Origin of the sequence: Pseudoalteromonas distincta, from assembly GCF_005877035.1 — a bacterium.
GTDB classification, from domain to species: domain Bacteria; phylum Pseudomonadota; class Gammaproteobacteria; order Enterobacterales; family Alteromonadaceae; genus Pseudoalteromonas; species Pseudoalteromonas distincta.
In genome coordinates this window covers 57672-115342 of sequence record NZ_CP040559.1, presented here as the reverse complement: position 1 = coordinate 115342, position 57671 = coordinate 57672, and the positions used below count along the sequence as shown (strand labels likewise).

General features: G+C 38.3%; 52 protein-coding genes (2 of these 52 cut by a window edge). 13 read left to right on the top strand and 39 right to left on the bottom strand.

What is annotated here, in order from left to right:
* From FFU37_RS17290 to ocd, 4 genes are all read right to left on the bottom strand, one after another.
* Nucleotides 1-210 carry the beginning of a patatin-like phospholipase family protein gene (locus FFU37_RS17290; RefSeq protein WP_138490101.1) on the bottom strand. Its footprint begins 822 nt before the window's first position, so the window shows 210 of its 1032 coding nt (coding positions 1-210); its start codon is at nucleotides 208-210; its stop codon lies beyond the left edge, outside the window.
* A 137-nt stretch (nucleotides 211-347) separates the two neighbouring features.
* Nucleotides 348-1754, bottom strand: a complete 1407-nt coding sequence (locus FFU37_RS17285; protein WP_138490100.1) for an alanine/glycine:cation symporter family protein — start codon at nucleotides 1752-1754, stop codon at nucleotides 348-350.
* A 121-nt stretch (nucleotides 1755-1875) separates the two neighbouring features.
* The gene (ctlX, locus tag FFU37_RS17280) at nucleotides 1876-2787 is read right to left on the bottom strand and encodes a citrulline utilization hydrolase CtlX (RefSeq protein ID WP_138490099.1); all 912 of its coding nucleotides are present in this window, start codon (nucleotides 2785-2787) and stop codon (nucleotides 1876-1878) included.
* Complete coding sequence (ocd, locus tag FFU37_RS17275; RefSeq protein ID WP_138490098.1) at nucleotides 2784-3854, bottom strand: ornithine cyclodeaminase; 1071 nt, start codon at nucleotides 3852-3854, stop codon at nucleotides 2784-2786. Before ocd ends, ctlX begins: the two co-directional genes overlap by 4 nt.
* A gap of 172 nt (nucleotides 3855-4026) precedes the next feature.
* Here ocd and FFU37_RS17270 point away from each other — a divergent pair, with 172 nt between their 5' ends.
* Complete coding sequence (locus FFU37_RS17270) at nucleotides 4027-4458, top strand: Lrp/AsnC family transcriptional regulator (protein WP_033030858.1); 432 nt, start codon at nucleotides 4027-4029, stop codon at nucleotides 4456-4458.
* A 361-nt stretch (nucleotides 4459-4819) separates the two neighbouring features.
* Here the strand turns inward: FFU37_RS17270 and FFU37_RS17265 are convergent, their stop codons facing one another.
* The 4 genes from FFU37_RS17265 to FFU37_RS17250 all read right to left on the bottom strand — a co-directional run bounded on the left by FFU37_RS17265 (nucleotide 4820) and on the right by FFU37_RS17250 (nucleotide 9119).
* Complete coding sequence (locus FFU37_RS17265) at nucleotides 4820-5794, bottom strand: transposase (RefSeq protein WP_138490449.1); 975 nt, start codon at nucleotides 5792-5794, stop codon at nucleotides 4820-4822.
* A 153-nt stretch (nucleotides 5795-5947) separates the two neighbouring features.
* A complete protein-coding gene (locus FFU37_RS17260) occupies nucleotides 5948-6961 on the bottom strand; it encodes a patatin-like phospholipase family protein (RefSeq protein WP_024609084.1) in 1014 nt (337 codons plus the stop codon).
* Between the two features lie 283 nt (nucleotides 6962-7244).
* On the bottom strand, nucleotides 7245-8234 hold the full coding sequence (locus FFU37_RS17255; protein WP_007583209.1) for an LLM class flavin-dependent oxidoreductase: 990 nt from the start codon (nucleotides 8232-8234) through the stop codon (nucleotides 7245-7247).
* A gap of 141 nt (nucleotides 8235-8375) precedes the next feature.
* The gene (locus FFU37_RS17250; RefSeq protein WP_138490097.1) at nucleotides 8376-9119 is read right to left on the bottom strand and encodes a siderophore-interacting protein; all 744 of its coding nucleotides are present in this window, start codon (nucleotides 9117-9119) and stop codon (nucleotides 8376-8378) included.
* 293 nt (nucleotides 9120-9412) lie between these two features.
* On the opposite strand from FFU37_RS17250, the gene FFU37_RS17245 reads away from it, so the two are divergent.
* The 3 genes from FFU37_RS17245 to FFU37_RS17235 all read left to right on the top strand — a co-directional run bounded on the left by FFU37_RS17245 (nucleotide 9413) and on the right by FFU37_RS17235 (nucleotide 11574).
* Nucleotides 9413-9832 carry a MarR family winged helix-turn-helix transcriptional regulator gene (locus FFU37_RS17245; protein ID WP_004334811.1) on the top strand — a complete coding sequence of 140 codons (420 nt, stop codon included), beginning with the start codon at nucleotides 9413-9415 and terminating at the stop codon, nucleotides 9830-9832.
* Between the two features lie 81 nt (nucleotides 9833-9913).
* Nucleotides 9914-10327, top strand: a complete 414-nt coding sequence (locus FFU37_RS17240) for a S24 family peptidase (RefSeq protein WP_004334808.1) — start codon at nucleotides 9914-9916, stop codon at nucleotides 10325-10327.
* Nucleotides 10315-11574 carry a Y-family DNA polymerase gene (locus tag FFU37_RS17235; RefSeq protein ID WP_024597582.1) on the top strand — a complete coding sequence of 420 codons (1260 nt, stop codon included), beginning with the start codon at nucleotides 10315-10317 and terminating at the stop codon, nucleotides 11572-11574. The genes FFU37_RS17240 and FFU37_RS17235 overlap by 13 nt, the downstream gene beginning before the upstream one ends.
* 20 nt (nucleotides 11575-11594) lie before the next feature.
* Here FFU37_RS17235 and FFU37_RS17230 read toward each other — a convergent pair whose 3' ends face one another.
* From FFU37_RS17230 to FFU37_RS17210, 5 genes are all read right to left on the bottom strand, one after another.
* Complete coding sequence (locus FFU37_RS17230) at nucleotides 11595-12056, bottom strand: hypothetical protein (RefSeq protein ID WP_138490096.1); 462 nt, start codon at nucleotides 12054-12056, stop codon at nucleotides 11595-11597.
* 439 nt (nucleotides 12057-12495) lie between these two features.
* Nucleotides 12496-13014 (bottom strand): DUF4240 domain-containing protein, encoded by a 519-nt coding sequence (locus FFU37_RS17225; protein ID WP_024597581.1) that lies wholly within the window; start codon nucleotides 13012-13014, stop codon nucleotides 12496-12498.
* Nucleotides 13014-13205 carry a YwbE family protein gene (locus FFU37_RS17220; protein WP_004334795.1) on the bottom strand — a complete coding sequence of 64 codons (192 nt, stop codon included), beginning with the start codon at nucleotides 13203-13205 and terminating at the stop codon, nucleotides 13014-13016. The genes FFU37_RS17225 and FFU37_RS17220 overlap by 1 nt, the downstream gene beginning before the upstream one ends.
* A 68-nt stretch (nucleotides 13206-13273) precedes the next feature.
* Nucleotides 13274-13555: a hypothetical protein gene (locus tag FFU37_RS17215; RefSeq protein ID WP_138490095.1), complete on the bottom strand. Its 282-nt coding sequence runs from the start codon at nucleotides 13553-13555 to the stop codon at nucleotides 13274-13276.
* Between the two features lie 15 nt (nucleotides 13556-13570).
* On the bottom strand, nucleotides 13571-13783 hold the full coding sequence (locus FFU37_RS17210; RefSeq protein WP_004334789.1) for a hypothetical protein: 213 nt from the start codon (nucleotides 13781-13783) through the stop codon (nucleotides 13571-13573).
* A gap of 100 nt (nucleotides 13784-13883) precedes the next feature.
* Between FFU37_RS17210 and FFU37_RS17205 the strand changes: the two genes are divergently transcribed.
* Nucleotides 13884-14690: an ion transporter gene (locus FFU37_RS17205; protein WP_138490094.1), complete on the top strand. Its 807-nt coding sequence runs from the start codon at nucleotides 13884-13886 to the stop codon at nucleotides 14688-14690.
* Nucleotides 14691-14773: 83 nt separating this feature from the next.
* Here the strand turns inward: FFU37_RS17205 and FFU37_RS17200 are convergent, their stop codons facing one another.
* The 19 genes from FFU37_RS17200 to FFU37_RS17110 form a co-directional block, all read right to left on the bottom strand.
* On the bottom strand, nucleotides 14774-15904 hold the full coding sequence (locus tag FFU37_RS17200) for a DUF748 domain-containing protein (protein WP_138490093.1): 1131 nt from the start codon (nucleotides 15902-15904) through the stop codon (nucleotides 14774-14776).
* Nucleotides 15905-16133: 229 nt separating this feature from the next.
* Complete coding sequence (locus FFU37_RS17195; RefSeq protein WP_226929085.1) at nucleotides 16134-18023, bottom strand: putative bifunctional diguanylate cyclase/phosphodiesterase; 1890 nt, start codon at nucleotides 18021-18023, stop codon at nucleotides 16134-16136.
* 335 nt (nucleotides 18024-18358) lie between these two features.
* A complete protein-coding gene (gene asd, locus FFU37_RS17190) occupies nucleotides 18359-19498 on the bottom strand; it encodes an aspartate-semialdehyde dehydrogenase (protein WP_138490091.1) in 1140 nt (379 codons plus the stop codon).
* Nucleotides 19499-19701: 203 nt separating this feature from the next.
* Nucleotides 19702-22398, bottom strand: coding sequence for a TonB-dependent receptor domain-containing protein (locus FFU37_RS17185; protein WP_138490090.1), 2697 nt, complete (start codon nucleotides 22396-22398; stop codon nucleotides 19702-19704).
* Nucleotides 22399-22462: 64 nt separating this feature from the next.
* The gene (locus FFU37_RS17180) at nucleotides 22463-26551 is read right to left on the bottom strand and encodes a beta-helix domain-containing protein (protein ID WP_138490089.1); all 4089 of its coding nucleotides are present in this window, start codon (nucleotides 26549-26551) and stop codon (nucleotides 22463-22465) included.
* 296 nt (nucleotides 26552-26847) lie between these two features.
* Nucleotides 26848-28176 (bottom strand): tetratricopeptide repeat protein, encoded by a 1329-nt coding sequence (locus FFU37_RS17175; protein WP_138490088.1) that lies wholly within the window; start codon nucleotides 28174-28176, stop codon nucleotides 26848-26850.
* 44 nt (nucleotides 28177-28220) lie between these two features.
* Nucleotides 28221-28826, bottom strand: coding sequence for an energy transducer TonB (locus FFU37_RS17170; protein ID WP_024597386.1), 606 nt, complete (start codon nucleotides 28824-28826; stop codon nucleotides 28221-28223).
* Nucleotides 28827-28838: 12 nt separating this feature from the next.
* A complete protein-coding gene (locus tag FFU37_RS17165) occupies nucleotides 28839-29252 on the bottom strand; it encodes an ExbD/TolR family protein (protein WP_004334764.1) in 414 nt (137 codons plus the stop codon).
* A gap of 53 nt (nucleotides 29253-29305) precedes the next feature.
* A complete protein-coding gene (locus FFU37_RS17160) occupies nucleotides 29306-29833 on the bottom strand; it encodes a MotA/TolQ/ExbB proton channel family protein (protein WP_010552929.1) in 528 nt (175 codons plus the stop codon).
* 3 nt (nucleotides 29834-29836) lie between these two features.
* Entirely contained in the window at nucleotides 29837-31204 is a 1368-nt protein-coding gene (locus tag FFU37_RS17155; RefSeq protein WP_004334754.1) for a MotA/TolQ/ExbB proton channel family protein, read from the bottom strand.
* A 10-nt stretch (nucleotides 31205-31214) separates the two neighbouring features.
* On the bottom strand, nucleotides 31215-31967 hold the full coding sequence (locus FFU37_RS17150; RefSeq protein WP_004334751.1) for a DUF3450 domain-containing protein: 753 nt from the start codon (nucleotides 31965-31967) through the stop codon (nucleotides 31215-31217).
* A gap of 251 nt (nucleotides 31968-32218) precedes the next feature.
* Entirely contained in the window at nucleotides 32219-32833 is a 615-nt protein-coding gene (locus FFU37_RS17145) for a DsbA family protein (protein ID WP_138490087.1), read from the bottom strand.
* 13 nt (nucleotides 32834-32846) lie between these two features.
* Nucleotides 32847-33929, bottom strand: coding sequence for a GGDEF domain-containing protein (locus tag FFU37_RS17140; protein ID WP_138490086.1), 1083 nt, complete (start codon nucleotides 33927-33929; stop codon nucleotides 32847-32849).
* 5 nt (nucleotides 33930-33934) lie between these two features.
* A complete protein-coding gene (locus FFU37_RS17135) occupies nucleotides 33935-35824 on the bottom strand; it encodes a methyl-accepting chemotaxis protein (protein ID WP_138490085.1) in 1890 nt (629 codons plus the stop codon).
* 256 nt (nucleotides 35825-36080) lie between these two features.
* A complete protein-coding gene (locus FFU37_RS17130; RefSeq protein WP_138490084.1) occupies nucleotides 36081-37337 on the bottom strand; it encodes a sugar MFS transporter in 1257 nt (418 codons plus the stop codon).
* A gap of 88 nt (nucleotides 37338-37425) precedes the next feature.
* The gene (locus FFU37_RS17125; protein ID WP_138490083.1) at nucleotides 37426-38316 is read right to left on the bottom strand and encodes a substrate-binding periplasmic protein; all 891 of its coding nucleotides are present in this window, start codon (nucleotides 38314-38316) and stop codon (nucleotides 37426-37428) included.
* A gap of 78 nt (nucleotides 38317-38394) precedes the next feature.
* The gene (locus tag FFU37_RS17120) at nucleotides 38395-38907 is read right to left on the bottom strand and encodes an RNA methyltransferase (protein ID WP_024595017.1); all 513 of its coding nucleotides are present in this window, start codon (nucleotides 38905-38907) and stop codon (nucleotides 38395-38397) included.
* The gene (locus tag FFU37_RS17115; protein ID WP_004334734.1) at nucleotides 38907-39419 is read right to left on the bottom strand and encodes a YcgN family cysteine cluster protein; all 513 of its coding nucleotides are present in this window, start codon (nucleotides 39417-39419) and stop codon (nucleotides 38907-38909) included. The genes FFU37_RS17120 and FFU37_RS17115 overlap by 1 nt, the downstream gene beginning before the upstream one ends.
* 97 nt (nucleotides 39420-39516) lie before the next feature.
* On the bottom strand, nucleotides 39517-41358 hold the full coding sequence (locus FFU37_RS17110; RefSeq protein WP_138490082.1) for a DUF885 domain-containing protein: 1842 nt from the start codon (nucleotides 41356-41358) through the stop codon (nucleotides 39517-39519).
* Between the two features lie 154 nt (nucleotides 41359-41512).
* On the opposite strand from FFU37_RS17110, the gene FFU37_RS17105 reads away from it, so the two are divergent.
* Nucleotides 41513-42790 (top strand): Xaa-Pro dipeptidase, encoded by a 1278-nt coding sequence (locus tag FFU37_RS17105; protein WP_039487723.1) that lies wholly within the window; start codon nucleotides 41513-41515, stop codon nucleotides 42788-42790.
* Between the two features lie 218 nt (nucleotides 42791-43008).
* The gene (locus FFU37_RS17100) at nucleotides 43009-45429 is read left to right on the top strand and encodes a TonB-dependent receptor (protein WP_138490081.1); all 2421 of its coding nucleotides are present in this window, start codon (nucleotides 43009-43011) and stop codon (nucleotides 45427-45429) included.
* Between the two features lie 128 nt (nucleotides 45430-45557).
* Here FFU37_RS17100 and adhP read toward each other — a convergent pair whose 3' ends face one another.
* Entirely contained in the window at nucleotides 45558-46568 is a 1011-nt protein-coding gene (gene adhP, locus FFU37_RS17095; RefSeq protein WP_138490080.1) for an alcohol dehydrogenase AdhP, read from the bottom strand.
* A 206-nt stretch (nucleotides 46569-46774) separates the two neighbouring features.
* On the opposite strand from adhP, the gene FFU37_RS17090 reads away from it, so the two are divergent.
* Nucleotides 46775-47320 carry a GbsR/MarR family transcriptional regulator gene (locus FFU37_RS17090; protein ID WP_024596846.1) on the top strand — a complete coding sequence of 182 codons (546 nt, stop codon included), beginning with the start codon at nucleotides 46775-46777 and terminating at the stop codon, nucleotides 47318-47320.
* Nucleotides 47321-47360: 40 nt separating this feature from the next.
* Here FFU37_RS17090 and FFU37_RS17085 read toward each other — a convergent pair whose 3' ends face one another.
* Nucleotides 47361-48377 (bottom strand): lytic murein transglycosylase, encoded by a 1017-nt coding sequence (locus FFU37_RS17085; RefSeq protein WP_138490079.1) that lies wholly within the window; start codon nucleotides 48375-48377, stop codon nucleotides 47361-47363.
* The gene (locus FFU37_RS17080) at nucleotides 48370-48657 is read right to left on the bottom strand and encodes a YcgL domain-containing protein (RefSeq protein WP_008134235.1); all 288 of its coding nucleotides are present in this window, start codon (nucleotides 48655-48657) and stop codon (nucleotides 48370-48372) included. Before FFU37_RS17080 ends, FFU37_RS17085 begins: the two co-directional genes overlap by 8 nt.
* Before the next feature lie 155 nt (nucleotides 48658-48812).
* On the opposite strand from FFU37_RS17080, the gene minC reads away from it, so the two are divergent.
* The 3 genes from minC to minE are packed head-to-tail and all read left to right on the top strand — an operon-like array spanning nucleotide 48813 to nucleotide 50597.
* Nucleotides 48813-49517, top strand: a complete 705-nt coding sequence (gene minC, locus FFU37_RS17075) for a septum site-determining protein MinC (protein ID WP_024596847.1) — start codon at nucleotides 48813-48815, stop codon at nucleotides 49515-49517.
* A gap of 5 nt (nucleotides 49518-49522) precedes the next feature.
* Nucleotides 49523-50332 (top strand): septum site-determining protein MinD, encoded by an 810-nt coding sequence (gene minD / locus FFU37_RS17070; RefSeq protein WP_004334708.1) that lies wholly within the window; start codon nucleotides 49523-49525, stop codon nucleotides 50330-50332.
* A 1-nt stretch (nucleotide 50333) separates the two neighbouring features.
* Nucleotides 50334-50597, top strand: a complete 264-nt coding sequence (minE, locus tag FFU37_RS17065) for a cell division topological specificity factor MinE (protein ID WP_004334706.1) — start codon at nucleotides 50334-50336, stop codon at nucleotides 50595-50597.
* Between the two features lie 114 nt (nucleotides 50598-50711).
* Here minE and FFU37_RS17060 read toward each other — a convergent pair whose 3' ends face one another.
* The gene (locus FFU37_RS17060; RefSeq protein ID WP_039487716.1) at nucleotides 50712-51434 is read right to left on the bottom strand and encodes an outer membrane protein; all 723 of its coding nucleotides are present in this window, start codon (nucleotides 51432-51434) and stop codon (nucleotides 50712-50714) included.
* Nucleotides 51435-51578: 144 nt separating this feature from the next.
* On the opposite strand from FFU37_RS17060, the gene FFU37_RS17055 reads away from it, so the two are divergent.
* The gene (locus tag FFU37_RS17055; RefSeq protein ID WP_039487714.1) at nucleotides 51579-52475 is read left to right on the top strand and encodes a LysR family transcriptional regulator; all 897 of its coding nucleotides are present in this window, start codon (nucleotides 51579-51581) and stop codon (nucleotides 52473-52475) included.
* A gap of 5 nt (nucleotides 52476-52480) precedes the next feature.
* On the opposite strand, the gene rnd is transcribed toward FFU37_RS17055, so the two are convergent.
* The 3 genes from rnd to FFU37_RS17040 all read right to left on the bottom strand — a co-directional run bounded on the left by rnd (nucleotide 52481) and on the right by FFU37_RS17040 (nucleotide 56282).
* Nucleotides 52481-53611 carry a ribonuclease D gene (rnd, locus tag FFU37_RS17050; protein WP_138490078.1) on the bottom strand — a complete coding sequence of 377 codons (1131 nt, stop codon included), beginning with the start codon at nucleotides 53609-53611 and terminating at the stop codon, nucleotides 52481-52483.
* Between the two features lie 51 nt (nucleotides 53612-53662).
* Entirely contained in the window at nucleotides 53663-55315 is a 1653-nt protein-coding gene (gene fadD, locus FFU37_RS17045; protein ID WP_002960239.1) for a long-chain-fatty-acid--CoA ligase FadD, read from the bottom strand.
* 115 nt (nucleotides 55316-55430) lie between these two features.
* Nucleotides 55431-56282: an alpha/beta hydrolase gene (locus FFU37_RS17040; RefSeq protein WP_138490077.1), complete on the bottom strand. Its 852-nt coding sequence runs from the start codon at nucleotides 56280-56282 to the stop codon at nucleotides 55431-55433.
* A 411-nt stretch (nucleotides 56283-56693) separates the two neighbouring features.
* On the opposite strand from FFU37_RS17040, the gene FFU37_RS17035 reads away from it, so the two are divergent.
* Nucleotides 56694-57671: the 5' portion of an alkaline phosphatase gene (locus FFU37_RS17035; RefSeq protein ID WP_039487709.1), read on the top strand. Its footprint extends 312 nt past the window's final position; only the first 978 of its 1290 coding nucleotides appear in the window; it begins with the start codon at nucleotides 56694-56696; its stop codon lies beyond the right edge, outside the window.

Genomic DNA, 57671 nt, shown 5'->3' with positions numbered 1-57671 from the left:
AGAGCGAAAAGCGCCAGCAGATGATCCAATTAAATTAAGTGGTTGGGTGCAGTTTTTAAAAAATTCACCAAAAATATATTTATCTAAGCCAAATAAAGTAAACCATTTAGGACCGCCACTTGCACCTAAAAAAGAGGTGAAAATTTCAGGTTTAAAGCCCTGTTCGTTAATAATTTTAGCCGCTGTTTTCCCTGCGTGAATCTCGATCATCTAAAAAATTGTGCCTTTTATTTTGGTTGCTATAGTTATTTTACAACACCGGAAGTGAATATTTATGCAAAGTAAAAAGCGGATTTATGTTGCCATAAAACCGCTTTTTATAGTTAAGTGTGCTTAAAATACGTGAGTTAGTCCCAAATGCCGTCTTCGCATTTGCCCTGTACTTTTACATCTTTTACTTTAAATTCGGGCTCTAAACCTTTGTCTCTTTGTGCGTGGTAATCGCTCGTAACAGACAAAATAGTCGGCGTTAACAGTATAATAGCGATAACGTTAACCACTGTCATTAACCCTAAGGCAATATCGGCTAAATCCCAGACTTCTTTTAATGTGGCCGATGCGCCCCACAACATCATTGATAAATAAAGCAAAGTGTAAATGCCGCGCCCTACTTTGTTGTCGAGCTTAAATAAGTGCAAGTTGCTCTCTGCATAGGCGTAGTTTGCCACCACCGATGTAAAAGCAAATAAGGTAATAGCGGCTGCTACAAAATAAACACCACCTTGTGCTAAATGAGCAGTCATCGCGCTTTGTGTTAAACGAATGCCTTCCATTTCACCGCTTATGTCTATATCGGCCAATAAAATGATCACAGCGGTACAGCTACACAGTACGATTGTATCGAAAAATACGCCTAGCATTTGTATGTAACCTTGCGTTACAGGGTGATTAGGAATTGGGCTGGCACTTGCTGAAGCATGCGGCACACTACCTGCACCGGCCTCATTAGAATATAAACCACGTTGAATACCGTTTTTAATCGCAGCGCCCATTGCACCCGCTCCGGCTTCTTGTAAACCAAATGCTGATAAAAATACATCCTTAAGCATGGCGGGTACTTGCGTGAAATTTATAACCGTAATAATAACGGCGGCAAGTACAAATACAATGCCCATTATTGGTACAACGCGCTCTGCAAATCGGGCAATTGCTTTAAAGCCACCTAGTATAATTGAGCCTGCTAGTACTGTAATAACCAGACCTGAATAAAATGTAGGAACTTCAAACGCGTAGTTGAGTGCGTCGGTAATTGTGTTAGTTTGCATTGCGCTAAACGTAAAGCCGTAACCTAAAAACAAACACGCGGCAAACACAATTGCAAACGCCCGGCTACCCAAACCTTGTTGAATATAATACGCAGGGCCGCCTCTAAACTCGCCGCCACTATCACGCACTTTATATACTTGCCCAAGTACGCTTTCGGCAAAGCCTGTAGCCATACCCAATATGGCTATAACCCACATCCAAAATATAGCGCCGCTGCCGCCAAGAGAAATTGCAACTGCCACACCGGCTAAATTACCGGTACCTACTCGTGCGCAAAGCCCTGTACACAACGCTTGGAATGAGGAAATATCGTTTTTCTTACATTTGCTACTGCCTTTTAAAAGGCTAAACATATGTTTAAATTTAAGTATTTGAATTGCCTTTAATCGTACTGAAAACCATACCCCCGTAAACAAGAGTATATAAATAAGTACCTGACCTTCTCCCCATAAAAGGTTGTTTACGCTTTTGACGACGGTATCGAACATTGCTAATTCCTTCTTATATTTTTTATATTAATACCCTTTTTTGGGTATAACGGCATTTGCTTGCGACATCGACTAAAAATTTAATGCAAATAAGGCAGCTAAGCTGCCTTAAAACTATACATTATTTATTTTGCAAATGAACTCCTGCAATCATGCACCTAACTGAGCCACCAGCCGACTCAATAGTAGGTATTGGTAATGGCACAAGCTTAGCCGTTTTTTGTATAACTGTTATTTGTGCCGGTGTAAGTGCATTAAACGCAGTTTGCGATAAGGCTAAAATACGACCATTTTTACCTTGTAGCTCAATAGCATTGCCACAAAAGTTATTAATTTGCTCAAGCGTTAAATCGATAACTTGATGATGGCTTTTTAAAAAATGTTTAGCTAACTGTGCACGTTGTTCAATTGGCACCATATTTAAACTGATCATTACAAATTTTGTAGCAATACACATTAAAACATTAGTGTGATAAACCGCAGTTCCTTGCTCGTCATATGCGTTAAACACTATGGGTGATAGTTTTAATTGCTCACATATTGTATTAACCACCGACTTGGTAGTTCTTTTTGATTCTACCGCGTAAGCGAGTTTATTTTGATGATCGATAACCAGTGAACCAGTGCCTTCAAGAAATGAATTTTCTTTCGATAAAAATGAATAATCAGTCACTGAAGACACTTTATAGTGATCCGTTAAAAAATCAATAATATCTTTTCGATATTCTAACCTTCTGTTTTCTACAAACATTGGATAGATTATTAATTGGCCACTTTGATGAGTTGAAAACCAATTGTTAGGAAAAACTGAATCGGGAGTGTGTGTTTGCTCATCTTCAAAAAGGTGAACTGTTACCCCTTCATTTTTTAATATTTGTACGGCATTAGTCACTTCTTTAAATGCTTGTTCACTTTGGTTTTGTGCTAAACATTCACTTTGAAATGCGTTATCGAGCATTGTGTGTGGGTTAGATGTAAAGTGATGTGGCCTTACCATCACTACAGCTCTGGGGGCTTGGTTTACTTCGCTCATGCCACGTGCTCTTTTACTAATGGTTGATCACTAAGCACTGAAAATAAATTACGAGGATCCGCTTGTTGTGTAATTAAATCAAGCAAAGCAAACTCGCCCGTTTTAATTAACTCATCACGTATAAATACCAGTGCGGTAAAGTCTTCGCTCGCAAAGCCAACGCCGTCAAAAATGGTTAATTCATCTTGGCTAGTACGCCCAAGCGACTGCTTATTAATAACGTTATGAAACTCAGTTACTGTAAAGCTTGGACTCATTTGTTGAATTTCGCCCTCTATTCGAGTTTGTGGCTCGTACTCAACAAATACATTAGCACGCTCAAGCAATCTAGCATCTAACTCTGTTTTACCTGGGCAATCACCACCTATGGCATTAATGTGCACACCTTGTGGGATCATGTCATTTGTTAAAATAGTAGCGTTAGTTTTATCAGCAGTACAGGTAGTGATGATATCTGCCCCTTTTACTGCCTCTTGTACACTATTACAAATAGTCACGTTTAATCCGCATGCACTTAAATTAGCAAATGCTTTTTTAGAGGCGCTTTTATCTATATCGTATAAACGAATATGCGTAATACCTAGTACCGCTTTAAAAGCGAGAGCCTGAAACTCTGATTGGGCACCATTGCCTATTAAAGTAAGGGTTGTTGAGTTTTTAGGTGCTAAATATTTAGCTACCATTGCAGAAGTTGCGGCTGTACGTAGTGCTGTTAGTAAACACATTTCGCTTATCATAACCGGATAGCCACTATCTACATCGGCTAAAATACCAAATGCAGCGACTGTTTGAAGTTCTCTAAAGGTGTTTTTTGGGTGACCATTTACATATTTACAGCTGAACATTTGGCCATCACTCACTGGCATTAGCTCTATTACCCCCTCTGGTGAGTGTGCTGCATAGCGAGGTGACTTATCAAACTCTGTCCAACGGGCAAAGTCGGTTTCTAATTTATGTGTTAGATCTAGCAGAACGTTTTCGACCCCTAAGCTATTTATAAGCTTAGCCATTGCCTGAACGCTAACAAATGGAACGCCTTGTTTTGGCTGTGCTATAAAATGACTCATGCTGAAACCTCTTGAATAAATGTATTAGTTAATTTAAAACAAGTTTAGCGAGGCTACGTGCTATTTAATATGGTAATTAATTACACAAATAGTACTAGTTTTTATCATTTTGCTATGCAGTTATATACAATTTATGTATTTTGGTCAGTAACTTCTTTTAAAGGTTTGATTTATGACTCCCTATATTTATGACTCTCTTGATAATGCTTTAATAGCTGAATTACGAAAAGACGGCCGCGCTTCTATTTCAGCTTTAGCCAGTTCTTTAAATGTATCACGCGGGACAGTGCAAAATAGGTTAGACAGATTAGTTAGCTCAGGCGCAATATTAGGGTTTACTGTACGCGTTCACGAACACATAGAAACAGAAGCCGTGCGCGCAATTATGATGATAGAAGTCGTTGGTAAATCTACCTCACAAGTAATTAAAACAATGCGCGGAATACCCGAGCTTATAAAATTACACACCACCAATGGTGCATGGGATTTAGTTGCAGAGCTTCAAGCTGCAAATTTAAGTGAGTTTGATGGAGTGTTAAGGCAAGTACGAGAAATTGACGGTATTTTAAATAGTGAAACAAGCATATTGCTTTCATCAACTTAAGTTATTTTTAATATTTAAAAGAATATTTAAATGACACCCATTTATAATATTTTAAGTATTCACTACCTAGATTCTAATTGGAAGTGCACCACCTAATTCATTATAGACTTCATTTGGTGTTTTAAATCCTAAACATTTTCTAGGGCGATTATTTAGTAAAATTTAGAATGACACCCATTTAAATTTTTAAAAACTGAGGGACTAAACACTTAAAAATTATTTATTGTGTCTCTTATATCCGGTTAATTCTTTAGCTACATCAACTAATTGATTAGAAGCTTCTGTTTATCTAAATCACAGATGAGTTAAAACCCTGAGTACATTCAGTCTAAACTTTGATAAGTTGTATTAAATAGTAAAACTAAGCAGTTAAAGCTTGGCTATTTTTGATATTGGGTCGTCGTTTGAAATGTTGATTATTGCAGTAGATTTCTATTTTTTCGGCTTTACCAACAGCACCATGAAACATCTTAGTAAAGCGGGTTGTTAGTTTAAGCCAGTTTTTTTCGGTTATGTTTAATGTTTTTAATATAGGCGTTGTACTTTGATTTATATAACCTGGTTTGTCTGCCCTTATACACTTTCCTGTTTGCTCTACTAATTCTAGATAATTTTTAAACTCAAATGGTAAACCTTTACTTATCTTTTGTGAGAGCTTTCCTACAAATTTAGCTAAAAACTTTGGCTGATTACCTGCTATTGCATGTTCAATTCGTTTTTTAATACTGGTAAATGATGATGTTTGAATGCTCTGTGAAACTTTTGCCCTTATAGGATTTAAGTCAACATATGCCATGCAAGCTAATAGTGCAGGCTCATCCAGTAAAGCTTGAGATTTAAAGCGCCCCTCCCAAAAACGGCCTGTACAATCGTCTTCTTTATTAGCTTGCCTTGCTATATTCTCGTTTAACGAACGCATAAACCAAGAAATATCTTTTAAACGATTTCTAAATTTCATTATACTATGCTTTAGTAACACTTTTTCTTCATCTGATAGCGATTCACCTTCAAGATAACGCTTAGATATATTCGTCCCTTTAAATGCTTTATGCCACCTTATACAAACAGCTCTATCTGTAAGCCTATTTGCTTTTTTGTCATCTATATAAAGTACTAAATGTGTATGGTTACTCATTACCGCGTAAGCACAAATATCAATACAAAATACCTTCGCCAAAAATAATAAACGCTCCTCTACCCAATCTCTACGATGCTCATAGCTTTTGCCTGTTTGTGTATCAATTCCACATAGGTATGCACGTCTCACACACCGAGAAATACAGTGATAGTAACGTGTATTGGAGAGGCTTATTTGTCTTTTTCGTGCAGTAGCCACAGGCATTATGCTCACTTTAAAATTTTATAAAGTATAGCCAAGGTTAATAAATGTACAAATTAGGGTGGGTGTCATTTAAATAAAAGGCATTTAAATGAATAATACTGCAACTTTAAGTCGCAGTATTATTCATGATTTGGGTATCCGATTGGCTTAATTGTAACGATACTCGCTTTGTGAGTAGTTATGCGTATTGCTGATCTCAAATTGGCTTTGCTGCGCTAAATAAGACCGTCCTGCAGCTAAGCCTAATTTATGATCAAAACGTAAATCGTTATTTGAACTACCTAATAATTTGCTATGCAGTTTTTCGTCTGCAAAAATTTGTATTATTTCCACATCACTTGGTGGATTTGCAATAAACTCAAGCTCATCTAAATACGCTTTTTCGTGCTGTATTAAGTAGTCCAATGTTTTTGGACAATAGCCTGATGCTATAGCAAATGTTCTTAGCTTTTGTACCCATGCAGATTGCGCTTGAAAATTAGCGTCAACCGTTCTTATTACAACAATTTTACGAGCACCTCGGTTGTAAGCCTCACGCACGGGAAGTGGAGCGGCTAAACCACCGTCTAGATAAAAATCGCTCTGTGCTTGTTCTTCAACAAGATGTGTTTCATTCGCTGCTTTTGCGTTTAACCAAGGTGTTAACTTTACACCTTGTTTGTATAAAAACGGGAGTGCGCTAGAAGCCTTTAACAAATCACGCCATTGACCACTATCACCTGTAGGCGATAAGTAATAAGCTTTTCTGTCTCGTGCGTTTGTTGCTGTTATAAGTAGTTCACGCTCACCTAAACTAGTTTTAGCTGTTTTGAAATCTATAGCTCTGTTTACTTCAGTGGTTTTGTCAAAGTACCAATCTAAATCAACTATATGCTTACCCACTAATCCGCGACCAAGCTGAAAAAAACGCTTATTACGCGAAAGCCCTCTAATCAGGCGTTTAGCGTAGCCTTTTTGACGCGCTAAGTAGCTAGTTAAGTTTTGCGAACCAGCTGAAGTACCAATAAATAAATCAAATGGGTCATAGCTTTGCTCTAACCAAGCATCAAGTACGCCAGCTGTGAATATCCCTCGCTGCCCGCCACCTTCAGCAATCAGAGCAACTTTTGGCTGCGCTGTTTTGTTAACTGAATTAGCTGTTGCGGTGTTTAGAGAGTTCACGGTGTACCTGCCTTTAATTTTATGATGTCTGGTTTAATAGCTACATTATAAAAAACAAAAGTGATATCTTAAAATTGATTGTTTAAATCAGTTCAATTGAAAAAACAGAACGGTATATAAAGCAAAATATGTACTAAAAATAGCAATTAAATTTACTTTGAATATTTAAATAACAAATACAGACATCACTTAAAGTTAATAAAATGAGTTAAAAAAGTTTAACTTTTGATGATGTCTGTATATTAACAAGCCCAGAGTGTACGCTTGCTTAACTAACTATATTTTAGTGCTTTATTTCCATTAAAATTTCGAGTGCACGGTGGCGTTTTTCACTATCGAATACATCATTGGTAAATATAAACTCATCTACTTCTAGCTGTTTAGCTATCATCTCTAACTTGTGTTTAATACTTACATGTCCGCCTACTACGCTTAGGCTTAAAAAGTTCTCTACATGAGCGCGCTCTTGTTCGCTCCATAACCCGTCCATGCTTTCAACAGGTGGTTTTAGCCACAGCTCGTTACCGCGTATAAGTTCGAGCACACGTTGCTTAGAAGTAGTCGACAAGTATTGCGCTTCATCGTCGGTGTCTGCTGCCACTAAAGGCAGTGCAAGCATTACGTATGGCTTATCAAGTACGCTTGATGCTTTAAATTCGCGCTTATACAGCGCTATTGCATCGTGCACAAAGCGCGGTGCAAAATGCCCCGCAAATACGTACGGTAACCCTTTTTGCGCCGCTAGTTGCGCGCTAAATAAACTCGAGCCTAATAACCAAATAGGCACGTTTGTGTCCTCACCGGGTATAGCACGTATAGGGTGCGTACCGTTGTAAGGACCTAACAATGTTTGCAGTTCAGTTACTTCACCTGGGAAGTTTTCTGCACGGCTCATATCGTTGTTTAATGCACGACTCGTTACAGGGTCGCTACCTGGGGCACGCCCGAGTCCTAAATCTATTCGCCCTGGATATAAGCTCTCTAATGTACCAAATTGTTCAGCAACAACTAATGGGGAGTGGTTAGGCAGCATAATACCGCCCGATCCAACGCGTATCTTTTTGGTATTACCTGCAATGTGACCAACCAAAATTGAAGTGGCCGCACAAATTATACCTGGCATATTATGATGCTCAGCAAGCCAAAAACGGTTAAAGCCAAGCTCATCTGCACGTTGAGCGTATTTAGTACTTTTATGAAGAGTGTTAGTTACGCTGTCCCCTTTGATCATGGGGGCAAGCTCTAATAACGAAAAAGGAATGGAATTTAACAAAATAGCAGCTCCTAAAAATGCATGCTAACAATGTATTACATCATTAGCATAAAACACTTAAATGGGTCTGCTATTAGGTCAATTCAAGTTACGCAGTGGTATTAGAGCAAAATAGGTATATGTTATTTTGCTCTAAGGTATTCAAGCAAGCTGTGCATCACGTTGGCGCAGCTTTTTATAGCCTTCTGAATCCACGCCTTTTTTCCAATACCCTGAGGAAACAATATTACCGCGTGGTATATTAAATTGCTCTGTTAGCAGTGCTTTTGCTTTACGAACAAGCCCAGCTTCCAATGCCATAAATACAATGGGAGGTTCTGCTGTAATGTGCAAATTTTGAAGCGCGCTAAGTAGCGCTTCGTCAGCATTGTCGGTAACAAGCCAATTAACATCGCGGCTTGTTTCTAAATCAATAATGTCTTTTTCGGTGGGTACATGTACAAAGGCATCAATTTTTGAAAATAAAGGTAATTGCTGTATATACCCCTTTATTGCATTTACCGAAGTTAAATCCCCTAGCAACACATAATGCGAATGCCCATAATTATCTAGCTTTTTAGGGCCTGGGCCTGCAATACCTACCTCATCACCTACTTTTGCAATTTTAGCCCAGTCAGTTGCCGGACCATGGTGCATATTTATAACAAAATCAAGTGTTAACGCGCCTGTTTGTGCATCTACATGCCTTATTGTGTAAGATCGCATACACGCTGTTTTTAAGTTAAAATCTACTTCACCATTTTTTGGGATCAGTACTTTTACATAGTTACCAATGTGCTGTGAGGTTAAGTCGTTAAAATCATCAGAGCCTACAACAATGCGTTGTAGATGTGGTGTGATTTGCTGCGTACTTAATATGTTAGCTTTGCGAATTTGTTTACCCATGCATTACCTCGTTTTACAAAACTTGGACTTTAATACCAACTTGCATAAATCTTTGATCAATTTAATTAATTAAATTTCACTATAACGTTGTTAAAATTTTTTATTTAGAACAACTAGATACAAAATTTTAGCCTAGTTCTAGCGTAATTTTCTTAACGTTAAATAGACCCCATATATAAGCAGATTGGTATAATAATTGGCTGCTATAAAAGCAGACATTGCACAACGCCCCATTGGTTGATAAAATCAACTATAACAAATTAATTGACTTTGTCAACTATATTGAGAGTTTTATGAATACACCTTTATCAAATACGCTGTTTGAATTGATGCAAAATTACCGCGTCACAATTCGTGAAGCAATTAACGCAGGCGAACTTGGTATTAATGCTATGCACGTACGCTGCATACATATTATTGCGAACGTAAATAACTGTACGGCTAACGATATTGTTACTAAAACGCAGCGCGACAAAGCACAAATAGCACGTTTAATTAAAGATCTTATTGGCTTAAATTTAATAAATAAACAGGCAAGTGAGCACGATAAGCGCTGCTTTATTTTGTCGCTCACAGAGCAAGGCAAAGTTCTTTTTGATAAGTTATTAGCCTCAGAGCAGAAAATAAATAATCAAATGTGTAAAAACTTAAACCCTCAGCAAATCAAAGACTTTTTAGATATCGCACAGCAAATGATCAAAAATATGGATTGATCGGTTATACATTTCTTGGCATAACTTACACAAAACGCATATACTGTACACTTATACAGTATATGCGTTTTAGGTTGTGTTATGTTTGTCATTCCCATTTATATAGAAGCAGGCGTGTGTGGTTTTGAATCGCCCGCAGCGCAGTACACCGAGCTAGGTGTAACCCTTGATGAGCTTTTAATAAAGCACCCAAATGCTACCTTTATTGGCCTAGCATCGGGTAACTCTATGCAAGAAGTCGGAATTTTTGAAGGGGACTTATTAGTTATTGACCGTGCAGAGCCTGCAGAAAATGGTGACGTTATTGTTGCTAACTTAAATGGTCTTTTTGTATGCAAGCTGCTTGATAAAACCAATGCACGGCTGCTTTCAGCGTCTTCTTTACATAAGCCTGTACAACTCACCTCTGCAGACGAGTTTCAGCTCGAAGGCGTAGTAACGCTATCAATAAGAATGCACAGGCAAAGCCCAGAGTTACTAAAATGTATGCCTTAGTTGATGCTGTGTCGTTTTATGCCAGTGCCGAAAAAGTATTTGACCCTGCTATTCGATCAAAACCCGTGGTTGTACTTACCAATAACGATGGCTGTGTATGCGCTATTTGCCCTATTGCTCGGCGCTTAAATATTCCTAAATTTGGCCCGTACTTTAAAGTTAAGCATTTACTTGAGCAAAACAACGTTGTTATTCGCTCTAGTAATTACGAGCTTTATGCTGATTTAAGCGACAAAATGATGAATATCATCGCTCGCTTTTGCGATACACAGCACATATACAGTATTGATGAATCGTTTTTGCACTTTGATGGCTACACATCATTAATTAAAGACTGGCATGAATACGGTCATACAATAAGGCGCACAGTATGGCGCGAAACAAAGCTTCCTGTAGGTGTTGGTTTTGGCCCGACCCCTACTTTAGCAAAAGCCGCTAACCATGCCGCTAAAAAGCTCAGTGGTTTTAATGGTGTTGCAGTAATAAATAGCGAACAAACTCGCCAAGCTATTTTACAAAGAATGAGCTGCGAAGATGTGTGGGGAATAGGCCGGCGGCTAGCTAAAAAACTTAAAATAATGAATATACACACCGCCTGGGATCTTGCTCAGCAAAACCCTAGGGCAATGCGCCGTGCATTTAGTGTGGTTGTTGAACGCACAGTAAGCGAGCTTAACGGGATAACATGTTTAAACTGGGATGATGTACGACAAGATAAGCGAGAGATTTATTCGACCCGTAGTTTTGGAGAGCGCATATGTGAGCCAACAGCCCTTAAAACAGCGCTAATTAACCATGTAACCACAGTGGCTAATAAACTAAGAGCGCAACACTCGCTCACTCACCAGCTTTATATTTTTGCAGCCAGTGGCGCGCACGAAAATAAATATTATAAAAAGTCTTTTGTGTATAAGTTCCCCTCACCCACTAACGACACCTGCGTGATGGCTAATGCTGTATCTGAGGTATTTAATAAGATTTACCAACCCGGTATACGGTTTTATAAGTGTGGTGTGGGTGCGGTAGAGCTAATATCAGAACAGTTTCAGCAAAATGACTTATTTAATAAAAGCCCTGATAATCCAAAACTTATGCAATGCTTAGACACAATTAACAATCGATACGGAAAAGGAATGCTAAGCCTTGCAAGTAGTAAATTAAATGACCGGTGGCACATGAACCGTGATTTTTTGTCGCCGCAGTACACCACGCGTTGGCGCGATATCCCTAAAATATACTGCGAATGATTTGCTACTTACTAGATGCTTTATTTACTTTCATCTGCTTTTTTAAATGTACACTCTACACTGGGTTCGCTCAATGTGTACTTTAGTGTGTTATCAGCTAAAAATCGGATACTTTGGCTAATTGTTTTTTCGTTTATTGCATCTTCACAACGGCTCATTCTTAAGCCGTTTTCAAGGCCATCACTTTTATATTTAAGCGTGCTGGTTATAAAGCAAAAGTTTGGTTTTTTAATGGTTCGGGTACCATTGTGGAGCGATCCAAATACAATTTGCTCACCAAGTTTAAAACCCGAACTTAAATCACTTTCATCTGTCAAACTCAAATTGCTGTTAACGCATAACCCTGAGTTGCTCGACACAACTTCGTAGGCTCCCAATTTTGACTTTAAAAGCGGTATAAATCGTGTTTTATTACTCGGCTCAGAAAAAGCATTTGCACTTGTAAAAGCGACAGTTAATAAAGCGAGTGTTAAATATTTCATTTCGTGGGTGTATCCTCGTGAGTCAGCGTGTTAAATAATAGCAAAATGCCTAATCACTTAGCTTTTATAACTTTTAACAACTATAACAGAGATTTACTATAAAAGGAGAGAAGTCGTATTCAGGAACCAAGACACGAGCAGCTAAGGGAGCTTTGCTCGACTATTACTAATTCTTACATGTGTGTAAGCCAGTAAGATAACGCAAGAGCAATTACCGTTCCCATTAGGTCACAAACCTCGTGCCACAAATAAACCCCTTAGATTGAACACATTTAAATCCACAAAGATTCATCCTAGATACTGCATTACAAACCATTTTGCTGTTAAGTACTTTAGTTAATACGTACTTAAACAACAAAACGATTTATATCAATACGCTTACTTGAAGGGAAATTGAACTGATTAAATTGTTTGAATAGCGCTCAAATTACTGTTTATTTTATTGCCAGTACTTTGCAAATAATAAAGGGTAGCTTTGCTTTAAAAACTTAGGTTTGTCTTTAAAACGCTTGCCTTTGGGTTCATCGCTGCCTGATGGAATAAACGGTAATTCGTCTTCGCTGCGTTCTTCAAATAATAAACCGGCTATTAAATCATACTCATCAATATACGGGTAAGGCTGCTCATTTAAGTAATAAACAGGTGTACACTGCGCTAACGAATCAGCATTTTCTAAAGCGTTTTCGAATACTGTTTTACCGCGCGAAATTAACCAACATCTAAACTCGCTAAAACCGTAATCGTCATTACATCCAGCCATCACAAAGGCGGCACCAAACAAATCCCAGGTAAAACATTTACGCATATGTATGCCAAAGTGCTTATCAAAATCAATAAGGTGCTGATCGCTTAAATCATTCAGTTTGTTTTTTAGGTTATCGCTCACACTTTGCGGATCGAGCCCTAAATCAGGCGTTGTTACTAAATCCCAAAAAGCCTGCTCTGTTAACGTTGCCATTATAAAATCTCTTTTACTCGGCCAACTTGACCATCTTCTAAACGTACTTTAATGCCGTGTGGGTGATTTGGTGATTTTGTTAAAAGGCGCTCAACCACACCTTCTGTTAATGTGCCGCTGCGTTGATCTTCTTTTAATACAATATTTACTGTGGTACCTGGTGAAATTTGCGAACGCGAAGGAACAGCCATAATTTAAACCCTAAAAATAATTTATCTAATTATAACGTCCATGTGATGTCATACCAACTAAACCGCTGTTAATTGGCTAAAAATGAGATGTGTGTTGGTTTTGCGTTCAACTTAATAGCTGCTAGCTGGCTAAGTATAATCTGCGTTAACTCATCAAGTTGCGGTTTTGCATCTTCACGGGCTACCTCATCAATAAAGTAACATTGTACTTTTAACGTGTTTACTTCGTTATTTAAATCAACTGTATGCGTTAGATAATCAAAACCAATTACCATTTCTTTTATTGCTTCGCATGCATTAGTAAGCGCTAAGCGAATTTGCTTATCGCGCTGTTTTTGAGTTTTAGTCATAAATATAAAGGTTACTTATTTAGTCTGGGCTTGTTGCTGTTTTTTAAACTCTTCGTAGTTAGAGTCTTGTTTATCTAGGCATTCGTAATATTCTTTGTCAGCTTTATAGTTACACTCATCAAGGCGCGCCGATTGTAATTCATGAAAACGTGCATCAGAGCTGCAGCCAGCCAAAACACATGATCCAATAATAAGTAATGCGCTGCTTTTTAGTTTATTGATAAACATTAAATTTCCTTACACTTTCTATATCGAAAAAGCGTTAAATTATTACGATACTATTGTATATTAGCGCCATAAAATCTTAATATCCAAAGGATCTATTACTATGATGTCGCAGTTACAAAAGTTGTTTCAGCGTATAGACAAAAGCAAGATATTTCAATCATTTGTTATAGCTGTAATTATTGTTTCTGCCCTTACAGTAGGTGCACACACTTACTCACTACATCCTACCGTAGAGCTTGCTCTTAATTGGATGGACGTTGGCATTACTGCATTCTTTTTAATTGAACTAATAATCCGCTTTGTTGCAAGTAAAGGCATTAAAGACTTCTTTTCTAAGGGATGGAATATATTTGACACTATCATAGTATTGGGCAGTTTATACCCTGCTGCTGGCTCTACAATGTTAATTGCTAGGCTGTTGCGCATATTTAGAGTGTTACGATTGGTTTCGATGATCCCAGAGCTGCGCTTATTGGTTAACTCATTGCTTAAAGCCATTCCGCAAATGGGTTATATAGCCCTGTTAATGTTTGTTATTTTTTATATATACGCTGCAATGGGTAGCATGATGTTTGCTGAAATCAATCCTGTACTTTGGCAAGACGTCTCAATATCAATGCTTACCTTGTTTAGGGTGGCAACATTCGAAGATTGGACCGACATAATGTACGAAACAATGGCGGTGTACGAACTAAGCTGGATTTATTACCTTACGTTTATATTTTTAACCGCATTTGTATTTTTAAACATGATGGTAGGTGCCATTTTAGAAGTTATGAGTGAGGAGCACCGGAATGCCCGAGAAGAGCTTGCGGATAACGATTCTCTACCTGCAACACAAGGTCAGGTAAATGAGCTACAAGTTCAAATTGCAGAGCTTAAAGCGCTATTAAGTAAAGACAAATAGAAATATCTAGACTAAGTAACACCAATATCAATAATGTTGGTGTTACTTAGAGTTAAACGTTTAATTTGGGAAATATAAATACATTAATTACTTTTATTACTTAAAGATTCATCACTCTTTGGATCTTCAAAAGAAATAACATTATCCACTTTCATTTTAAACGCATCAAAAAAAGCATTTTTTAAAACCGAAATAACGGCTTGGAAAGTCGAAACATCCGTATTATCTAATTGCCCCTCTATAGGAATACGTGCAGCAACAAGTTTAGACTCATCGTTTTCAAGTATAGAGCCCAGTAAATCTACACTGCCTTCAAATATAGCAGTAAAGATACCGTCATCATCTTTTTCTATATCTTCTCGCCAAGAAAATACACTCAGGTTTTGAACCCCCGCTTTTACATAACCATTTAAGTTATTATCTTTAGCCACAAGTTCCATTGCGCCATCAATACCCCCCGCTTCAATATCAAACGGTGTATACACTTTAAATACAGTGTCGAGATTTTTAACTGAGAAGCGCTGTACCTCTGCGTTAAAATCAAAATTAGCGTGTTTGCTAAAAGGGTCTAGTTTGCCATCAAGTTTTAGTGCGGCCTCCCCCATTAACGCCCCCTCTACGTTTAGAGTAGTCACAAGTGTTTTTGATAGGTTTTGCGCATTCGTTATATTTTCAATTTTGGCATTAATATTTGATATAAAAGTGGGTTTTTCACCGTTATTGGTTGAGTTAACTAAGGTTAACTTGCCTTGCTCAATTATTAAGGTATCAATAGAAAACAGTACTAAGTCATTCGCCAGTCCCACCCAAGTGGTTTCATCTTTTACTTGTTGATTTTGCTCAGAAGCATTGGGGTCTTTATCGTAAATAACTATCTCAGGACGCGTAAAAGCCATGTTTGTGACTAAATTCCCTTTTAAAAGGGCTGACCACGCAAGTGAAAAATCGAGAGTTTGAATACTCAGTAAAGGCTTAGGAGCTGAAGTTGCATCAACAGCGTAAATTTCAACGTCGTCAATCGCGTAGGCACCGCGATATAAAAACAAATCTACATCACCAACATGCCCCGTAACACCTTGCGTATGTTTTAGCTGATAATTTACGTACTGCTGAAGCGCATAAGGTGCAGCTATTCTGGCAATAATAAGGACTAATAAAATAACCGCAAATGAGTTAAACCATTTGCTATGAAATACATTAGAAACCGAGCTCATTGTAATTTCCTTTACCTAATACTTTCGAATGAGCATTTTAAACATGTAAGAATTACGCAAAATTGTAACAACACTACGTAAATCGTATTTAAAATACATCGTTAATAGCCTAAGTGAAGTTAAAGTGGCTAATTTAAGTATTAACAGCAAAGGTTATACCAATTTAAAATTGCTACAAAAAATTGGGTTTATGCAGCAATACTTAACTAAATAAAAACAGCGAGTACCTTTAATATATCAAGGATAGTGCTTGATCAAATCTAACTGGTTTACTGAATATAAAACCTTGGTATTTATCAATTTCTAAGCTTTGTAATAACGTTAACTGAGCGGAGTTTTCTACGCCCTCCGCTATTACTTGGCAACCAATCATATGCGACATGTTAGTTACCGCAGATACAATACTTTTGTCTTTTGAGCACTCACAAATATTATCAATATAAGATTTATCTATTTTAATGTAATCAACTGATAGCTCTTTTAAAACCGATATAGAAGAAAACCCAGTACCAAAGTCATCAATAGAAATACGCACACCGGTATTTTTTATGGCCGTAATCACTTTTGACAAATACGGTAAATTTTTAATCATGACTGTTTCTGTTATTTCTAAATGCACATTGTATGGTTTAACTGCGTATCTATTTAAGAGCGCAACTAAAAAATCTAAAAAGTTATGATTTTCTAGTTGCAGCACCGACACATTAATCGACAATCCAATATTACTATTTACGGCATTGAGCTTACTTAAGCTCGCAATGGCTTGCTCTAGTACAAATTCGCCGAGTATATTAATTTTTCCATATCGCTCTGCAATATCTATAAATTCTGAAGGGGGAATAAATTCATCATTAAACTGCCAACGAAGTAGTACTTCAAACGTAGTTATTTCATTTGTGCTTATATCAACAATAGGTTGATAGCACAGGTGAAAGTCACCTTTTTCTACGCACTCTTTAATTGAGCTGCGAAGTACTTCTTCTCTTTTAAGCGATTCATGCATTCGCTCGTCAAATACCGATATTTCATTACGGCTTTTCTTACCTTCATACATAGCTACATCAGCGTATTTAATCGCCTCTGCAAGATTAAAATTTTCGCGCGTAAAATACAGCCCGACCTTAAAAGAGGGATTTACTTGGTAGCTGTCCATGCTTACTGTTTTCGTTAAGGTTTTAACTAATCTAAAAACACAGTCAAAAAGTTCATCTTCGGTGTTAGTGCGAGAATAAAAAATAAACTCATCACCTCCCCATCGACAAGCAATAAAGTCGCCTTGGGTTTGTGTTTCAACTAATCGTTTACCTGTTTGGGCCAGCACAAAATCACCAAAATCGTGACCGTATTTATCGTTGATGATTTTAAAGTCATCCATATCTAAAAATAAAACAGCTTTAATATCATCATTTTGATTGGCTAAATCAAGTTCAACATTAGAAACAAAGCTCCCCCTGTTAAACAATTTAGTTAGGTTGTCTTTTTGCTCTAAAGAAATTATTTGTTCGGTACGAAGTTGCACTTCGTTTTCTAAGTTTTCAATAAATTGATCTAACTTAAGTTCATTATTAATTGATGACTTTACATCTTTTGCACTACGTGAAGCCGTTATAAAACACAAAATAAACCATAAAACGAGCCCTAAAACACCTAGTACATTCTCATCTTCAATAGGCTGTAAAAGTAATAAAATACTAAAAGGAACCAGTAAACAGGTTATATACGACAAGGAGGAACGAATATCAGAAGCTAAAACGTTTACACCGCCACCAGCGAGGGAGCTAAAAACAACCAATGATACAAATTTTTCCTGCATTTGCATGTTTTCATAAAACAAAATAGGAAAAGCAGCCCATGTTAAAGCCGTTAATAATAAACCTATAAAATACAGATGATATTTAAAAGCATGGGTGTTGTTAACAAATACGTGGCTTGCTATTCGAAGTAATGAAATAAATGATAGCGTAAAAAGCCAGTAAAGCTTTTCTTGCGAGGCGCTGTGGTTAATACTGCTAAAAATAAGAAAACAAGAAACAACCGTGTTTATAGCAATTGCAGAACTAAAATAGGAGCTAACAAATGCTAATCGCTTATTGGCAAAGTTATTTGTGTGAGAGGTCATTAATGTTACTTGAATAGGCTGTTGCACAATGTAAACAGTTTACTTAAGTTCAATAATAAACAAAAGTGAACATTCATAAAAAAGTATTGTTTTAGCCTCTTAAGCGGTTTTATAAGCCATTAAACTAAAAAGGGCTGGCAAATTGCCAACCCCTTTTGTTAAAACTGATTATATATTATACCAATTCGCTTAATTAAGTGATCTATTTTGAGGGAAGAAAATCGTGTCGATAACATGGAAAAAATTTCTTTATTTAGTTGTTCTATATCAGAAATATTTAACGTAGTTAACGTCAGATTTAACCCCTCAAATTGATTAAGTATTGCGAATTAGTATTACTCACCATCAACAATTATGCGTAGCATACGACGAAGTGGCTCTGCCGCGCCCCATAAAAGCTGATCGCCTACTGTAAATGCGCTAATGTATTTTGGTCCCATCGCTAATTTACGAATACGCCCAACAGGAATGCTTAAAGTGCCCGTTACTTTAACCGGTGTTAAATCTGTGGCACTAATTTCACGCTCGTTTGGAATTACCTTAACCCACTCATTATGAGACGCTAAAATTTCTTCAATTTTTTCTACGCTAATATCTTCACGTAATTTAATGGTCATCGCTTGCGAATGACAACGCATAGCGCCAATACGAACACATAAACCATCAATTGGCACTGGTTGCTTAGAAGAGCCTAAAATTTTGTTGGCTTCTACTTGCGCTTTCCACTCTTCTTTAGACTGACCGCTTGGCATAGGTACGTCAATCCACGGGATTAAACTGCCCGCTAATGGCACACCAAATTGGTCTTGTGGTAAGTATTTTGAAGCCATTGTTTCACTGACTATTTTATCAATTTCTAAAATAGCAGAGCTTGGGTTATCTAATTGCTCGGCAACACTTGCATGAATAGCGCCCATTTGTGCAATAAGCTCTTTCATATTTCGTGCACCAGCACCAGAGGCTGCTTGGTAAGTCATTGGGCTTACCCATTCAATTAGGTCTTGCTCAAATAAACCGCCTAATGCAAGTAGCATTAGCGATACTGTACAGTTACCGCCAACAAACGTTTTAACGCCTTGCTCTAAGCCTTGTTCAATAACATCTTTGTTTACGGGATCTAGCACTATTATGCTGTCCTCACTCATACGCAGTGCTGAAGCTGCATCAATCCAGTAACCATCCCAACCCGACTCGCGTAATTTTGGATATACCGCATTGGTGTAGTCACCGCCTTGGCAAGTAACAATAATATCCATTTTAGCAATTTCGCTAATGTCACTTGCATCTAGCAATGGTTTTGCGTCGCCTGCTATATCAGGGCCTAGTTGACCCGCTTGTGAGGTGGTGAAAAAGGTGGTGTCGATATGGGCAAAATCACTTTGCTGCTGCATACGTTCTAATAACACAGAGCCAACCATGCCACGCCAACCGACTAATCCTACTTTTTTCATTGTTTGTTCCACTGTTTGATTCATAAAAGATGCCTTAATACATTAAAAATTAAATTCATTGCGTGAGATTTAATTTTCATTAACGTCAAAATAACACCACCAGCGCGCTAAAACTAGTGAATAAAGTAGAACTTAAATATTTTTCATAGTCATAAAAAAGCCCTGTATTAAATACAGGGCTAATAGGTAATTAGGTTTTATTATATCCCCCTTCCTTGGGTAGAAAATTAAAACTCGTAGCTAAAGCTTAAACTAAACTCAGTGCCTTCTTCTTGACGCCAAAGTGTTAAGTTTTCTTGTTCAATTTCTTTTTCTTGGCCAAGTATATTTTTAACTTTAAAATTAACTTTAGTATTAAAGTTAGGGAAGTAAGAATAAACTAAATCAAGAGAATGAAATGACTTTTCTTCTGCGTCTTCGTTACCACGCGTACCTGGTACGATTATGCGCGGCCCAAACACGTTATAAACAACTGAGGTAGAATGAAAACCATCAGCAGAGTCATAACCCATTTGTAAGTTTGCTACCCATTCAGAATGACCAACTAAACGACGTTTATTATTAGTAACAATGTTAGAAACAGAGTCAGCTTCAAGCGCCTCTTTTAGTTGTTGTTCAAATAATGAATCAACCCCATCAGCATCGTTTATGCCAAGCTCAACACTTGAATCCGATAGAGTAACGTTACCTGATAAAAATATGGCAGATAAATCATTATGAATAAAACTAAAGTCAGTTAAAAAGTCTACCTCAATACCTGTTAGTTCACCCGACTGCGCATTTGCTGTTAGTAATTGCGGAGCAGCTCCACCAACACCCGCTAACTCAACCATTTCAATTGGGTTTTCAATATCTTTATAAAACAGTGCAACTGATAGATTGTTTCCTGAAGGCATGTACCACTCAAACCTAAAGTCAGCATTTTTTAGCTTAGAGCTTTGAAGTGTAGGCGAGCCTCGCACTAAAAACTCTGTTAGTGGGTCAACATAATAAGTTGAGCTTACATCACGCATATCTGGGCGAATCGTCGTTTCACTTAAGTTTAAGCGAAACTGCATTTCTTCATCCATAATATAAGTAATTGCTAAAGAAGGAAAAAAGTTATCTTCTTTTATTGCAACTTCGCTCACTTCTTCAATTGTTCCATCAAAGAAATTAGTATGAGCCTGAAAAGGCACTGATATTTGAGAAAAGTCTTCCCAACGAATACCACCGGTTATACGCCATGTGTTTTCGTAGAAAAAGTCGGCCATAAAATAATAAGCGTCTAACTTATGTGCAGCGCTGTACTTATCACCATCTGCGGTACCATCATCAAAAATACCAGAGCCTGTAATACTTGTATAAAACTCACTATTAGCTAAATTTTCGTCAGAAAAAATTTGGTCTATGTTTGAGCCAAATGTATATTCATCTGTTATACCACGGTGCGTAATACCAAATTGAATATTACTTGCATCACGTTTTTTTTCAGAAAAATCGCCACCCACCTTAAGCTCTAACTCATAGCCATCACCATAAAACGGGATGCCCATATTCCAACCATATGTATCTACGTCATCATGCAAAGTTTGATAATCACGCGTTACGTTAGTAGCAGCAACATCTTGTAACTGCTCTGATTCAAACACACCATCATTTAAGTTAGTTTGAAAAACAACATCTAATGCACCTGGAGCATCTCTGTTGGCACGGCTTGTACCTGCATACCAATCAAAAAATAAATTTTCTAATTCAGGAAAATTATGCGTCCCTTTGAGCTGCGTAGAAAACATTTCACGCTCTTCATACATAACGTCAACACGGCGTAACTCAGTAACACCTTCTTCTGACTCGTTAGCATCGAAAAAGTCACGATTACGCACTCTGTCACTCATATCATGAAGCGCTATATTCGTTAGTTCAAATTTATGGTTATTATTAAATTCATAACCTAAATTTAATGTGCCACTCCAACGAACGGTTTGTTCAGTAGATATGCCATCATAAGTTTGTGCAAAACATTTATCTTCGCAGCCCAAACTACCTAAATTTGTACCGCTTTGCTCTTTAACTACTTCCCATTCATTGTCATAGGAAACAGCTGCAAGCACGCCAAAAGTACCTACTTCAGACTCAAACCTATCACCTAGTGCTACTGAAAAGTTCATGCCTGGATCAACGTCTTTCTCAGTAGGCCCAACTTGCCAATCTAGAGATTGTAGGAGCGCTTGGCGCTGCTCAAGCGTAGTACTGCTGTCACCTTCAAGTCCTGCATCACTTTTAAGCGCTGTAGAAATTAATGAAGGTAAAGCACGTGTACCATCATCGCGCCCCATCCAATCATCATCACCACCACTGTAAAAATAACCGGTGTCACTGTTAGAGGTGTTATATGAAGTACCTAACTGTATTTTAAACAAAAAATCAGAAGGAATAGATTTGGTGCGTATATTTACATTACCACCACCAAAGTGCGCTGGCATATCAGGAGAAAACGATTTCTGCACACTTAAGCTTTCAATAATATCCGATGGAAATAAATCCAGTGGAACAACTGATCGAGTGGGATCTGGGCTTGGAACATACATGCTATTAAGTTGGGTACTTGAATAACGCTCACCCAAACCACGAACATAAATATATTTACCATCGACTAAGGTTAAACCAGTCACACGACGAAGCGCTGAAGCTGCATCGCCATCACCTGTGCGTGATATTTGATCAGCCCCCATAATATCAGCAACAAATGCCTGATTTTGACGCTCTTGCAGTACCGCACCCGCACTGCCTTTTAATCGTTGCCCTACAGCAACAACTTCTTCTATTTCTTGCTCTTCGGCTTCGGCTGCTATAGCTGTGTTTACTGATAGCCCCATAATTGCAGCCATAACTGCGCAATTTAGTTTACAAAGAACAAGAGAAGAGGGTTTAAAAGATTTCATTTTTATACTCCGAAACAAAACAAGACATTAGCCGAGCTTTCGCTCGGCTATAATGTGGTTTGGATTAAAGACCTACCTTAACCCAACCTGCTGTCCAGTCTGTTTGTGCATCCATTGCACCAATGTAATCTACTGAATCAAAGTAACTATCTAGGCTTGAAGAATCAAAACCATTACCTAACAGTAATGACTCAGCCGAAGGCATATATCCGTTATCTGCTAAACCAAGGTCTGTGGCTGCTTGCACAGAGTTACCTGTTTGGCCTAAGAACCAAGACTCAACATTACCAGTACCAATAGCTTGCGTACCAAAGTTATTTGCTGTTTCACATGCAACAACTGAGTGAGTAACAGTTAATGTACCATCCTCTGCGCGAGGAGCTGAATCTGAACCTACACGTAAACAATTTGAATAATCTGCCCCGCCTGTCACAACCACGTTCTTAAGCATACCCGCAGTGCCTGCACGTAGACGTATACCGTTAACCCCAACATTACCAATAATAGTAACATTAGAAATTGTAGGCATTGTGAGTGGAGTTGCACTTGAATCAAACTCAGAGTTATCCGCCTCAATTGCATTATCACCTGTTGAGTCAGCTTGCTTGATAAGTACGTATTGCGCTTTACCCGTCCAACCAAATGACCAATCTAGTGAGTCATCACCAATATTAGTTAAAACCAGGTGACTGATGTTTGCAGTACCACCGAAAAATTCAACACCATCGTCCAGATTTTCATGAACGTGAATGTAATCAAGCTCTGTTTGACTACCAACACCAGCAAGCGTAATGCCGTTTAACTCATCTCCGTTACCAAGCGTTTTACCTGCTTGTTTAACTGCCACGTATTTTAAAGTACCTGAGTTATCTTCTGGGTCATTACCACCAAATTGGCCAGCGTCACCTTCAGCAGACACACCACAGTTTGCAAGCTCATCAGCGGTAGCTTCGCCTTCTTGATCGCCACACGAGTTAGCCGGTGCATTACCTAAAAGCACTAAACCGCCCCATTGACCAATAGTCGTTTCGCCACCAGTAACATCTTCAATAGACGTCATAGTAATTGGCTGAGTTGCACTGCCCACAGCCTCTATTTTAGAACCACGGCGAACAACTAAAAAGTCATCACCCGACTCGCCAATAAGCGTAGTACCAAATTGAACATATAAAGTCGTTTCATCAGCGCGGTCATTACCTACGGCTGTACGGCCTTTTAGAATCCAATGGGCATCGTTAGTTAATGTTACGTCTGAAGTGAATACAACATCAGAAGTTAACTGATAAACTGGCTTGTCTGTTATTTCAGGAAAGCTTGCTGATACATCAGTAGCAAAACCCTGCTCTAAGGCATTTTGAATATCATCAGGAAAACTTGGTGTTATAGCGACTGTCCAACCATCCATCCAGTTATTATCGCCATTAAACGCACCAATATAATCTGTTTTAGTAAAGAACGAATCAAGGTCTGACGAATCAACACCCGAACCTAATAATGGTGAGCTAGATTTAGGTGTAAAGCCATCGGTTGCTAAACTAAGGCCAGCAGCTGTCAGCGTTTGGTTACCTGTTTGGCCTTCAAACCAAGATTGAACGTTACCACCACCAATTGCTTCACTACCAAAGTTATTATCTTCACTACATGCCACTACTGAGTTTTCAATAGAAAGCTCTCCAGATTCTGCATTTGCTACAGAGTCAGAACCCACACGTAAACAGTTTGAGTAACCTTCAGGTCCTGTAATTACTACATTACGTAGAACGCCCGCTGTACCTGCACGTAAACGAACACCGTTAGTACCATCAGCACCTACAATTGTTACGTTAGAAATTAGTGGCTTTGTTAAAGGTGTAGCATTTGAATCAAATTCTGAGTTATCCGCTTCAATAGCGTTATCACCACCAACAGCACTTTGTTGAATATAAATATTTTGCGCACGACCTGTCCAACCAAACGACCAATCAAATGCATCATCACCAATGTCAGTAAGTACTATGTTACGAACATTTACAGTACCACCAAAAAACTCAACGCCATCATCAAGGTTTTGATGAACTTGGATATATTCTACTTTTGTTGCAGAGCCTACACCCGCAAACGAAATACCATTAAGCTCATCACCGTTACCGAGAGTTTTACCTGCGTGCTTAACGACAATATAACGAAGTACACCTGAGTTATCATCGCTAATATCGCCACCAAACTGACCAGCGTCACCTTCTGCAGATACACCACAGTTAGCAAGTTCTTCAGCAGTCGTTTCGCCAGTTTGATCGCCACACGAGTTAGCAGGAGCATTACCTAAAAGTACTAAACCGCCCCATTGACCAATTGTTGTTTCAGCGCCTGTTACATCTTCAATAGATGTCATTGTAATAGGTGCAGTTGCATTACCATTTGCGTTAATTTGCGAACCACGACGAACAACTAAAAAGTCATCACCTGATTCACCAATTAATGTCGTGCCGGCTTGAACATAAAGTGTTGTAGCGTCTGCACGGTCATTACCTACTGCTGTACGGCCATTTAAAATCCAATGTGCGTCATTTGTAAGTGTTACATCCGCTGTAAACGTTGTATCTTCAGCTAAGCGATATACTGGCTTATCTGTAATTTCTGGAAATTCGCTAGATACGTCTGAGGCTAAACCTTGTGATAGCGCATTATCAATATCAGTAGGGAAGCCACCATTGATACCAACAGTCCAACCTTCCATCCAATTAGTTGAGCCATCAAAAGCACCAATTTGCGTATTTGCAATAAGTGGCGAGCCAGCAAGAGGTGTATAACCGTTGTCATCTAGCATTAAATCAGCTGGGGTAAGTGTTTGGTTAGCGTCTTGGCCTTCAAACCAAGATTGTACATCGCCACCGTTAATAACTTCGCTGCCAAAGTTATTCGCTGCAGTTTGACAAGCAACTATAGAGTTTGTAATCGTAAGTGTGCCATCCTCTGCACGAGGTACTGAATCAGAGCCTACACGTAAGCAGTTTTCATAAGTAGCTGGGCCCGTTACAAATACATTTTTAAGAACCCCAGCAGTACCCGCACGTAAACGAATGCCGTTATTGCCCTCAGCACCCACAATTGTAACGTTTGAAATAGTAGGTAAAGTTAATGGTGTTGCACTTGAATCAAATTCAGAGTTATCAGCTTCGATAGCGTTATCGCCTACGTTAGCCGCTTGCTGAATATAAACGTTTGTAGCTGAGCCCGTCCAACCAAAAGACCAATCTAGCGAATCGTCGCCAATATTTGTAAGTACAACATTGCTTACATTAACTGTGCCACCAAAGAACTCAATACCATCATCAAGATTTTCATGTACTTGAATATAATCAACCGTAGTTGCAGAGCCAACACCGGCAAACGTAATACCATTTAACTCATCACCATTACCTAACGTTTTACCGGCTTGCTTAACAAGTACATACTTTAAAGTACCTGAATTATCATCACTGATATCGCCACCAAACTGACCTGCATCACCTTCAGCCGACACACCACAATTAGCAAGTTCATCAGCTGTTGCTTCACCTTCTTGGTCGCCGCAAGAATTTGCTGGCGCGTTACCTAATAATACTAAACCGCCCCACTGACCAATCGTTGTTTCTTGAGCTGTAACATCTTGAATTGAGGTCATTGTAATGGGCTGACTTACAGTCCCTACCGATTCAATTTGTGAACCGCGACGAACAACTAGGAAGTCATCTCCTGTTTCGCCAATAATCGTTGTACCTTGCTGAATATAAAGCTTGGCGTTATCTGCGCGATCATTACCAACCGCAGTACGGCCATTTAAGATCCAGTGTGCGTCGTTTGTTAACGAAACATCAGTAGTGAAAACAGTATCTGCAGCTAAGCGATAAACGGGCTTATCTGTAATAGATGTAAACTCACTAGAAACATCAGTTGCTAAACCTTGAGTTAGTGCATTGTCAATATCAGTAGGAAAGCCAGTGGTAGCATTTTGTGAATCATCACGTGATGACGTTTCACCACTTGTATCGTCACCGCCTTCAATAACGTTAGTTACTGTATCACCTTCATTAATAGTTGTGTCGCCTTCAGATACTACTAAGTCTCCACCACAACCAGCTAAAGATACTGCAGTTGCAATCAAACTTACTTTGAATAAGTCAGATAATTTCATTGTTCACTCCGTTAAAGTATTTAATTATTTTTTAGGTGCTCAAATAAACTCAAGTCACCATAAAACACTTAAATAATGCTTTAAGGTCACTTGAGTTTAGCTGCGGTTACAATACGGGAGACTTATGACAAAGTAGTTACAGTTTAATAACCATAAGATGACAAAAGTAACTTATTTAAAATCAGACAATTGGATGCTTTTAAAGACGATAAAAACCGCCCTGAGGCGGTTTTAGTATTGCGATTATGAACTGGTTTTACACGCGTTACTTGTTAATTAGTAAAGCGCTTTAATATTTACAGTAAAGCTGTTCTAAGTGTTTCTGCATGCACTTTTTCGCGCTTTACATATTTGATCCACTGCTGTGCTAAACGCTGAGATTTTTTATGTTTTTCTGCCTGCTCAAACGCTAAAATTGATGCATCAAAATTTTGCATGTTGTACTGCGCCATACCCAAGGCAACAAATGCATTAGATTCAAAATCAAGGCCACCTTTATCAAGTGCTTTACGCGCTGCATCGGCGGCTTCTTCATATTGCTCTGTATTAACAAATACTTCGGCTAAACGTTGATCGTATTTACCGTGTTCAGATAAATCAGCAGCTTTTGCAAAGTAGGTAATAGATTTTTCATCTTCTTTAGCTTGGATCATCGCCTCGGCAACAAAAGCGTAGTTTTTTGCTGTTTTTTCAGCAATATCTTTATCAATGGCATCGCTCATCACTTTTGCAGCTTTAAACGCTAAACCATTATATAAATACACTTGCGCTAATTGGCGTAAATCAGATTTAGAGGTTAAAAACCCTTGCTGATAAGCCGCTTCAATTACCGCTAACTGTTGTTTCTCCCTACCTGTTTCACCATACATACCCGATAACTGCACCCAATACTCAGGTTTATTATAAAGCTTTACCATGCGCTCAAGCACTTCAACAACTTTGTCAGTTTGATTAAGCGAGTAATACATTGCACGCTGTAGTACTAACCAGTTTTCTTTAGGGATTTTGCCTTCGCTGTCGCTTAAAGCAATCACTTGAGATATGTACTCAAGCCCTTTTTTATAATCTTTTAACTGATAGTATGTTTGAGCCCTTAGCAAGTAGTAGCCTTCTGTTTTAGGCTGGGTGTTAATACTGTCCCAGTCATCTAAAAAAGAGATAACTTTAGTGTAATCACTATTAGCCATAGCCAGTTGAGCCAAGCTAAATGTAGTGCTTAAACGAAGTGACTCTGGAATGGCTTCCTCTGCTACCACTTTTTCAAACGAGGCAATCGCTTTTGGTAAGTCGTTTTCGTTGTAATAAATAAACCCGTAAAAGTTATGCATCATTGCCACTTCGTACGAGTTCATGCTTGCAGCTCGCTCTTGAATGCTATCAAGCGCTTCAAGGCCTGCTTTAACATCACCATCGTCTGCAAGCTTTTGGGCACGAGCAAGCTGGCTATAAACCTTTTCACGCAGTGCTGGTACACGTTTCGTTTTTTGTTCTTGCTCTGCATGTGCCGTAGCTACATGTAGCCCTGGAATTAGGCTTAGAGCACTTGGTGCAACAATACTTGTACTGATCGCAGCGGTACAAAATAGTGTTAACTTTAAAAGTTTAGCTGTAGGTAGTAATTTCATAATCGCCTCGCATTTCTGTCCGTTTACTCGTGGTTAATTACTAATTAACCGCTAATTTGGAAAGATATTTTGTTCTGAACACCCGCAACTTCAACGGCTTCACCGTTTACTACGCGCGGTTTATATTTAAATTTAAGGGCTGCATCCATCGCGGCTCTATCAAAGAGTGACTCAGGCTCTGCTTTTACTACTTGTGGGTCGCGTACAGTACCTTGTTTTGTTACTGTAAATTCAACAATAACGTAGCCTTCTATGCCACGTGATAACGCACGGCGCGGATAAACAGGGGCCACCTTAACAATCGGTAAGTATTCACCATCACTTGTTTCAAGTGCTAACCCGCCGGCTAAATTTACATCCGCATCTACATTGGCACCAAAGTCAAAGTTGTTAGCATTTGCTGTAGCATCACTATTTTGCATTTGCGGTGATTCCATTGGTGGTGGCGGCTCTTTTGGTGTTGGTGGCTTTTGTGGCTTACGCTCTTTTTTTTGTACGGTTTCTTCTTTTTTCAAGCGAACAAAATCAAGTACGTTACCCTTTACCGGATCCGTCATAGCGCCTTCACCGCCAGTGATCAGTGCCTGCATGCCTAAAAACAACATAAAGGTCACTACACCGGCTATCACTAATGCAACTAAATATCGCAACATAACTAGCCCTTAAGACGCATCTTGTGCGGCAATTGATACATCAAATGCGCCCGCCGCGCGCGAGGCATCCATCACCTTAATTAACATTTCGGTAGTGGCTTTTTTATCTGCTTGAATCACAACGCTACCTTGTGGATTTTCTGCTTTTAAACGCTCGATATTGGCTTGTACCGCGCGTACATCAATTTGACGTTTATTAATCCAAATCTCGCCTGTATCAGAAATAGCCACTAAAATATTAGCGCGCTCTTTTTTAACCGCTGTTGCTGCTTCTGGGCGGTTTACATCAATACCGGCTTCTTTAACAAAAGAGGCAGTTACAATAAAGAAAATAAGCATGATAAATACAACGTCTAGCATTGGGGTCATGTTTATTTCTTCAGCTTCGTCTTCTTGAAATAGGTTTCCTAACGGGGCTCTCATTTTTATTCTCCTAGGATGAGCGGCTTTATAAGAGCCGCTCATCAAAATTTTGCTTAATGGTCTAAAACCATGCTGTCTTGTAGTAGTTCTACTTCGCGCTTAGCTTTTCGTTGTAAGTACGTTGAGGCAAATACCCCAGATAACGCACCTACCATGCCTGCCATTGTCGGGATAGTTGCTTTAGATACCCCCGATGCCATTGAACGCGCACTCCCTGTGCCGGTAATTGCCATTACATCAAACACTTCTATCATACCCGTCACCGTGCCTAACAAACCAAGTAGTGGACACAAAGCAACCATCACGTTAATTAAAGAAAGATTGGTGTTTAAGCGCATACCAGCTCGCGATATCATCGCTTCGCGTATTTGCTCTGCATTCCAGCTATCTCGTTCTGCACGGTTAATCCAATTGGCTTTAAGAGCGTGTTTATAGCTTCTAAAACCATTAAAAAAGTAAATAAATCGCTCGAGTATCAATAACCACATCGCGAAGATTAACACCCCGATGACCAAGAGAACTTGGCCACCGGTGTCGAGAAAATCACGGATAGCATTGATTGAGTCAATCAATAGCACCATGGTTTATGCTCCCTTCTCGCTTCGCTCTGCAATAATACCGGCGCTCTGCTCTTGAATAGTTAACAAGATATTTTTAGCGCGCGTATTAAGTAAGGTGTATAAAAATACCGTTGGTATGGCGACCACTAAGCCCAATACCGTTGTTACTAGCGCTTGAGAAATACCACCCGCCATAAGCTTAGGATCCCCAGTACCAAATAAGGTGATTGCTTGGAATGTGTTGATCATGCCGGTTACCGTACCTAGTAAACCTAACAGCGGCGCAACAACAGAGATGATTTTGATAAGTGTTAAATTACGCGTCACTTTTGGCATTTCACGTAAAATAGCTTCACTTAATTTAAGCTCCAGTGTGTCGTGTGAAACACTTGGAAATTGATCTTTTACTTTCATTACGCGTCCAAGCGGATTGTCATCACGTGCAACTGTATCTTTAAGCTGACGACGAATTTTACCGCCCATAATCAATAGTGAGAAAAAACGCTCAAGTGATATAAGGAGTGCAATAACACCCACGCCTAAAATCACATAACCAACAGTGCCACCTTGATGAACACGCTCTTGTGTATCAGGTGCTTGTACTAATAAACCAAGAATAGAGCCGCCTGTTGGGTCAAGTGCAAATTGCACCACGCCACTTTTAGTGCTTTGTAGCTCTTCTGCTGTTGCAGTAAAGCGCGATACAGGTTGGCGAGTTAATTCACTCAAAGAATTAGTCGAGGAGTTAAACTCTAAATACTTACCGTTTGATATAAGGTTAAATGCGCCGACTCGCACAACTTCTTGCTGTGCTTTAGTACCGCCTTCAACAATAACACTTGCGTTAAAACGACTTACTTTACCTTGCTCGGTCATTTCGCGTTGTAATTCAAACCATACTTTTTCAATATCTTCTATTGAAGCAAGTTTTGAAGTTGAGCCCATTTTTTGAGCAAGGTCATCCATAAACGTACTGCGCCCAGCAATCTGAGCAGATACTATTGATGTCGCAAATTTATTACTAGAATCCCCTGCAACTTGCTGAAGAACGCCAAACAACTCTTTAAGCGAACCCATGCGTTTAGAAAGCGTGTCTGTTAAGTTAGCAAGTTTTACTTCGTTTTCTTCAAATTGCGTTTCTAGACGCTCAGATTCCACCAGCATTTGATTGCGCTTTGCTTGGGTATTTTTAAGTGTTTGTACTTGCTCGTTTTGGCGAGCAGCAAACTCTTGTTCACGTTGTTTATTTTGCTCGCTTTGAGCTGATTTACCATTTTCGAGCGTTTTAAGTAATGAATCTAAGTTCATTGGCTCTGCCGCTATACTTGCACCAGTAATGCTTAGGCTTGCAGCAAAAAGAGCTATTTTTGTCATTTGAGTAAACAATTTCATTTTCAACCTCTTATTCTGCTGCATGTACTGGCAGAGTTAACATATCTGGGGCAAGTTGTTTACGCGCAATGCGTAAACCTTTATTAATTTGGCTTATTGTAGAGTCTGGTAATGCTTCAAATGATTTTGTATCTGCATTCCAACTACCTGCTTTTTTGCCATCGCGTGTTAAGTAAATAAGCTCTAAACGGCCAATGCGTAAAAAATCAACTTCACGCTCTTTGTCATCCACATTTAAAAGTGCGGTATAAGCTTCAATAGTGCGCCCGTAGTCTACTTCTACTTGATACGCTTCAAGTACACGACGAAATTTTTCACTTGAGTTAATATCAGCACGATTCATCATTTCTTTTAAAGACGTAACGCGCTTAGTGCGCTCATCAGCTAAAAATGGAATATCTAAAGATACAAACTGCTCAAGACCTTCAATCATTCTAAGCATTAGCGGCGTAATTTGACGTTCAATAATAGAAACCTGATCCATTGACAGGTTTAAAGATTCCATCTCTTCTATTTGATTATTTAATTGTTTAGTTAGCTGGGCGTTGTATACAGCTAAACCATCAATCTCTTTATTGAGGGTTTTAAATTGCTGTAAACGTCCTTGCATTGAATCTGCAATCTTGTCTATTTTTGTTTGTGATTGCGCAGCTGATTTATTAATTTCACTGCTTTTATCAATAACCTTATCTAAATCGTTTGCGTGTACTGCTGCACTTGCGGCCACAATACCAGCTAAGATTAATGGTTTAACGCCTTTCATCGCATACACCTTTACTCGTTAGTTAGCGGATTTGCTAGTTTGTTTTTTTAGGTCATAAACTTTGTTATATAAATAATTTATGACTTAATAATTCAATGAGCAGGAGTTTATAGATGAAACATGACAAGGATGTTGCGCAAAAAAGTCGCTTTTATGACAATGGTAACAATTAAGACTTACGAGGAGGTTTTAACGCGAATAAGGGTACTTGCTGGCCAAATACCCCCTATTAAGAAGATGCAAGAAGGTGGTTAATCCAAAATTGAATTAATTTGATTAAGGCAATAGTGCCAATCGGTATAATTTATTTCGATAGGGTAAGCTTTATTATCTTTAATAAGCACTAGTGAGGGAAAACCTTGAATTGGTAAAGTGCGAACAAAGGATAACTCCGCTTTGAGCTCCTCATTAAGCTCGCTTGATGTTAGCTGCTCCGAAAACTCATCTTTATTTAAGCCAATTTTTTCAGCCAAACTAATTAATGTACTTTCATCAGACGGGTTTTGTGCGTTTAGGTAATAAGCGTGTTGAATAGCAGCCACCATTTGAGCTTCTTTACCCGCTTTACGCGCTATAAGAGCGGCTCTACATGCGGGATACGTTGAACGCCTTGGCTGGCAATTGCGCCAAAAATCATAATTAAATTGCGTACCTAACTGAGCTGAAATTTTATGCCAAGTCCCCTCAAGCAGCTCTTTCATATTTTGTGGCATTGGGTCTTGGCTATCGGGTGCTAGGCCACCTACTTTATATTCTATTGCCACTTTACCAGCAAGCTCTGATTTTAGCTTAAGCCAGGTTGGTGAGTAACCCCAACACCAACTACACATTGGGTCATGGACATATATTAACTTACTTTGAGACATATTAATCCTTCAACTAGTTTGAGACGACACTATTACGACCAGCAGCCTTTGCACTATAAAGAGCTTCATCAGCTTGCTTTAATGAATCATCATAATCATTTACTTTATTTACTTGGGAAATACCAATGCTACAGGTGATTGAAATACGCTGCTTGTCATCAGTAAATATAACATGACCTGCCACGGCTTCTCGAAATTTGTTCGCAATTACAGAGGCTCTAGAGGCAGTGAGCTGCGGTAAAATAACAACAAATTCCTCACCGCCATAACGGGCCTTTAACGCAGTTGCCAAAAATTGAGACTCAAGAAGTTTGGTAAATTCTATCAATACCGTATCACCAAAATCGTGGCCATGCGTATCGTTTAAAGATTTAAAATTATCTAAATCAATTAACAATATTGAAAAAGGTAAGTACTGCTCTGGGCGTGTTTGAGCAAGCTTTAAAAAATGAGAGGTAATAAAACGTCTATTTGCTATGCCAGTAAGGGGGTCAGTATAAGCATCTTGTTTTTGCTCTAGCGTAATATCGGCAATAGCCATGTGGCTTTTATGCCTAAAATACTCACCAATAAATGAGAATAAAAACACCATAGAAAAGGACGCTATAAAACGTGTTTTTTCTACGTTGCCATAGCTAACTTGACCAAAGTCAGGGCCGTATAAAATAACAATACAAGAAAACAGTAAGGTACAGCCTAACCAAGCACCTAATCTAACCCCTAAAGATGCAAACGTTACGACAGGATAAAACATTAGCCAATATAGCGCGGTATTATCTTTACCGCCGGTATAAACAAGTGCAACAAACATCATGCACACAATGCTCATACTTATTAATGCCACAACTTGCAGATTACCCGTTTTTATAAAATAGATAGAACAGCTTATATTTGTAATGTTAACGATAATTAATGAAGCGGTCAGTAGTGGCGAATAAAGCTTATAATTAAAAAACACTAATACTGCGATCACCACAATTGAAATCCCAATCATGGTAAATAAAGAAAACGCTTTGCGTTGCATGTCTGAGCTATAAACACTGTCGATATTTATTAGACTGAGCCAATTTGGTTTATTCACATTTTTTTTAGTCATTAATTTTATACTTTAAACTTTTGAACCATATTTTCTAAAGCACTAAACTGTTGTTTTAGTTTGGTACATTCGTCAAGCGTGTCATTTAAATTGGCCTTGCCTTGTATACAAAGCGAATTAATTGTTTGAATATCTGTATCTAATAACTTAACAACTTGGTTTTGCTCATCTGTTGCAGTGGCCACAGAGTGATTTGCATCGTTAATTTGTTGAATCGCTTGTATAACATGGCTCATTAAATTGCCAACAGCATCGGCTTGTTGCACGCTTTTTTTACTGCCTTCAAGGCTTGTTTTCATAAGCTCTACCGCAAGGTTTGAGCCTTTTTGCAACTGGCTAACCGTGTCTTCAATCTCTTGCGTTGACTGTTGAGTGCGGTGCGCTAATTGGCGAACTTCATCTGCTACAACGGCAAAACCGCGTCCCGCCTCTCCTGCTCTAGCGGCCTCAATTGCGGCATTAAGTGCCAATAAATTCGTCTGCTCACTTACACCTTTAATAACTTCAAGCACTTGGCCAATACTGGCTGTATGCGTATTTAAACTGTTTATAGTTTGCTGAGCTTTTTCCATATTACCCGAGAGCTGGTGGATAGTTGCAACACTGTGGCTTAATGCTTCTTGGTTTTGTGTTGAATGTTCATCTGCATTTTTAGCAAGCTGCGATGCACTCTCTGCATTACTTGAAATATCCATTGATGTGGCAGAAAACTGGTTGATAGCTGCTGCAACGCTATCGGTTCGTTTACTTTGATCATCATACATAGACAGCGAAGAATGTGTTTGTGATACCAAGCTCTCAATAGCTGTATCTAATTGCTTTGTAGACTCTTTTACTTGTTCTATTGAATGCTGAATTTTTTCGATGAAAATATTAAATGAATAGCTTAAATCGCCAAATTCATCGTCGTTTTCAACGGTTAAACGCCTTGTTAAATCACCCTCACCTTGTGCTATATCTTTAATAGCATCGTTTAAACGATTCATTGGCTGCATTAAATAGCGTAATAAAAGCTTCATCATAATTATAATAGTGATAATTCCTATCACCATAAAAACAGCTGCGGTTTGGCCAAAATTAGAGACACTGGCATACGCTTTATCTTTGTCTATAACAACACCTAGGTACCAATCTACGTTTTCAATACCACTAATTTTTGTAAACGAAATAAGCTTAGACTCTCCGTTTATCTCGTACTGGGTAAACTCACTTTGTAAAGGCGTATTGGTGCCAAAGATGTCAGATGTATTTTTTAAGTTTAACTGAGCATTTGGATGGCTTAACACTTGGCCTTTATTATCGAGTAAAAAACCATAACCGAGTCCTAAAAAGTCAATATCGTTGATAATTTTTGTCACGGTCTGCATATCAATATCGGCACCTGCAACGCCGCTAAACTGACCATTTTGGAGTATGGGTACTACCGCTGAAATTGTAAGCTCGTTAGTGGTTACATCAATATAAGGAGTTGTAAAAGCGGTATTTGATTTGTTTTCGACTAATTTATACCAAGGGCGAGAAGTCGCATCAAAATCTGGAGGTAAAACGACTGATTGATCGTTTAATATAAACGTGCCGCTGGATTTACCTATATACGTATTTTTAAAGCTTCCAGCAAGCTCTGCTGTATTTAATTGTGAAAGGGTGAGTGCTTTAGAATCATTAGCTTTATGGGTTTTAGCAATTGATATAACAATCGCCAACTTTGCATTTAACCAACTCGCTATATTTTGTGAAACAGATTCGGAATTTTGTTGCAATACCAGGCTTAACTGCTGCTCGGTTTGCTTGCGCATCGCAATGTAGTTATTAAAAGTAAATAACCCTAGCACCAAAACCAAAATTAAGGAGGCTGCAATAGTCACTTTGGAAGTAAATTTCAACGAGTTAAGCATATACATCCTTTTTATTATTTATCGTTATTAGCCTTACTGTTTTAGCAAAAATTTAGCTAAATGTCCTAGTAAAAGAGACTTACAGTTAGGTTATTGATGAAAAATAAGAATAAAGGATTGTAAAACAAGAGGCTTTGGTGGGTAACTGGCTAATATTAAAATAATTAATGACTAGATTTATTGCTTGTGGAACGTTCCCATTAAATGTAGCTTTATAAGTGACTGAATACGTATTCAGTCACTCTTGTATAGTCTGTTATTTCCACTTATTTGCTAAGCGAACAACATTTAAACCGTACCATGCAATAAATACATAACATAACATTGGAACAAAAAAGCTTTGCTGTATATTTACTGTATCAGCTATAAACCCTTGCAGTAATGGTACAAGTGCACCACCAACAATTGCTAAACATAACCAGCCAGAACCTTTGCTCGTCAATGATCCTAGTCGCTCGATTGCAACTGAAAATATAGTCGGGAACATAATTGAGTTAAATAAACCAATAGCCAATACTGAGTATAAAGCTACGTCACCTTGAGTAAAAATAGTGATCAATAATAGCGCAATAATACTAAATGCATTAAACGCTATAGCTTTAGAAGGTGCAATCTTTTGTAATAATACAGAGCCTATAAAACGCCCTACCATTGCCCCGCCCCAGTAATAACTAATAAGTGCGGCCGCAGTATGCTCTTCAAGCCCTGCTATGTGCGCCTCACCAAAGTAGTTAACTAAAAAGCTGCCAATGGCAACTTCCCCGCCTACGTAGCAAAATATAGCAAGTACACCCATAGTTAAGTGCGGTGCTTGCAATAACGAACGAGATTCAATTGCTGTATTATTTTCCTCTTTGTGGGCTTCAATTTCTGGAAGCTTTATAAAGGCAAATACAATAGCGATAAGTAATAAAGCGCCCGCAAGCATTAAATAAGGCACTTTTACAGATTCAGCAGTTGCTGCCGATGCGGCTAAACTACCTGCCGTACCGAAAAATAATAAACCACCAACATAAGGCCCAACGGTAGTACCAAGCGCATTAAGTGCTTGTGCTAAATTTAGACGAGAAGAAGCTGTTTTTTCGCTGCCAAGAGCAGCAACATAAGGATTGGCAGAAACCTGAAGTACTGTTACGCCTGCAGCAAGTACAAATAAAGCGCCTAAAAATAGCCAATATTCATGTACTACAACAGCAGGGTAAAACAACATACACCCCATTGAAGCCACAATTAAACCAGTTAAAATCCCTTTTTTGTAACCAAATTGCTTAACTAAAAGCCCCGCAGGAATAGAAACAATAAAGTAAGCCCCAAAAAAGCAAAACTGTACTAGCATCGCTTCAAAAAAGCTCAAATCAAATACGCCTTTTAAGCGTGGTATTAGTACATCGTTTAAAACAGTAATAAAACCCCATAAAAAAAATAGGGTCGTCATTGCAGTCAGTGGAAACAGATAATTTTTATTTGGCTGTTCGTTGACCGCGAATGATTGGTTTGTATTTATTTCACTCACGTCGTTTTCACTCCATTAACAAGTTGAAAACGATTTTACATGTTTAAATATAAATTAGTCAGCGCACTTATGGAACGTTCCAGTAACGTTATTCACATTGCGTGTTGGTCGCACTAATAATTCGGTCAATTTCGCCACTGTTATTAAACTGATAAAGCCCTTCGTTTATATCCTCTAATACTAAAAGCCAATTATGCGCACGCTTACTAATGGCAAAATATAACGAGTTATATTGCAAAGGAATGCTTTCTTTCTCAATGGAAGAAAGCAAAGACTGTTTTTCAGGTTTAGTTAAAGAGGAGTAAGCCACAGATGATTTCAATGCTTGAGGATCGCCTATAACCAAATCAACACGTTTAGCAGTCAGTAGCTTAACAAGCTGTAAATCATCAACAGAGGTGATAACTTCAAACTCGCCATTGTCCATCATGGCATCAAACTCTGGCGTATTTTGATACCCTCGAACAACACCAATCTTTTGCCCTTTAAGTGATTTTAAGTTTCCTGTGAAACGGTCTGTATCGCCTTTCCTTTTTAAAAAAGCAATTTCGCCACCCTTAAACGAATTAGATAAACCGAGCAATTCTCGACGTGTTTTACCATCAACATAATCGGAGGGAGCTGTATCTTCTATAAAGTATTCAGGCATTAGTATGTCAGCCCTGCCTAGTTCTACATTTCGTACCGCTCTTGCCCAAGGCAAAAATTCAATATATACGCTGTAGCCCTTACTATTTAACAAGGCAATTGAAAATTGATAAACCCAGCCTTTATTACATAAATTTTTACCAATATAGGGAGGCCAATCGAGTGTGGCTAGATGAAGTGTTTGTTTGGAGTTTTTAGCTTCATAGAGCACCCCCGATTTATGGGAATGCCCAGTTAAGGTGTGTTGAGTACCATTTTGAAAATACTCAACCGATGTTTCAGCAAAACTATTACTAGTTGTTAGCAATAATATAAAATAAAACCAGCGCATTTTAGTATCTATTTGTGATTAATAGTGTTTTTAAGTTTAGCTACTACTATCACTTTTGCACAAATAAACCTTAACTAATCAGCTTTTTTGCCACCTCATTTTATTGTTTGTATCACGAGAGCTAATAATAGTATCGTCACTACTCTCAACGCCGCCTAATTTAGCCAAGCGGTCATACAAAACTACATTACAGGTAGCCGCTAAGTTCATACAGCCAATAGTTGGAATATAAACAACCTCATCGCACCACTTTAAGACGTCTTTTGATACAGAACCATCTTCGGGGCCAAATACATAAAATGCATTTTCAGGATGTTTAAACTCAGGTAAAGGTGTTGCACCTTCAATAAGCTCAATAACCACAACCGTTGCGCCTTGTGGCTTTATTGCTTCTAAGTTATCTGTTTCGGTTAAAGGAATACGCTCCACTACATTTTTTGTATCTGTATGGAATTTTTTGGCATTTAAGTAGCGATTGCCTGTAAAAAAAACTTGTTTAGCGTCATAACAGCCAGCTGCTCGCAATACACCGCCAACATTAGTCGGGCTTTTAGGATTGATTAAACCAATTACGGCTTGTTGTTTACTCATTAATCTACGTCCTTTGTTGGCCATTCTGCAATGTACAAATCAAAGTCGTCGAGCTTTACATCGCAATCTTTTACTGTTTTGTCTTTTACAGAAATACCTAGCTCATGCATCTTTGTTTTATCACCATTATTTAATAACGGATGCCAAGAAGCCAAACCACGACCTTCATGTAAACGACGGTAACTGCAGCTTTGTGGCATAAAAAAGATGTCTTTAAGGTTTTCTTTTGTGAGTTTTACACAAGAAGGAACAAGCGTTTGGCGGTTTTCATATTCGCTACAACCACAGGTGTTGTTATCAAGATACTGACATACAATATTAGTAAATATTAATTGCTCACCTTCGCGTAACTGATCGGTGGCGGTAAATTCGTCTTCATCTTCGCTATCAATAAACGTATTTAAACAACATTTTCCGCATCCATCACAAATGGCTTCCCATTCGTTTTGACTCATGTCGCTTAAGCTTTTTTTAAGCCAAAATTGTGTATTTGCTAATTGTTGATCAAACATAGTTTACTCGTGCCCCCTAAAGAGCGCGCATTCTACCGTATTGCTGTAAATGGCGCAAAGCCAATACCCTTTCAAAGTACTGGCTTTGCGCTACAAATTAGCTTTGAGATTTAACCCAACGCTTAATTTTTTCCTCAAGGATTGGCATTGGCAATGCGCCATCAATTAATATTTGCGTGTGAAACGCTTTAATATCAAATTTATCACCCAGTTGTTTTTTAGAAAAATCACGTAATTCTTGAATTTTAAATTGCCCTAACTTGTAAGAAAGCGCTTGTCCTGGCCATGCAATATATCGCTCAACCTCTGCAATTACATCACTCTTGGCCATAGATGAATTTGCAAGCATGTAATCTATACCTTGCTGACGCGTCCACCCTTTTGCATGAAAACCGGTATCAAGCACTAAACGCATTGCGCGTAATTGCTCATCCGATAAACGTCCATACCACATATAAGGGTCGGTAAATAAGCCTAGCTCTTTGCCTAAGCTTTCTGCGTAAAGCGCCCAACCTTCTGCAAACACGGTATAACCACCAAATTTACGAAAATCAGGTAAGCCCTCAATTTCTTGCTGAAGTGCTATTTGAAAGTGATGACCCGGGGCTGCTTCGTGAATCGATAAAGTTTCGAGTAAAAATTTAGGCTGCGCTTTTAAGTTATAAGCATTGATATAAAAAATACCAGGACGAGAGCCATCAGGCGCCGGAGATGCATAGGATGCACCTGCTGCCGACTGCGCTCTGTATGCTTCAACTGCTTTTACAACGTAAGGTGCTTTGGGTGCTATGTTAAAAAGTAGAGGCAAACGCGCATCTATTTTTTTCTTAACGTTTTCATATGCCGCAATTAACTCCTCAGGCGTGTCGTAGTAAAATTCATCTGAATCACGTAAATGATCAAAAAATTCTGATAACTCACCTTTAAAGCCTACGGTTTCTTTTACTTTTTTCATTTCGCTTAAAATGCGCGACACTTCACTTAAACCAATGTCATGAATTTCGTCTGCAGATAAGCTAAGCGTTGTGTTTTTCTTAATTTGGTATTCGTACCATGCTTTACCGTTTGGTAAGTCACTGTAACCTACGCTTTCTCGACTATTAGGAATATACTGATTAGCTAAAAAGTCACTCATGCTTTTATAAGCCGGTACTAAGTGCTGCATAATCAATTGACGATACTGCGCTGTAATTTTTTGCTTTTGCTGTGCGCTAAACGATTCTGGTAATTTTTTAATTGGTCCCCAAAATAATGAATCTTCGGCATTTTTAACTACATGAGCTGCAAATTGTGGCTGTAATTTTTCAGCAAGTGGTTTTGGTAACGTAATACCTAGTTTAATGCCTTGCGCCATTGAACGCTCTACACTGGCAAGCCACTTTACAAAACCTTCGCTACGCGAGATAAAAGCGGTGTAATCTTCAACGGTATTAAACGGCTGAGCACTTTGACCTGAACCAAAACCTGCAAAGGTGTTATGTGCACCCGCCATTTGATTTATTGGTAGTAAATAATCAGGAAACTGCATGCCTTCTAATTTAAGTGCAAGGTCACGCTCTAATATTTCAAAACTTAAAAGCGATTGCCCTGTTAACTGTGCTTTATCTATAAAGTTTAATCGCTGTTGATATTTTTTATAAAAAGCGGCTTTTTTAGCTCTATTTTCTTTTGAAATCACAGGCGTGAATTGATTGTTAAACTCATTACGACCATTGTACGTTGCGCTGATGGGGCTATATATGAGCGATTCATCGTAATACTGTGCAACAAGTACATCGAGTTGTTGCTCTGCTGAAAGCTCTGAAACAATACCTGCCGATGCGTTAACTGTGTTTAACTGCGTACTGGTATTGGTGTGTGTACTAAGCTCAGTATTCATACAGCCACTTAAAGCAAACATAACGCCACTGGCAACTAATGCTAATTTAATTGATTTCATGATAATCCTTTTTAATATCGTTTTTTAATTATGCGCATTAAACCGTGCTTAATAAAGAAATTACGATAGATTGCATTCATCGTATTAAATTTGCACTTTTATCTGAACTTGTTACATTTCTATTAATTAAAATATGATTTAAAAGAAAAATAAAATGAAAAAACAACTACTCAGCACCTCTATTGCCTTACTTTGCTTAACCGCTTTTAATACCCATGCAGTTACATACCTATCGGCTAAAGCCATGGTTGATGTTAAAGATGGCAAGCTCATTAAATCACCCTTAATTACTATTGATGATGGCGTAATTACAAACATTGAACAAAATAAAAAACCAACGCTGACTAAAGATGATAAACACATTCAACTCCCTGATTTAACCCTTATGCCAGGTTTAATGGATATGCATGTGCATTTAACGAGTGACCCTACGGTGCCGCGCAGTGAACGTTTAGGCCAGTCAGTTCCTAGAATGGCGATTAAAGCAGCTCATTTTGCTAAAAAAACCTTAGAAGCTGGATTTACAACAGTACGTAATGTTGGTGCAGAAGGTTACAGCGTCATAGCCGTGCGTGACGGCATAAATGCGGGTGACATAGTTGGCCCTCGTATTTGGGCTGCAGGCCCATCACTCGGCATTACTGGCGGGCACTGTGATAACAACCGATTACCTCCTGAGCTTAAATATACTTCAAGTGGCGTCGCAGACGGTCCATGGGCTGCGCGTATAAAAGTACGCGAAAATATTAAATACGGGGCAAATGCTATTAAGTTTTGCGCCACAGGTGGAGTATTTTCAAAAGGGACTAAAGTAGGTGCACAGCAGTATTCTTTTGAAGAAATGAAAGCCATTGTTGATGAAGCCCATATGCGAGATTTACCAGTAGCTGCTCATGCACACGGCACAAGCGGGATTAAAACGGCCATTAAAGCGGGTGTTGATAGCGTAGAGCACGCCAGCTTTTTAGATGACGAGGCCATAGCGCTTGCCAAAGAGCATGGAACTTGGCTTTCTATGGATATTTATAATACCGAATATACGCTCACTTATGGCGAGCAAAACGGCGTAGACGAAGAAAACCTAAATAAAGAGCGCCAAGTTTCTAAAAGGCAACGTGATAGCTTTAGCCGTGCTGTAAAAGCGGGTGTTAAAATGGTGTTCGGTACCGATGCAGCAATTTACCCGCACGGAGATAATGCAAAACAGTTTAGCCGCATGGTTGAATTTGGCATGACAGAACTACAAGCCATTCAAGCATCAACTATTAATAGCGCTAAGTTATTAAAAATGGATACTCAGTTAGGACAAATTAAAACCGGATTTGCAGCTGATATAATTGCGGTAAAAGCAAATCCTCTTAAAAGTATTAAAACCTTAGAGGCAGTACCTTTTGTAATGAAAGCAGGTGTTGTTTATAAAAACCAGTTGTAAATACACACTATTAAGGCTGAGTTTACTCAGCCTTAATAAAACTCTCACCTATCTTGAATATGCCATAAAAGGGACACCATCCCCCTATTAGACTCGCTTTTGTCTATTAATTATCCGAACAGTTTTATTTAATCAAATAAAATGAACTTTCTATTCACTTTAAAAACAATAACCATTATCATTCGCGCAAATTCAATAACGCGAATAGTTATCACTCTATGAAAACGTTTAAGTACTCTCTTATTACTCTTGCTTGTTTAAATGCAAATATGGCATTTGCCCAAAATACACAAGTTGATGCTGATATTGAACGCATCAGCGTATACGAAAAGCAAAACCGCGTGGTGATGAGCTCTGGTCTTGCTACTAAATCAGACATGTCTTTAATGGAAACACCTGCACCGGTTGTAATTATTGACCGAGAACTGATTGAATCTCAAGGTGTAGATAGCTTACAAGATTTAGTTAGAAACGTAAGTGGCTTAACACAAGCAGGTAATAATTACGGTATTGGTGATAACTTAGTAATTCGTGGTTTAGATGCAAACTACACCTACGATGGTATGTATGGTGGTGCAGGCCTGGGTAATACATTTAACCCAACTCGTTCACTTACAAATGTTGAATCTGTTGAGGTTTTAAAAGGCCCTGCAACAGGTTTATATGGCATTGGTAGCGCAGGTGGCGTAATAAACCTAATTGAAAAAAAGCCAGAGTTTGAAGAAAAACACAAAGTATCGGCTGAGCTTGGCCAGTGGGATAGCTATTCATTATCGTTTGATAGCACTAACGCTATAACAGATGATTTAGCTTATCGTGTTATGGCTAAAACAGCGTCAAGTGACGGATTTCGCGATTTAAAAGAAGATCGCGACGAAATTTATACCTCACTTAAATACGTGCTTAATGACAGACAAAACATCATGCTTTCTGCAGCCTATATAAAAGATGAAATAGCGGTTGATTCTATTGGTCACCCTATTCGTATTTACAATGCAGAAACTGCAAATGGTTTAAGCGCGGGTGAAGTAACCGGTGCCGATTTAGTAAACGATCCAACAGGAAGCGGCGTACAGTTAAGTGATGCACAACGCGACCAACTTGCTAATTCATTATCAGCATCTGATGGCTTAACACCTTATAGCTTTGGCACAAATGGTATTATTTCACCAATGGCTGATGCTAACGAAGGTGAAGAGTTGCGTTTTAAATTAACGCATAACTATTACATTACTGACGATTTGTTTTTAAACCAGCAGCTACAGTACCGTAACTACACATCAAGTTTTGCGCGCCAAACTGGTGCATATAACTACGTCTATTCAACACGCGATGGAATAATTAATAACGACCCTCGTGCTCCATTAGTTGAAGACGGTGTACTTTACCCGTATGCAGCACGCCGCCAAGAATACCGCCAAGTAGAAGCAGATGAAAAATCATGGCAGTACTTCTTAGATTTACGTTACGACTTTATGCTAGGCGACGTAGATAACGAATTGCTTGTTAACGCCAACTACGAAGATAGAGATATTCGTTTTAAACAATTCTCAATATGGGATCAAGATTACGTACTCACAAACAATGATGGTGATGTAACGTACCAAGGTTCTTTGCCGTATATTTACGATATAAGAGAACCAAATTGGCCAACCGGTAACTTTGAAGATTACGATCCGCTTAAAACAAGTGACTACAATAAAAAAGTACAAGCATGGGGCTTAGGCATTCAACATGTTGGTTACATAACTGAAGAACTTACAACGCGTATTGGTGTGGCATATAACCGAATTGAGCAAACTTATGAGCACTTTGGTGTTGATGAGCGTTACAGTTCTAGCCGTGCAGAGCCAACACCTGAAGCGAGTACATCAGATTCTGGCTTAACGTATAACCTTGGTGCAACGTATCAGCCATCTGAAGATTTATCTGTATTTGTAAATCATTCAAAAGGACGTACAGCGTATAGTGTATTAGGCTCTGTGGCAGGTAACGAAGCTGACCGAGAAGATTCAGAGTCTATAAGTAACGACCTAGGCTTTAGATTTAAAGCATTTGATGACCAACTACTAGCATCTGTTGTTATATTTGAAAGCTCTCGTACTAATTTAGAATACGCAAACCCGCTTTATGACGCTTTAACATCAAGCTCAGATGTACCTGAAAGCTATTATGATGGTAAAGAGCAAACAAAAGGTGTTGAGCTTGATTTAAATGCTTACTTGAACGATAAATGGAAAGTAAACGTAAATGGTATTTATCAAGATGCACGTGACAAAAGTAATCCTAACAGCAGTAGTTACGACACACGCCAAAAAGGTGTGCCTTACGTAACAGCAAGTACGTGGGTAACCTACTACGCAGATATGTTTAATTTACCTGAAGCTGTAAATATAAGTGGTGGTATTACATTTGTAGATAACAGAAGTACTAATTCAAGTTCATTCTCGATTCCTGATGGTTATGTACCAAGTTATACGACTTACGATACAGCTGTATCGTATACAACTGATAAATGGCATATGCAGTTAAACTTAAATAACTTGTTCAACAAAAAGTATTATTCAAAAGCGATGTTTTTAGGTGGTATGCCAGGGGAAGAGCGTAATGCAAAACTAAGTTTTAGTTACACTCTTTAACTTGTTAACCTGAACTTTGGATAATAAATCTATCTCAAGCAGAGCTCTGGTTAGTTAAATACTTAAAAAGCACGGTTTTCTAATTTAGAAGCCGTGCTTTTTTGTGTTTTATAAACGCTTAATCTAAATTAAATAGTAACCACTATGCGACCGTTAATTTCACCTTTGAGCATATCATCAAAAATTTCGTTAATGTCCTCTAAACGCTTTTCTTCAATAATTGCTTTTACTTTACCTTGAGCGGCAAATTCCAAGCATTCTTGCAAATCTTTACGTGTACCAACAATAGAGCCAACTACTGACACACCATTAAGGACAGTATCAAAAATAGGAAGTGGCATATCCTCTGCAGGTAATCCCACTAATACGCATTTACCGCCACGGCGTACACTTTTATAGGCTTGTTCAAACCCCGCTTTAGACACCGCAGTACACACAACACCATGCGCGCCACCTACTTGTTCAAAAATAGCTTCGCTTGGAACCACCTCTTTAAAATCGAGTGTTATATCTGCGCCTAGCTCTTTAGCAAGCGCGAGTTTTTCTTTACCTGTATCAACAGCTATTACATTAAAACCCATTGCTTTAGCGTACTGTACTGCTAAATGACCAAGCCCGCCCACACCAACAATAGCAACCCACTGCCCTGGTTTAGCACCGGATACTTTTAATGCTTTATAGGTTGTAACACCTGCACAAAATAATGGAGCAGCCTCAGAAAAACCGAGTTCTTCTGGTATTTTTACAACGTAGTCGCCATGCGCTAAACAATATTCTGCATAACTACCGTCAATAGAATAGCCAGTATTGTGCTGCGATAAACACAGTGTTTCTTTGCCATCTAGGCAAAACTCACAGTGCCCACATGCACTATAGAGCCAAGGAATACCCACTCTATCGCCAACTTCTAAGTGTTTTATATTGCTTCCGACTTTTTCGATAACACCGACACCTTCATGCCCTGGTACTAATGGCATTTTTGGCTTTACCGGCCAATCCCCATGACAGGCATGTAAATCTGTATGGCAAACACCACAGGCCGCTATTTTTACTAAAACATCGTTTATTCCCACCTCAGGAATTGGTAGGTCTGTTATTTCTAATTTACCTTTGTATTGAGTATTAATTGCAGCTTTCATAGTCATTCCATCGTATGTGAAAAAAAATTAAAAATAAGGATTTATTTACGTATTGTTGTGTACAACATATCCCAATATAGATGTATAAATATTAATCTAAATCATATTTTAGTCATTTAAATTAACCTATAAGCCTGCTAAGAACTTGCTATCCATAATGAGCGTGCTAGCATTTACTTTCTGAAATTACTGAAAGTTACTAAGCTATGAGTTTATCCGAAAAGAATTTTGCCTTTGTAATGCATTGTGGTGAGATGGGCAGCCGCTGGGGATTCAATCGTACGATCGGACAAATGTGTGGTTTGCTGATTATTACTAAAAACCCAATGACAGCTAATGAGATTGCAGATGCACTTAGTATTTCTCGCGGTAATGTAAGTATGGGCATTAAAGAGCTGCAATCGTGGCAGTTAATTAAAGTACAGCATATTCCTGGCGATCGTAAAGAGTACTACGCCCCTGCTGGCGATATTTGGGATATGGCAAATCGCGTATTTGAAGAACGTAAAAAACGCGAAATTGAGCCCACCTTAACGCTACTACGCGATAACTTATTAGACGAAGCCAGTAACGACGATGAACTTTACGCACAAAAACAAATGGGTGAGATTCACAACCTACTTGAAACCGTCACTAAATGGTCATCAGAACTACAGCGTTTAACGCCAGAGCAACTTAATAAGCTAATGAAGCTAGGTTCTGGAATTGGTAAAGTTATTGACCTAAAAGAAAAGATATTCAAAAAAGAATAAAGCCGCAATTGCGGCTTTATTTATAGGTATATTTTAAAAATTAGATTTTTGGATAACCAATTCTATCCGACAAGTAACCTACACTAGTAGCAAAGTAATACGAGCGATTCCAATGCATAAACACTTTGTAGTTATCGTACGCTAAGTACATACGGCCATTTATATCATCAGGCATAACCAGCGCAGCACGTACGTCTACATTAGGTAAATCAGAACCATCAGCTTTACGAACACCCAGTGCTTGCCAATCAGCTAATGAGCGCTCTGAGTCGTTCCAATATTCTAACCACTGCTTGCGAGTTTTTGTACCACGCACTAAAACGTATTTACTATCAAAGTTTTCAGGTAACTGAACTTGGCGACCCCACGTAAGAGAGTCGTTCCACCCTTCTTGCTTTAGATAATTAGCAATTGAGGCAAAAGCATCTTCTTTTGTAGTCCAAATATCTTTACGACCATCGTTATTGTAATCAACCGCGTAAGCATTAAAAGAGGTAGGCATAAATTGCGTTTGCCCCATTGCGCCTGCCCAAGAGCCTTTAAATTTATCAAGCGTTATGTGGCCCGACTTTAAAATATCCAGTGCAGCCCAAAGTTGGCGCTTATAAAGTGCTTCTCGGCGTCCATCAAAAGCAAGTGTCACTAATGATGAAATAACGTTATGACCGCCTTGAATTGTACCAAAGTTACTTTCAAGTCCCCAAAGCGCGACTATAAAGCGTGCTTGTACGCCAAACTCTTTCGCTACTTTTTCAAGTACCTCTTTGTTTTCTGCGTAAAGCTTACGTGCGCGGTCAATTTTCCATTGTGGTACACGTTTTGGTAAATACGTTTCAAGGGTTTCTTTTACTTCTGGCTGGTTTTTGTCAGCCGAAACCACTTTTTCTTTATACGTTGCTGTTGCAAACGCATCGTCAATAAGTTTGGCTTCATAACCTTTTGCGATAGCTTCTTGCTTTAAATTCGCTAAATAATCATGAAATTCAGCCTGAGTTTTTGCCATAACAGGTGAGCTTAAACATACACCACATAATATAACGATAAGTTTTTTAATCACTATCAACTCCATTGTCTTTTCGTAATTGGCTTAGCAAATTTTGCTCAGGTGGTGGAATTTGTAAGTAGTAGCCTTTATCAGGATTTGATAACGCTGCTTTTACAGTTTCTAAATCTGCCCCACCTAAATGCTCACGTTTTGCTAAATTGATGATCATCACATAAACAGGTTGACCAAACATGGTCATCAAAGGTTCCGGAACTTTACTAAAATCATCTCTTTTTTCAACAAATAAGAACGTATCCGCTTTTTTCTTACTTTTATATACTGCAGTGAGCATTATGGCCCTATAAATTCTTGCTTAACAATGCCGCACACTATAACATGAGAGTAATAATAAGTTAGAAAAATTAGATTAGAAATTTCAATAAAGGCCCTATTCAGCCTACGTTTATCTAAAATTAATTTCTAATCAGACAAATCAATTGAGCGTGTATGTCGGACCAAATTTTTGAGTTAAAAGGGAATCTTTTTACGTTATCAGTTTTGCATCTTTATAGTACTGATATAAACCTTTTAGCAGAACAACTGTATGTAAAAATAGCCCAGGCCCCTAAGTTTTTTGAGGGTGCGCCTATTGTCGTTAATTTAATTGAAATTAAAAACAGTTCACTTGATTTTGTTCACTTAAAATCATTAATCGAGCGAATGAGTTTTAATGCGGTTGGTGTGTGTAATGGCTCAGATGAGCAACATACTCAAGCAAAGGCAGCTGGCTTATCTGTTTTAAATTATTCACAAGACGTTAAGAGCGAACCTGTTAAACAAGAGCCCAATACATCGATTGTAGAAAAAACGGTGCATTTACCAGCGCAAATTATCAGCGGTACAGTTCGCTCTGGACAACAAGTTTATGCAAAAGATAGAGATTTGATAGTACTTGGCGCAGTTAGTCATGGTGCGGAGGTCATTGCCGATGGGAATGTGCATATTTATGGCACGTTACGCGGTCGCGCTATTGCAGGCGCAAAAGGTTTTAAAGAAGCACACATTTTTTGCCAAAAACTTGAAGCCGAGCTGGTTTCAATAGATGGTAACTACTGGATCAGTGATTCGCTACAAGGTGAACATTGGGGAAATGCAGTGCAAATACAACAAAAAGACGAATCATTAGAAATTTCAGCTTTGGTTAAAGGATAAATCTCATGGCAAAAGTAATTGTCGTTACCTCAGGTAAAGGCGGTGTTGGTAAAACAACATCAAGTGCTGCAATTGGCACAGGCTTAGCGTTAAAAGGCTATAAAACAGTTATTATCGACTTTGATATTGGTTTACGTAACTTAGATTTAATTATGGGTTGTGAACGCCGCGTTGTTTATGACTTTGTAAATGTAATTAATGGTGAGGCAAACCTTAACCAAGCGCTTATTAAAGATAAACGTGTAGATAAATTATTTTTACTACCTGCTTCACAAACTCGTGATAAAGATGCTTTAACACGTGAAGGTGTTGAACGCGTACTAAATGAACTAAAAGAAGACTTTGATTACATAGTATGTGATTCACCAGCAGGTATTGAAGCTGGCGCTATGATGGCAATGTACTTTGCTGATGAAGCAATTGTTACAACAAACCCAGAAGTGTCGTCAGTTCGAGATTCAGATCGTATTTTAGGTATTTTACACAGCAAATCAAAACGTGCTGAAGAAGGCCTAGAAAATATTAAAGAACACTTACTATTAACACGCTATAACCCTGGTCGTGTTGAAAAAGGTGAAATGCTATCGGTAGAAGATGTGCAAGATATTCTGTCAATCCCATTATTAGGGGTTATTCCTGAATCGCAAGCGGTATTAAGTGCTTCAAACTCAGGCCAACCTGTTATATTGGATACAGAATCTGATGCAGGCCAAGCTTATTCTGATGCAATTAACCGCTTACTAGGTGAAACCGTCGATTTTCGCTTCTTAGACGTTGAGAAAAAAGGCTTATTTAAACGGATTTTTGGAGGTTAACGTGTCTTTACTTGACTACTTCCGCTCAGAAAAGAAAAACAGTGCGTCACTAGCAAAAGAGCGATTGCAGATCATTGTCGCGCACGAGCGTTCTCAACGAGGAACGCCGGATTACTTACCACAATTAAAACAAGATATTTTAGATGTGATCCGTAAATACGTGAACGTAAGTACCGATGCAGTTCAGGTTCAGTTTGATCAAAACGAAGACGATTTAGCCGTACTTGAGCTAAACGTTACACTACCTGATGAAGAAAAGAAGTAATTGAAGAAAGGGCGCTTTATAAGCGCCCTCTTTATTTTCCAAATCTCTTCTTTTAACCAAAGCAGCTGTTTATAAAGTATAAGTAAGCTTGTTTATAAAAATAATTTTTATAAATTATAGTTTTACTTTCACACCCAGCATAAACTCATGACTTGCTGCACTATCTATTTTAAAACCATCGGTAAAATCATCTTGCCCTGTTTTAACGTCACCAAACTCAATATATTGGTATTCAGTATAAACAGATACTGTTTTGTTAATTTCATAGTTAACACCAGCACCCACGTTCCATGTAAAATCTGTAGAGTTATCATCTGCGTAATTATCATAATAACCATCTACTGCACCATCAAAAGCATCGAAACCTGCAATACCAGCGCCACCAAGTTTAGCGGAATAACTATTATCAGCTAACCCTAAGCCTAATTTTATATAAGGAGTGAATGCTGTTGTATTAGTAAAGTCATAAAAGCCTTCTATCGTATAAGTCGTGCTTTGTAAGTCGCCATTTAATGAGTACTGCTCACCATCTCGAGCGCCAGATCCTATTTTTGATTCATTAAAATCACTATCGTGGTAACCAATGCGAGCCTCTAATCTAAATTGTTGATTAAATTTATAACCTAAACCAATAATTGCAACACTCCCGTTTCCTGCATCAAACTCTGAAGGAAAGTCTTCATCTACTGCTATATTATTACCGATTGCCTTTGAATCATTTGCCTGTGTGCTGTAACCAAGTTGTGCCGTACCATAAAAACCTTCAGCCTGTGCTAATAAAGGAGTTACAGAGGTAATTGCAAGTGCTAAAAAGATGCTTTTGTTAATTTTTTTCATTGTAGTTCCTGAAGTATTAATACTGCCAATTACGACTTTGTTAATGGCAAATTGAGTGTTGATTAATTCGGAAGTAATATAACTTTTAGTTATTATGATGAATATATACAATAAACATACTTAACAGTTTAAATAAACAGAACAATGATAAATCATTTACGCCATATGGCCGTTTTTACAAAAGTTGTTGATTTAGGATCTTTTAGATTAACGGCGAAAGAATTAGGACTTGCTCCCTCTCGTGTAAGCCAGACTATTTCTGATCTAGAAAGTTTTTTAGGAGTAACTCTACTTCATAGAACGACCCGAAAGCTTTCACTCACAAAAGAGGGCAACACATTTTATAAACATGTTTGTCAGATATCTAAAAGTGCAGAAGCTGGCCTTAACGATATAAGTTCATTGGCAGCAGAGCCTAAGGGGACTTTAAAAATATCTCTTCCAGCTTTTTTGGCTTCTTCTCATATGTCTTCTGCCATTGCAGAGTTTGCGAAGAAATTTCCTAAAATAACCCTGAACTTAATTTATTCAGATCATATTATGAATATCATGGATGAAGGGTTGGATTTGAGCATCCGTGTAGGTTGGCTAGAAGATAGCTCTATGGTTGCAAGAAAAATTAGCGAAAGTAGTAGGTTATTAGTTGCTGGAAAAGAGTTTATAAATAGATATAAAACACCTGTTCACCCTCATGACTTGAAAAATTGGGACTGGATACATTTTAGCATGCGGTCAAATACAATTGAGTTTACTTCCGCGACAAACGAAACTGTTAGCATTATAGAGAACTCACGTATTAACGTTAACAGCGCCTGGGCAATGAGCTATTTTGCTACAAAAAACCTTGGCCTTGCTATTTTGCCCGAGCATCTGGCACTGGAGCATATTGCAACCGGTAAACTCGTGCATGTATTACCTAATTGGACTTTAAAACCTCTTGGGTATTATGCAGTTTGGCCAAATAACTCGCGAAGAGAAAACCTAACTTTAATGTTAGTTAGGTTTTTAGCTGAACGAGGATTGTCATCTGACACCTTTTAAAGGGTTTAGTTATCCCACTCTTTTAAAGCGTCTTTAACGTAGGTATAGCGCCAAGAGCTTAATAAATCAGGCTTAATATGGCTTTGTTTTTGCTCATTAGTTAACTTCCAATTCCAACTAATCAATTGATTAATTTGCTTTTTAGAGGCCATAACGTCTTCTGGTATATTGTGCTCTTTAGCGACTTTAGTGATCTTTTGTTTAATATCTTTGGCTACTTTTTTATAGGTAGGAAAATCAATTAAGCGCTTAAGTACATCAGGGTGCTCAGCATCTGGTATTGCTTTGGCAACTTCAATACACTTGATTATATCTACACCAGAGCGATTAACTTCAATAGCTTCAACTCCTGGAATTTGACGTAGAGCATTTAAACTTGAAGGACCACGTTTGGCAATTTCAGTCATGTTATGTTCTTTTAACACAAAATTTAGCGCTAAATTTTTCTTAATGGCTTTGTTTCTGCGCCATACAGCAAGTTCTTTTAAAACCGCGAGTTCGTGCGGTTTGAGTTGCCATGCATTCTTAATATCTTTATATAAAAGCTCGTCTGGTGTTTGAAATGCACGTTTTTTAGCTATCAGCTCACTCTCGTTTATTACAATGTCAAAGAACCCAGCGGCATTAATACGCTCTATAATCAGCTCGAAACACGGCAATAAGTAAAAAGTATCTGCAGCAGCATAATCTAACTGTTTTTTAGTTAACGGACGTTGCAGCCAGTTAGTACGTGACTCACTTTTATCTATTTCAATACCTTGCAACTCTTTTACCATAAGGGCAAAGCCCATACAGTTACCTTCCCCAAGTAACTGCAACGCAAATTGTGTATCAAAAAGTGGGGATGGAACAAAGCCTGCGTATTTTTGAAAAACCTCAATATCTTCTGAAGGAGAATGCAGTACTTTTAAAACACTAGGATCTTTTAGTATTTCCCAAAAATCGAATAATGAGAGCTCAGCTAACGGATCGATAAGCGCTAAATGCTCACCATCAAAAACTTGGATAAGTGCAACTTCTGGATACAAAGTGCGACGACGCATAAACTCAGTATCAATAGCTAAAATAGGCTTATTTTTTATTTGTTCAACAAAAGTGTTCAGTTGATTTTGGGTTTCGATCAATTGGTATTGCACTTAATCTCCTACAATAAAAAAGCCGACATATGTCGGCTTTTTTATAGGTTGCTAATCTTTCAAGGCTCTTCGGAGTATTTTACCTACGTTAGTTTTAGGTAACTCATCCCTAAACTCTACCAGTTTTGGGACCTTGTAATTAGTTAAATTATCACGACAGTGACTTATTATATCTTTTTCAGTTAAAGAAGGGTCTTTTTTAACAACAAAAACTTTAACTTGTTCACCACTTACATCGTGAGGAATACCAATAGCAGCAACTTCAAGCACACCTTCGTGCATAGCCACTACCTCTTCTATCTCATTAGGGAAAACATTAAAGCCAGATACAATGATCATGTCTTTTTTGCGATCTACAATAAAGAAGAAACCTTCATCGTCATAAGTTGCAATATCACCTGTTGCAAACCAGCCATCTTTTAAACATTCAGCTGTTGCATCTGGTCGCTTGTAATAGCCCACCATAACCTGCGGGCCTTTCACACACATTTCACCCGGTTCACCTTTAGCGGCTTCTTCACCGTTATCAAGTATTAGCTTAATCTCTGTATTAGGCGCAGGCAAACCAATTGAGCCGTTATATGCTTCTAAATCATAAGGACTAATAGTTACTAATGGAGAACATTCTGTAAGGCCATAGCCTTCCATTAATTTTGAGCCAGTCACTTTTTGCCACTTTTCAGCAACAGGACGTTGCACGGCCATACCGCCACCAAGTGACATTTTTAAATGACTGAAATCAAGTTCAGCAAAACCTGGTGTGTTTAATAAACCGTTAAATAACGTATTAACACCAGTAATAGCTGTAAATTTATGCTGACCTAGCTCTTTAACAAATCCAGGCATATCTCGTGGATTTGTGATTAATATATTTAAACCACCGTACTTCATAAACGTCAGGCAGTTAGCTGTTAAAGCAAATATATGATAAAGCGGTAAAGCGGTAACAACAACTTCTGTCCCACGATTTAACACTTTGTCTAAACAGCCTGAAACTTGCTCAAGGTTACCAACCATATTGCCATGGCTCAGCATTGCCCCTTTTGATACACCTGTTGTGCCACCGGTGTACTGTAAAAAAGCAAGATCTGACAAGCTCATTTCAGGACGTGTATATTTAGTTTCGTCTGCAGCTAAAACGTCTGAAAAGTTAATTGTGTTTGGTAAGTTGAACTTTGGCACCATTTTTTTAATGTGCTTCACAACAAAGTTAACTATGTGCTTTTTAAGCCCACCAACCATGTCGCCTACTTGCGTTACTACAATGTGTTTAACATCAGTGTGTGCCAGCGACTTTTCAAGTGTGTCAGCAAAGTTTGCTAAAATGAAAATAGCGGTAGTGTCAGAATCCTTTAACTGATGCTCTAATTCACGCACAGTGTAAAGTGGGTTAACATTTACAACCACACAACCTGCACGTAAAATACCTAAAATGGTGACTGGTGTTTGTAGTAAGTTAGGCATCATTACGGCAACTTTGTCGCCTTTTTTAAGACCTAAATCATTTTGAATGTAGGATGCAACTTTTTTTGTTGCTGTATCTATTTCGCTATAAGACAGCGTTTTACCCATGTTAGTAAATGCAGGTAAATCGGTGTAGTCAGTAAAACTTTTTTCGAACACTTCGAGTAACGAGTTGTAATGCTCAGGATCGATTGTTTCAGGCATACCCTCTGGGTAGCGCTTAAGCCAGATTTTTTCCACTCTTAGCCCCTGTTTATAATTATATTTTTATTAACCTTAATCTAAGTAAGGCGCTTTAACAATTGAGCAAATACTCTAATGGAGGAATAATCCCACATTTTACGTAAACTTACAATTAACATGCACCATTTTGCAGCATAAAGTCTTGAATATGCTTAAAACAGTGTTCACTACTTTGCATATGACAGTGGTGCCCACCATCTACATTAATTACCTTTAAGCTATTGTAATAACTAATATACTTTGCCAGATTTTGTTTTACAAACGAATAACCTTCGTTACCTAAAATTAATTGACACGGTGCAATTAAATCTTTTATTGCACCAATACATTGCGCCTCATCAAACCTAAAACCTGAGTGATTTTTAAGCTTTGGATCAGTTGTTAATGTATAACCATCTAAAACCGATTTTATATTTCGCTGCATTAAAAGAGCAATAAGCTCACTATTCAAATCGGTTGCTTGAGCACGTGCTTCATAAATAAGCTCTTTCGATTTATAAACTCTCTGCTTCTTATTTTTTAAACGCGCTCTATTTAATACTGCACTTTTTAGCTGTTCACATACGCCTTCGCTAGGAGTTGTAACACACCCAATCCCCTCAATAAAGGTAACAGATTTTACATAATCACCAAAGCAACTAGCAAAAAGCCCTGCAACCATGGCTCCCATCGAATGCCCAACTAAATGAACTTTTTTAACACCAAGCGCATTAATAAGTTGGTACACATCATCAATATAATCAACAAAATAATAATGTGCATCATCACTTCGCCAAGATGATAAACCATGCCCAACAAAATCAATACAGTACCAAGTGTGCTTTGGCTTAGCTTTACTTAACATTGGTATAAAACTGTGGCAGTTATCTAACCAACCATGCAACGCTATTACTATTTCATCCCCAGAACCTACTTTTAAGCCATGAATATTCAAGTTATTGGTTTCAATATTAAATGGCTGCACGGCAAGTCCTTTATTAATTTAGAGCATCATTATTTATAGCATACAAGTTGTCAGACCACTAACCGAGAAAATGGTGCCAAATTCGCTATTTAATTATCTTGATGATCTAAAGAAAGCAAAAAATATAAAATAAAATTTAAACAATATCATAAGTTTAATTACAAAAAAAATAAGCTGATCTTTTTAAATATGTTTGCTTTGTATACCTTTTGAACAATTAAAAGGTGATAGCATTATATGTAGTTAAGCTATAACCAGTATAATTTAAATAAATAGAACTAACAGCGTTAACTACAATTCTATTCATATAACCCTAAATTATAAATATCTTAGATATTCATTTATTTATCATGCTATCTGTATACAATATCAGCGGCTATTAAATAAGGTACACTCATAAGGTACACAACCATGAAAAAACAGATCAGCTTATTAGCGCTTTTATGCACCGCTTCTGGTGCTTACGCAGAATCAGCACCTAAAAATGTAATTTATATGATTGGTGACGGCATGGGTCCGGCTTACACCACGGCTTATCGCTATTTTAAAGACGACCCTGCAACAAAAGAAGTAGAAGGCACGGTTTTTGACACTATTTTAAAGGGTATGGCTCGTACCTACCCTGATGACCATACTTATGTGACAGACAGCGCAGCAGGTGCTACAGCACTCAGTAGCGGTCATAAAAGTTACAATGGCGCAATTGCAGTAGATACAGACAAAAAATCAGTTAAAACCATGCTTGAAATAGCAAAAGAGCGCGGTATGACAACAGCGCTTGTAGCAACTTCACAAATTAACCACGCAACTCCAGCAAGTTTTGCGGCGCATAATGAATCACGTAATAATTATAATGACATTGCCAATGACTACATCGACAATAAAATTGCGGGTAAATTACCGGTTGATTTAATGCTTGGTGGCGGTACTAAATACTTCATTCGTGATGACCGTAATTTAGTTGATGAATTTAAAGCCGCTGGTTATCAATATGGCGACGACATTAAAAACCTAGGGCAAATTACACAAATACCTGCAATTGGTTTATACGCATCTAAAGGCTTACCTTTTGCTTTAGATGAAAACCCAACTCGTCTTACTCAATTAACGTCTAAAGCACTTGGTTTATTAGATAATCAAAACAAAGAAGGCTTTTTTGTGATGATTGAAGGCAGCCAAATTGATTGGTGTGGTCACTCTAACGATATAGCCTGTGCAATGGCTGAGATGGATGATTTTGCTAAATCAATCGAAAAAGCAAAAGCGTATGTTGATAAAAACAAAGATACTATTTTAGTCATCACTGCAGATCACTCTACAGGCGGGTTAACCCTTGGCGCGCATGGTCAGTACAAATGGGAAACTGATGTAGTAAAAGGTGTTAAAGCA

Coding starts and splice junctions, on each gene's coding strand:
- FFU37_RS17285 (WP_138490100.1), bottom strand. CDS start 1,754: ATGTTCGATACCGTCGTCAAAAGCGTAAACAACCTTTTATGGGGAGAA.
- ctlX (WP_138490099.1), bottom strand. CDS start 2,787: ATGAGCGAAGTAAACCAAGCCCCCAGAGCTGTAGTGATGGTAAGGCCA.
- ocd (WP_138490098.1), bottom strand. CDS start 3,854: ATGAGTCATTTTATAGCACAGCCAAAACAAGGCGTTCCATTTGTTAGC.
- FFU37_RS17270 (WP_033030858.1), top strand. CDS start 4,027: ATGACTCCCTATATTTATGACTCTCTTGATAATGCTTTAATAGCTGAA.
- FFU37_RS17250 (WP_138490097.1), bottom strand. CDS start 9,119: ATGGGTAAACAAATTCGCAAAGCTAACATATTAAGTACGCAGCAAATC.
- FFU37_RS17245 (WP_004334811.1), top strand. CDS start 9,413: ATGAATACACCTTTATCAAATACGCTGTTTGAATTGATGCAAAATTAC.
- FFU37_RS17240 (WP_004334808.1), top strand. CDS start 9,914: ATGTTTGTCATTCCCATTTATATAGAAGCAGGCGTGTGTGGTTTTGAA.
- FFU37_RS17235 (WP_024597582.1), top strand. CDS start 10,315: ATGTATGCCTTAGTTGATGCTGTGTCGTTTTATGCCAGTGCCGAAAAA.
- FFU37_RS17230 (WP_138490096.1), bottom strand. CDS start 12,056: ATGAAATATTTAACACTCGCTTTATTAACTGTCGCTTTTACAAGTGCA.
- FFU37_RS17225 (WP_024597581.1), bottom strand. CDS start 13,014: ATGGCAACGTTAACAGAGCAGGCTTTTTGGGATTTAGTAACAACGCCT.
- FFU37_RS17220 (WP_004334795.1), bottom strand. CDS start 13,205: ATGGCTGTTCCTTCGCGTTCGCAAATTTCACCAGGTACCACAGTAAAT.
- FFU37_RS17215 (WP_138490095.1), bottom strand. CDS start 13,555: ATGACTAAAACTCAAAAACAGCGCGATAAGCAAATTCGCTTAGCGCTT.
- FFU37_RS17210 (WP_004334789.1), bottom strand. CDS start 13,783: ATGTTTATCAATAAACTAAAAAGCAGCGCATTACTTATTATTGGATCA.
- FFU37_RS17205 (WP_138490094.1), top strand. CDS start 13,884: ATGATGTCGCAGTTACAAAAGTTGTTTCAGCGTATAGACAAAAGCAAG.
- FFU37_RS17200 (WP_138490093.1), bottom strand. CDS start 15,904: ATGAGCTCGGTTTCTAATGTATTTCATAGCAAATGGTTTAACTCATTT.
- FFU37_RS17195 (WP_226929085.1), bottom strand. CDS start 18,023: ATGACCTCTCACACAAATAACTTTGCCAATAAGCGATTAGCATTTGTT.
- asd (WP_138490091.1), bottom strand. CDS start 19,498: ATGAATCAAACAGTGGAACAAACAATGAAAAAAGTAGGATTAGTCGGT.
- FFU37_RS17185 (WP_138490090.1), bottom strand. CDS start 22,398: ATGAAATCTTTTAAACCCTCTTCTCTTGTTCTTTGTAAACTAAATTGC.
- FFU37_RS17180 (WP_138490089.1), bottom strand. CDS start 26,551: ATGAAATTATCTGACTTATTCAAAGTAAGTTTGATTGCAACTGCAGTA.
- FFU37_RS17175 (WP_138490088.1), bottom strand. CDS start 28,176: ATGAAATTACTACCTACAGCTAAACTTTTAAAGTTAACACTATTTTGT.
- FFU37_RS17165 (WP_004334764.1), bottom strand. CDS start 29,252: ATGAGAGCCCCGTTAGGAAACCTATTTCAAGAAGACGAAGCTGAAGAA.
- FFU37_RS17160 (WP_010552929.1), bottom strand. CDS start 29,833: ATGGTGCTATTGATTGACTCAATCAATGCTATCCGTGATTTTCTCGAC.
- FFU37_RS17155 (WP_004334754.1), bottom strand. CDS start 31,204: ATGAAATTGTTTACTCAAATGACAAAAATAGCTCTTTTTGCTGCAAGC.
- FFU37_RS17150 (WP_004334751.1), bottom strand. CDS start 31,967: ATGAAAGGCGTTAAACCATTAATCTTAGCTGGTATTGTGGCCGCAAGT.
- FFU37_RS17145 (WP_138490087.1), bottom strand. CDS start 32,833: ATGTCTCAAAGTAAGTTAATATATGTCCATGACCCAATGTGTAGTTGG.
- FFU37_RS17140 (WP_138490086.1), bottom strand. CDS start 33,929: ATGACTAAAAAAAATGTGAATAAACCAAATTGGCTCAGTCTAATAAAT.
- FFU37_RS17135 (WP_138490085.1), bottom strand. CDS start 35,824: ATGCTTAACTCGTTGAAATTTACTTCCAAAGTGACTATTGCAGCCTCC.
- FFU37_RS17125 (WP_138490083.1), bottom strand. CDS start 38,316: ATGCGCTGGTTTTATTTTATATTATTGCTAACAACTAGTAATAGTTTT.
- FFU37_RS17120 (WP_024595017.1), bottom strand. CDS start 38,907: ATGAGTAAACAACAAGCCGTAATTGGTTTAATCAATCCTAAAAGCCCG.
- FFU37_RS17115 (WP_004334734.1), bottom strand. CDS start 39,419: ATGTTTGATCAACAATTAGCAAATACACAATTTTGGCTTAAAAAAAGC.
- FFU37_RS17110 (WP_138490082.1), bottom strand. CDS start 41,358: ATGAAATCAATTAAATTAGCATTAGTTGCCAGTGGCGTTATGTTTGCT.
- FFU37_RS17105 (WP_039487723.1), top strand. CDS start 41,513: ATGAAAAAACAACTACTCAGCACCTCTATTGCCTTACTTTGCTTAACC.
- FFU37_RS17100 (WP_138490081.1), top strand. CDS start 43,009: ATGAAAACGTTTAAGTACTCTCTTATTACTCTTGCTTGTTTAAATGCA.
- adhP (WP_138490080.1), bottom strand. CDS start 46,568: ATGAAAGCTGCAATTAATACTCAATACAAAGGTAAATTAGAAATAACA.
- FFU37_RS17090 (WP_024596846.1), top strand. CDS start 46,775: ATGAGTTTATCCGAAAAGAATTTTGCCTTTGTAATGCATTGTGGTGAG.
- FFU37_RS17080 (WP_008134235.1), bottom strand. CDS start 48,657: ATGCTCACTGCAGTATATAAAAGTAAGAAAAAAGCGGATACGTTCTTA.
- minC (WP_024596847.1), top strand. CDS start 48,813: ATGTCGGACCAAATTTTTGAGTTAAAAGGGAATCTTTTTACGTTATCA.
- minD (WP_004334708.1), top strand. CDS start 49,523: ATGGCAAAAGTAATTGTCGTTACCTCAGGTAAAGGCGGTGTTGGTAAA.
- FFU37_RS17060 (WP_039487716.1), bottom strand. CDS start 51,434: ATGAAAAAAATTAACAAAAGCATCTTTTTAGCACTTGCAATTACCTCT.
- FFU37_RS17055 (WP_039487714.1), top strand. CDS start 51,579: ATGATAAATCATTTACGCCATATGGCCGTTTTTACAAAAGTTGTTGAT.